Here is a 57,671-nt window from a genome sequence, read left to right on the forward strand (position 1 = left end):
CCTTAAAAAATCCCACTTTGTACACGGGTTTGTTTGCCGCCGGATAGTCTTTTTGACGATTTCTTTTTTTCATCGGTCCTTCGACAGCCGGCAAAATATTTTCAAAGGCTGACAGATGCTCAGGAAATACGTTCATTAAACCTGATTTCTGAACGACCTTCTGTAAACCTGATTTCTGATACACGGCCAGCCCGGTGCCCATGGAATTCAGAACCCGTTCTTTCGGCATCGCTTTTTGATACATGAAATTTTGCAGCATTTTTACCCGATTGGGCATGGTTTTCTTTTTCTCCTGCTGTAAAACATGTTTGGCCGAATCCAGTATGTCTCCATACTGTACATTGGTTGGGCAGACCCGTTCACACGCACGGCAGCCCAGGCATAATTCAATCGGTTCTTCCAAATCGGACAAAGGAATTTTTCCTTCAGCGGCCATTTTCACTAAATGGATGCGTCCACGAGGGGAGTGGGTTTCTTTTCCCATAGTCAGATAAGTTGGACAGGCTGGTAAACAATAGCCGCACTGGACACAATCAAACGTCTTTTCGTAGGCTAATGATTCATGACTCATCCGTTAACACAAGCCTTTGCCCAGGATCGGGAAAAATTTTTCCGGGATTTAAGATATGGTTGGGATCCCAGCTATTCTTAATTCTTTTCATCATATCCACTCCCACTTCACCTAGTTCCATCTCTAAGAATGGGGATTTCATGGTCCCAATTCCGTGCTCCCCTGACAAGGTTCCACCAAGCTTAATGGCCGCTTCAAAAATTTCCTCTACCGCTGCTTCCACCCGCTTCATTTCCTCCTCGTCCCGTTTATCGGCAATAATATTCGGATGGAGATTGCCATCCCCCGCATGGCCAAATACAACTAAGTCCACTTGATGTTTTTCCTTTATTTCCTTTAATGTTTGAAATAAATCCAGTATTTTGCTTCTGGGAACGGTGGCATCCTCAGAAATCTTCGTCGGCTTAACCCGAACAATGGCCGGGGATACAAGCTTTCTTGCCTTCCATAATTCCCGGGCTTCATCATTTGTCTGAGCTACCTTTACTTCCCGGGCTCCTGCCTGCAGACAAATCTGTTTTATCTCTGTGATTTCCTGTTCAATCGCTGCCGGGTGTCCGTCTAATTCGATGAACAACAGAGCCTCCACATCGGTGGGTAAACCTAATGGCTGATAGTTCTCTACTGCCTGTATGGACGCCTGATCCATCATTTCCATTTTAGAAGGCAGGATACCACCACTCAAAACCTGGGAGATGGCCCGACCGGAATCAACAATATCATCAAATAGGGCCATTAGTGTCTCTGTTGCCGGCGGTTTAGGGGACAGGTGTAAAATGGCTTCGGTAATAATCCCGAGCGTTCCTTCCGATCCTACGATTAATTTGGTCAAATCGTATCCGGTTACATTTTTAATCGTCCTTCCTCCAGTTTGAATAACCTCACCTTCCGGGGTTACGACTTCCAGCCCAATCACATAGTCTTTGGTTACTCCATACTTTAACCCCCGGGGCCCACCGGAGTTCTCCGCCAGATTTCCGCCGATGGTTGCAACATGGGAGCTGCTGGGGTCAGGGGGATACATCAGACCTCTCTCCATTGCAGCCTCATTAATATCCGCTGTTAATACTCCCGGAGAAACGACCGCCACCATATCCTCTGCATCAATTTCCAGCTTTGAATCCCATTTTGACAAATCGAGTACGACCCCGCCCTTCACTGGTAAAGGACCTCCACTCAAACTCGTCCCCTGACCTCTGGGATAAATGGGAATATCATATTGATTGGCCAGCTTCATAATTGCCGCGACTTCATCTGTATGTTTCGGCTGCACTACTAGTTCCGGAACGTGCATGCCAAATGATGCATCAAAGGAATAGCTATACAAATCGGCTTGATCGGTTAAAACTCTTTGATCTTCCGGGATCAATTCACGGATGTATTCTATGAGTTTTTCATCCATAATCTAATGCGCCCCCTCTCCCGTTATTTTCTCTCCCAATTCCGAAGTTCTGATTTTTTTATAAAGAAAATGTAAATAGCCTAACCTTAGACGTCCTTACTTATAAAGCTTTTACTAAACCACCATCAACAACAAATGATTGCCCTGTTATATAGGTATTCGCTTCGGAGGACACCACCATTTTGGCAAATTCATCAGGTTGGCCATACCTGCCCATGGGAATGGAGGCTTCTGCCTGCTGACGTACTTCATCAGGGGATATCCCGAGCTTCTCTGCCCGAATTTCATCCAGACTCGCAACTCTATCCGTCCCAATCCGGCCCGGTCCCACCGTATTAATCAAAATTCCATCCTGTGCCAATTCCTGGGAAAGGCTTTTGGACAACCCTACTATGCCAGCCCGAAATGTATTGGACAATAATAGATTATCCAGGGTTTGCTTTATCGATGACGAGGCAACTTTAACAATTCTGCCTTCCTTATTTTTACGCATGGAGGGTAACACTTCACGAATCAGCCGAACAAAGCTTAATAAATTTAATTCGTAAGCGTTTTGCCAGTCCTCATCTGTAAATTGATCAATCCCGCCAGCAGGGGGTCCGCCGGCATTATTGATTAATACATCTACCGTGCCGTACGTCTCTGTTGTATAGTTTACGAGATTTTTAATGTCTTCAGGGTTGGTAATGTCACAAACTTGATCCATTACATTTTTATTTCCTGTATCCTCTATAATTTCAGCCGCCGTTTTTTGTAAAGCCTCTTTACTTCGACTTGAGATGACGACATTGGCACCTTCCTCAGCAAACTGTTTTGCTGTTGCTTTTCCAAGACCCTTGCTTGCTGCTGTGACAATGACGGTTTTTGTTTTTAGGTTTAAGTCCATGATTAGAACCTCCTATGGAAAAATGTAAGGTGATTGTTATTATTAGAGAACAAGAACTATCTACCTTCTCTTTTTCGATTTCAGATTATTTAACTATTCTACTAAATAAACTTCTATAACAGTTCTTAAAAATCCTTTGAGATTAAAAGCTTAACAGACAAAACTCCACGATGTAATAACACCGTGAAGTTTTAGTTTCTAAATATAAGTGATTCGATACCAATCCACATAAAATTACCAATAAATTATGGCGGTTTTAAAAATTTACGTGACCGCAATCTCTGGATAATCCTTATAAGTGTTTAAGCCCGTTCCTAACGCAGTTCCATCCTGGTTCATGATCTTGCCCGCAGAGACTCAAAGCTAAGTGAAAAAACTGCATGTAGTACTACCTTCCAAGAGAGTGCAAATAAACCTTGAATACTATAAATTTGACGATGTTCCTTAAAAATTTGTTCAGTTTAGTGTTCACATATCATGTCACCTATATACGGCTACTCTCCCCCACCCTCCTCTTTCAAAACCGTCTTTGCAATATTCCCATCTAATTCTTCAAATTCAGCCAACGAGTTGATATCTATCATACAGTTCTTTGCGCGTATGCATATCAGAAAGCCCATTTTTCTGGGTTCCTTCTTCGATAATGAGCTGGAAGATTCGCTCATAGGCTTTTGCAGCTACCCTTAAGGACTTAACAGGATAAATTACCATACGTAAGCCCATATTCTGAAATTCCTGTGCGGAGAAATACGGTGTCTTGCCAAACTCTGTCATATTAGCAAGTAGTGGAGCATCAATCTTCTCTGCAAATAGACGAAACTCCTCTTCTGTCTGTAATGCCTCTAGGAAAATAGCATCTGCGCCGGCTTCCTCATAAAATTCTGCCCGTTTTATTGCCGCATCAATACCTTCAACTGCTTTTGCATCCGTACGTGCCACAACGACTAAGGTAGGTGCTACTTCTTTGATTGCTTTAATTTTTTGTGCCAATTCCTCTTTCGTAACGAGTTGTTTCCCATTTAAATGCCCACACTTTTTTGGAAGTTGCTGATCTTCAATTTGAACAGCAGCTACTTTCGCCTCGACCATCTCAACAGCAGTGCGGGCTACATTCAAAACACCGCCAAATCCAGTATCGATATCGACAAGGACGGGAAGATTAGTAGCCCGAACCAATTCCTTAGCACGGTTTGCCATTTCTGTTGAGGTAATCAACCCCAAATCTGGGAGTCCAAGGCTTGCTGTATAGGCACCACCTGAAAGATAAAGGGATGAGAAACCCGTCTTTTTGGCGACAAGAGCAGCCATGGCATCATGGGCTCCAGGAATTTGCAGGATATCAGCATTCTTCATTCGTTTCTTAAACTGACTCGATAATTCTTCTTGTGTTGCTAACTCATCAATCATCCATACCATTGTTAGGATCCTCCTTCGCATTGGACAGATACAATTCCCATTTAGATCTGAAAAACATATTAGCTATCCCAGCATGAATCTATTCCTACCAGACCCGTAAACTATCAAATAATCTTATAAAGTGAAACTTCCATTAGGGAGGGATATTCTCCATGGACCACTGTGGTTAGTTGAACTTATCAGGTATTTACCGGCCGTTTATCACCTACTTAGTCTTGTTGGTTTTCCCTTATGACTTGATGTGGGAGGATTACGACCGGGTAATGCGTGATAAAAAGTGGAATTCCTTATATATTACGTTAAAAACAAGTCAACAAACTTATTTACGTCCATTGCTGAAAGCTTCTGATAATCATAGCTTACAGCTTCTATTTTCTCTACCTGTTTTTTTGTAAATTTTGTAGAAAGATTGTCTTTGTATTTCTTCCGTATTTTAGGGATCGCTTCTTCTCGGCGGAACCGGTGTCCAAGTGGGTATTCACTAGCCACGTTTTCCGTTGCAGTACCGTCCGTATAGAAGACTTGAACAGCATTTGCAATTGATCGTTTATTCGGATCAAGGTAATCTTTCGTGTAAGCTTCATTTTCTTGTATAATCATTTTTATCTCGCAATTCATCGATTTTCGGATCAGCAGCCGCTTCATTTTCATAGTCTTCTGCTGTAATCCCCCCTTTTATAAGCCCAATAGCTGTGATGTACTGGATGCAGTGATCCCAATCCGCCGAGTTATATAAAGGCCCCTTTTTGTCGATAATCCTAATGGCGGACTCATGAGTTGTAATTTGAATAGAATCAATTTCATTTAGACGATTTCTCACATCCGGGTGTAACTGTACAGCCGCTTCTGCTGCAGTCTGAGCATGAAATTCGGCTGGATAGGATACTTTAAATAGCACGTTTTCCATGACATAACTACCAAGGGGCTGACTAAGTACAATGTTTTGGTTGTTAAACAGGACATCCTGGAACCCCCATTTTGGAGCACTTAAGGCAGTTTCATAGCCCATTTCTCCATTGACCGCCATCATGGCCAGCTGAACCCCCCTGCTGGTAGCATCCCCGGCAGCCCATGATTTTCGAGACCCGGTGTCGGGTGCATGCCGGTATGTACGGAGACTGGAATTATCAATCCAGGCGTTGGACAATGCATTGATTATTTCTTCCCGTCCACCACCTAGCATTTTAGTTACCACGGCTGTAGTAGCGACTTTTACATATAATACGTGATCAAGTCCTACACGATTCAGGCTATTTTCCAGTGCAAGGATTCCCTGAATTTCATGAGCTTTAATCATCATTTCCAGTACTTCTTCAACACGTATCGGGTTTTCTCCCTTGCTAAGTCTTCCTGACTGACATAGTCAGCAACGGCCAGAATGCCTCCGAGATTATCAGATGGGTGACCCCATTCAGCGGCAAGCCAAGAAATTGCATTCTAAAACCATTCCATCTGTTCTTCTTCACCTAACCTTTCCATTCCTTCTGGTTCGTGGTCTTGGAAATACGCATGATGTAGCCACTTCTCTTTTGTCATCACTCTTTTACTTGAATCTTGAGATGACCGGAGACGGCAACTATAGATAATTGGGAAGTAATCCTGCAAAAATTTCCCTTCTGCATGGGCAGTTAGGGCAATAATTTGAAAGCCTAGTTGTTCGGCAACGAAAAATACCGGGTTTAATACATGATCACTGGATGCTTTCCCAAATGGGTTATCCAAAATAACGGCTCGATGTCGTTTCATATTCGACTGTAAATGCTGCTTTTTCTCCGCTACATAATTCAAAATCCCTAAGAAAAGAGTCATATTTTTACTCCACTTTTCTCCTCCAGACCAAACGTTACTCTGTTCCCATGAGTACGACCGGGATGTCACTTTATTATCATTGGTCACTTTTCGGCAGCTAACTTTCATTACTTCTTGATTCATGACGATTTGCAGCAATGATTTGGTTTGCAGCCACATTTCTACATCTTGTCTAACTTTCCCTTCATCTTGCAAGCCCTGGTCATTAATAAAGCGCTCAGACTCTAACTGATGCAGGATCCATTCGATGTGATCTCTGATTCTTGTCTTTCCCTCTTCTTCATCCCACTCCGGAATGGAAAACGTAAAGATTTGTTTCCAATGATCGAGCACTTTCACTTTTGTCTTATTCGGAATCTGTTTTAATTCGTCCACCATATTTTTTAAATGGGTATGAATTTGATTAATAAATAGCTGTAAATCCTCATCACTTTTCCTAATATGTTCATTAGCATATTTCGAGATTCGATTGATGCTAGTAAACATATTATTCTTAAAAGTAATCACATCTTGATAGGTTTGTTTATGCTCCAGTCCATTAATCGCCATCTGTTGGAGCTTAATATCTGAGATCTCTTTTCTACAAAAATCACGAACATCGGCTTTTTCTTCGTCTACTTGGGTTGCTTCTTGGTCTACTACTTGTTTCGCATTTTTCATTTCCTCCATCACAGCTCGAACGTACTTTTTACGCTGATAATTAAAATCAAGCTTTTGTTCATCCGTTAAGTCAATTTCCTGCAAATCAGGTGCGTTAAAGTGATGGCTCTCGATGTATTTTTCTAGCTCCCGTTCTGCCTCTTCTATACTATCTAACTGCTTATGGTTTCGCTGATATTGTTGCTCCAAGAATGCTTTCCTTTCGGATAGTTTCTCCTTTTCCTTGTGTAAAGCTGTAGCAACATCATCTAAGGATTGTTCAAACACTTCTAACTCTTGGTCTGGAAAATCTGACTCAAACTGCTCTCGTTTTAATTTGTATTTACCTATTTGTTGTTCTTTATCCGATAATGCTTGTTGAACGTCCCATTCAATGGTTTTTAGCTCGTTCGTTAAATCCACTATTTTTCCCCATAAGGTATCCATCCATTGCTGCCCGTCACTCGGAAAGGCCTGGTTTTTATCCACATCGCTCTGTAGCTTACGAATCTCCTCCATTTGTGCATGTATTTTATTCATCGCATCCATGGCAGCATCTCGTTTCGCGAGCCATTCCCCTTGGGTAACCGTGATCTTATCCATACTTTTTTTAAAATCCGCAATCTTATCTTTTAGGCTTTGTTTACTTTCACCAGAATAGATAGGCTCCAGGGATTCCACCTTTTTATAATCATCTTCCCCTTTCACAATTCCCAAATGGATACTTAAATCGTTAATCCGTCCTTCTAACTCTTCTTTTTCATCATTAAAACTCTGCAATAGCCTCGCCTGTTTCAACTGATCCTTTTCCAGTTGTTGCAAATGTGCAGACGCGCTCTCTTCTCTTTTTTGCTCCTCTTCTACTTCTTTCTGATAGGAAAGAAATCTTAGCCCATCCTTTATTTTTGCTTGTAAGCCTTGCATCTCATCCGTATGATTGTTTATCTTGCTTCGATTAGCATCCACCAACACATGAGTTTCTGCCATTTTTTCCTTTTTAGCATTGATTTGGATAGCCACATCTTCTAATCGATTTTTCCACTCCGATAGCTCCGAGTTTAAACGGGAATAGGATGCATAGGGATACTTATTTAAAAATTGCTGAAATGCTTTCCAGCCATCTTCCCAGTTTGTTAGTTCCTTTTCCTTCTGTTCTCGATCTGCGGTAGTTTGTTTGGCATCCGCTTCTATCTGTTTTTTCCAATCATTAAAAGCATCTAGTTCGAGATTAGTCTGCCAATGTTGGGGTGCAATCCACGCCTGCTCTTGGGTTTCGTCCACTCGCAGCGCCTCTTCTGTCGTCAAAACGGTGATGGGAAATTGCAAGCGATCCGCGATGGATTTTAGCTTGTCCAACAGTTGCTGCTTCGATTTATTGGTGGTCACAAGGGTTAACGGCCAGAGGGCAAAATCCTTTTTCTTGTTTCGTTCTTCCTCCGTTACATTTTGTAGATATTCAACACCTGTTACGACATAATCGAGCTGATTTTTCCATGAAGCTAGCTGTTCTTCTAGAAAAGTATCGCCAAAGAAGAAATCCTGTTGACCATAATCATCTACAAAGCGATAAGCTAAGCGTTCCCGATACAAAAGCTTGTTCCGTTCCTTTTTCAGCTTTTCGATTTGTTCGAACAATCTGGTTTCAATCGTTTGTTGGATCGAATACATATCCTCTACACTAGCCCATTGGGGACGCAAGCTTGCTAAGCGGATAATCACATTCCCTTGGGCATCCTGTAATTCATTCAACTGAAAGGACACTTCATTCTTGTTCTTCTCTAGTTCTGCTTGCTCTTTCAATAGCTTATCCTTTTGCTCATCAGCTTCCTGAACGTCTCTATTTAATTGCTTTATTTCCTGATTCAAACGGACAATTTCCTCATCTAACTCATTACTACGGGCTTCCCACTTCTTAAATTCGGTGGCAACCTGTTCTTGTTGTGGGTTAGCAAGAAGTTGTTGTTCGAGCTTTTCCATGTCTTCTGTTCTTGCAGTAATCGTTGCCTGAATTCGAGACAGCTGCTGTTTCACACCCACAATATTTTCAGCCACTGCCGCTTTACGATTGGTTACCTGTTCCATTTGCTCTAAAATCGGATTCAGTTGATAGGTAAGTCCCTGTTTTTCTCCTTCTATTTTCTCGATTTCTGTTAGGTAACTTCCTAACAAGGCTTGTTTTGTTTCCTCTAATTCTCCTTGTAAGTCAACTAATTCCTCATCTTGTTCCAAATCGGCAAGCTTCTCATTGGCAAGCGTTAACTTATCTTGCTCCTCTTGCCACTCTAATTTATGTTTAGCCAATTTTAACGAATAAAAATTCTTTTGATGATGCTTTCGTTCCTCTTCTTTATCTAACTGATGGGCGTATTTCTCCTTGTATGCTGATTCTTTTTCATTCCATATTGCCTTCTCTACCCCAATTTTATAAGAGGCTGTTTGCAGCTTATGCTTATAATCATCTGCTTCCCATTCCGTCATCATCCGCTCGATTTCCATTCGTTCATCCATCATTTGCTGTTTTTGCGAAAGGGTTAAGTTCCATATCCCTTTTGCTTGTTGTTTGATTTTCCGATATGCTTGTTGCTTATGATGAAGCTTTTCAAAGGCCATCACATAGTTCGCTAGCTTCTCTTGTATTCGCTTATTTTCCTCAATCGTTTCTTTTAACTTTTTATAATTCTTAAAGCTTTGGTGCTGCTTTTCAAACATATCGGCAAACATCGCTTTATCATAGCCAACAATCGAGTCTTCCACCGTAGGAATTAATAAACGGTCAAACAACTGATTCGTACTCTTACAATCGTCAAAAAAGGCCTCGACGCCACCCTCTGTACTATTAATTTTCACAATACTTTCCCATTCACTGGAGATAATATGGTATTGCTTTTCGATAAAGGCTCGGTATTCCTTGATCGTGTCAAACGTACGAGCAAAGAAGGAAGACTTCTCCTTCATGCCACTATAGTAATCTTGCATTTCTCCCCGCTCTGCTGGGCGTTTCCCTTCTTTCCCCTCTCTTACAAATGGTATGCCTTCAATCCCATTCGGGTCACCTGCGTCATATTCATATACGTAACGTAAGGAATCTAAGCCATACTTCGTTAAAAAAAGGGTAACAGCGGTCACAACATAGCGCCTCGGATGATCATGGTCAATCCACTCAATGGCAATATGAGCGGGAGCATTTTCTAATAACAGGGTATTCTTTAATTTTCGGTCTGCTAAATCAACATGAGGCAGGACAGCTTGTAGGGCCGTTTGAATCAGTACCGTTTTTCCTCCGCCATTTTCTAATAGAATGCCTCCATTGTGGCCATCAAATAAAAACAACTCGTCATTATATCGTTTATTTCCATCCTCATACACCACGTTGGTTAACCGAATTTTACTAATAGCTGGCATTTTCCTGCCCCCTTTCCAACCCATAAATAAATTCAAATATTCCTTTGTTATACTCGATTTCCATAAAGAAGCGCTGAATGATGGTCTTCGCCTTTTCCGTAATCGTTAATTCATCATTCCCGATTTCTTGAATTAAGCCTTGGTCTACGAGAAATTTTTTCACCGTATCGATAAAGCTGAGACGACTGATGGTATTGCCCGCCTGTTTTTTGGCGGTTTCCTTAATCGCATCCATATCATCCCACTTCTCAATAATTAAGCTCCAATTATAGGAAAACTCTTTTTCCAGCTCCTTTAACTCCTCTTCGTCATGGGCTTTCAGTTGTTCGATTCGCTCTTGAATCGATGCTGCCCATTCGTCTAAACGAAGGAACTGTCTTGTGGGTGCTTGGCTATGATAGGAATCATAGAATGTCCCAAATAGAATAATACTCGCAAAATATAATAGATAGATATCCCCATTAGTAGCTCCTGAGCGCAAGTAGTTTCGCTTGATCCAATCATTACGAACATGGAAAGGGGACAGCCTCGTCTCAGGAATGAGAAACATCTGCTCACTCGTCGTCACAATCACACAGTCTACCTCTCGACCAAAGGCTTCCAACAAGCCACGGATCGCATCATCGGCTCGGTATTGTTGGACCGCTTCCGAATCAGCCACCCCATCACGGGCAAGTGTTGTATAAATTTGAAAAGCTTTCATCACTTTTTGTTCAGGATATTGCATCATATTCATCCTCCAAACGAATCTTCATTTCCTGTATGGAATAGCGCTGCACACGGTTAATAATTCCTTCCCCTTCTGTAATCGTTAACGTCCTATCACCAAGCAATCGAAGTGCATCACCTAACAATGTTTTGCCTTCCTCTTCATCCTCTATTTGCCCTTGGACAATCGGGGAACGCTGATGAAGAATCATCCAAAAATCATAAAAATACCGTTTTTCAAACATGGTTGATTGCCCTATTTCCTCCAAATAATCCATAAAACGAGATAAAGTATCGACTGCTTCATTGTCAACCGCATCGAGATAGGAATGCATGATTAATTTAAATTGTTGCATGAGCCTTTTTCGATAAGGATCATCCTTATCTCCATCCTCCACTTCCACAAAGCCTTGCTGACTATCGGTCTCCCGTTCTTCGGTGATATTTTGTTCCGCGAAAAGGATTAACGGCGACCAGCTTTGTTTCTCTTCCACCTTTAGGAATGGATGAAGGATTCCTTCCATAGATTCAAGTGGTAAAGGATTCGAAACAATAGGAGAGACAAGGTCCTGGTCAAAATTAAACGCCTGAATCCCTGTATAATAAAGGGATTCCTGGGCGGTAACGAGTGTGGTATTCTTTAAAGTTAGTGTTTGTTCAAGTAATCCAGAGTGCTCATAGTGTACGGATTCTAGTTCACTAGTTATTTGAATCACAAGTTGATAGGTTTTTTCTTCTTTCTTATGAACATCCTTGGAAAAAAGTCGTTCCCGTGTTTCTTTGACAAATTGACGGAGCTCTTTAAACTCCTCATCTTCTCGCGTTAGCCTTCCATAGATATCTTCCAACAACTGCTTATACCTTTCAAAGGTTTCCTCAGAGACGATACTACGCTGAATTTCATGCTTAAGCTTTACCATTCGTTCCTGCAAATTCTCCACATCGATATGCATTTCATTAATTTGCCTAAGCGCCCCTTTAAACTCCCCTTTATCCAATTGCTTACGGAGCATTAATTGATTAATAGATAATTGAAATTCACTATAAAATTCCTTGGTAGCAAAAACTAGCTCAAGCCCATCCTCATCAAGCGTATAATATTGGGTATTGGTTTTCACATCAAAATTATTCGCTTTTAAAATCGAATACCCGACCTCCTCACTCACAGAAGATTCCCAGTTAAAGAAGGAGTAACTACGCTTTCTCCCGGTTGTCGGCCGAAAAGTCTGTATGATTGTCCGTGCCAAACGCATATAATCGGATGTGTCCAACTGATACTTCCCAGCGGTTAACTGCTGTAAAAAGGCCGCCAACTCTTTTATCCCCGTCTTATAGTGACGCATTAACTTCTGTTCAAAAAAGAATAATAAGGTTAACAACCCAAGTCCCTTCATATCAATAGAAACCTTGGCTTGGTCTATTTCTCGTTTCCGGTCCAAATCAAATAAGGGATCAAATAGAGCAAGTCTACGCATTCGTTCCCGATAACCGCTCGTGATATCTTGTAACTCTAACTTGTCCAATTCGACTCCCTCCAAACCCTTTGCAGTTCTCTCGTTTTTAACGTCTCTTGCGGATGATAGTATCCATTTTCCAGCAATGCGTGGATTTGTTGTTGTTCTTCCGCATTGAAAAATGATAAAAACGTTTCCTTCGCTTCTTGATTTACCCTTTGATATTCTTTACCCATGGCACTCTCCTTTTCAAGACTAGCCCGGTAAAAAGGCAAAGCTAGTCTAATAGGTTGCTTGTTATACAAGGAATACCAAATCGATATCCCATCTTTATCCAAATCCCCAAAGTAATAAAAGTGGTGATTGGACTCTACCGGATATTGCAAGGGGAATTGTTCCATACTTTTAATCACCGCTTTTCCAGCCCCATAAATTAACGTAGCAAAGACCGTTTCACTTAAGGCTGGAAGTAACCCCTGATACGTCGTCTTATTTTCGACAATAAGATGGTATTGGTTCGAATCCTTTACTCTATTAACATTAATCGCAAACATCAGTGGCTCCGAAACAGGAATAATGTTCAATCGCTCCCAAAGCCCTACTCTTTCCAATAGTTCTTTTCCCCCTTTTTCCGTAATCCACTTCTCGTCACCAACTAATTCAAAGCTCTGTTCTGGTGCTGGTACCGGTTCTATTGGTAGATCCGCTGATTTTAAATAGTCATCTAGTTTCAATATGTACCCTAAATCCTTTTCCCAAACAGCCGGATCCTGATTATAAAAATAATCAATATTAATAAGAGGGTGTAACTGCATTCGATATTGCTGCAATTGTTTATGATGGTCTTTAGCCAAGTAATTTTTATTAATCCGATATTGAAAAGCTAAGGCCGGCACTCTAGAGGTCCTCCCTTTAGACTTGACCATATCTAAAATGCCTTCATCCTCCATTTGTAAAACAGAATTAGCAAAGTCCTCATATGTATGAAATTGTTGCTTCATTAAGTCTTCCAATTCAGCCAAGCGAATCGTTTTCCTACCAAACCTAGCCAGTTTTAATTTCACTGATTCCAATCGACACACACCCCTAATTTTTTACAATGTTTATATGAATATTGTACTAGATTACAGCGGAAATCGCAGTAGGATAATGAAGAAAAAAAGCTCAGTCCCCCCACCACACTAATACTTTAGCGCAATAGGGACTGACCTTGTTACAGCATCCAAAACTATTAACCTGCCAATAACATTCAGTATTTTCCTGACAGCAAAAAAGCCTGGAAACAACGCTCCAGGCCAACAAAGGTATCAAGATGGAATTCCTCCCATGCTTGATCCATCCCTTAAAGTTAAAAGTAATTAAATGAAAGATTACAAAAAGCTGCCGATTAAACCCAATAACGCTCCAAAAGCTCCACCAACTACAAAGGCTTTAAAAGAAACATACTCAGGATTGATCATTTCCGAACTCCCCCTTTGGCAGAAGTTGTACTTGATCGAAAACCCTCATCAGCTTTTGTATCTTTCTTTCTAGTATTATGGTAACATATTTACTAAATTTTGAGACTTTTGAACGATAACTTTTTGTTAGCGTTTTTACAATACCACCTGTGTCCCAACGGAGTGTCCCTTACTAAAGGAGATGAGACTTCCCTTCTCAGTACCATCCAGTATGACGACTTCAGGGACTTTATACATTAAAGCATCCAAAGCGGATTGAATTTTGGGGATCATCCCTTCTTTAATTACACCATCAGCTATCATCCCCTTTGCCTCAGGCTCTGATATGTAGGGAAGCACCTTTTTTTCACCATTTTCTTCACGGTAAATTCCGGGAATATTACTGACAAAGCAAAGACTGCCGCCTAATGCTTTGGCCATAGCGGCTGCGGCTACATCCCCATTGATGTTGTATCGCTCCCCACTTAATCCAGCACCCAGGGGAGAAATGACCGGAATAAAATCTCTATCCATCAGAGACTGTAAAATCTCTGTTTGTACGGCTTCCACCTGTCCGACCTGGCCAAGCTCTGTTTCCTCTACCTGTCTTGCCTGAATGAGGTTGCCGTCCACTCCGCTTATGCCTGCTGCCCGGCCGCCTGCCTGTGTAATATTGCGGACGACTTGTTTGTTCACCTTTCCGCTCAGCACCATTTCAACAACATCCAAAACCTCATCTGTTGTTTTTCTCATTCCATTGACAAACTCGGTTTCCACCGCTAATTGTGTGAGCATCTCTGTAATCAGCGGACCTCCGCCATGAACAATGACTGGCTTCCATTTGCGACTTTTATGTAACTGAACGATATCCTGATAAAATGCAGGAGGGAGCTCCTCCAGAACGCTCCCTCCAAACTTGATTACTAAAGGTTTCATATGCGACACCACCTACGTCCGATATGAGGCATTGATTCGTACATAATCATAGGATAAGTCACAGCCCCATGCATTTCCTGTCCCTGTACCCTCATGAAAATCAATATACAGGGTGACATGCTCCTTTTGTAATTCCTCACGTGCTTTGTCCTCATCGTATGGCAGTGGAAGTCCGTTTTCCACAACCTTTACCGAGCCGATGGAAACCGTTAAGTCATTCGGATTCAAAGGAGCATCACTGTATCCAATTGAGCAGACAATGCGTCCCCAATTTGGATCCTCGCCATGAACAGCTGTTTTGACCAGGTTGGAGGAAATCACACTTTTCGCAATCTGACGGGCTCCCTTATCGCTCTCAACTCCACTCACCTGAACCTCAATCAGCTTTGTTGCACCCTCTCCATCTCTGGCAATCTGTTTGGCCAGTGATTCGCAGACAAATCGGAGCCCCTCCAAAAAGGTTTCCCAACTCCTATGATCCTTCGTCAGACGTTCATTCTGAGCCAGACCATTGGCCAGCACAAGGACCATATCATTCGTGCTCGTATCGCCGTCGACCGAAATACAGTTAAATGTTTGATCTGTGACCTGTTTTAAGGCGGCATGTAAATCCTGTTGATCGATACTGGCATCCGTAGTAATAAAGCTGAGCATGGTCGCCATGTTAGGGTGAATCATTCCGGATCCTTTTGCTGCGCCGCCAATCGTAACGGTTTTCCCACCAATATTCATCTGGACAGCTACATTTTTCGTAAAGGTATCAGTAGTCAGAATTGCCTTTTCAAAATGATCCGGTTCATTTTGCTGCAGAGCGGAAGGAATTTGCTGGATGCCCTGATTGATTTTCTCCATTGGCAAAAGCTCACCTATAATTCCAGTTGACACTACCGCAGCATAATGCTCTTTTATACCTAAGGAATCGGTAAATGTTTTGCGCATTTCATAGGCATCCTGAAGACCTTGTTCACCTGTACAGGTATTGGCTTTGCCCGAATTGACGATGATTCCCTGGAGCTTTCCTTCCCGGGCAATACTGTCCTGGGTGACCACTAAAGGAGCACCCTGAAACCGATTCGTCGTATATACGCCCGCAGCCTCGGCTGGAACTTCCGAATACAGCCAGCCCAGGTCTTTTCGTTTAAATTTTACTCCACAGTGCATTCCTCCGGCGGTATAGCCTTTGGGTGTGGTTACGGACCCCGCTTCTAACACATGTAAATGCTCCAATTTTTCAGCTACCTGATAAAATGTACTCAACCGTTCTCTCTCCTTTCCTATTAATCTTCGTTTTATTTTTATGGATAAACCGGAGAATGCCGGAGTCCAGCATCCACATCCCAGCCATTTAACAGATTCATATTCTGAACCGCCTGACCTGATGCGCCTTTGACGACATTATCGATGACGCACACAATGGTCACTTTCCCGGTCCGTTCATCCACGGTTACACCAAGGTCGCAATAGTTTGAGCCATAAACCTCCTTGGTAGAAGGCCAGGTTCCTTCAGGGCGCACCCGGACAAATGGAGAGCTATCATAATACGATTCAAAGGTATGAATGACATCCTTTGCCGAATAGGCTTCCTGTAAATCGGCATAAATCGTACACATAATCCCACGAGTCATGGGAATAAGATGTGTCGAAAACGTTACCTGAATGGGCTCTTCGGAAACCTCTGTTAAAACCTGCTCCATTTCAGGGATATGCTGATGCTTGCCAAGTTTATAAGCTTTGACATTTTCATTCACTTCTCCAAATAACGTTGTAAGTGAAGGCTTACGTCCAGCACCGGAAGTACCGGATTTGCCATCAATAATAATCGACTCTGGGGAAATTAATTTCTTCTCCACCAAAGGAATAAGGCCTAGTAAAGCAGCCGTCGCGTAGCATCCGGGGTTGGCGATCACGTGTGCACGCCTGACTTTTTCCGGGTAGACATCAGCCAGTCCGTACGTCACTTCCTGCAGGTAAGCCGGATTTGTGTGCTCAGCCTTGTACCATTGCTGATAGACGTCCGGGTCCTTCAGGCGAAAATCTCCGGAAAGATCGATACACTGGATACCTTTCTCTGCGAAAGCGGGCAGCCAGTCCTTGCTCACCCGGGCTGGTGTAGCAAAAAAGACCAGGTCCACCTGGCTTGCCATCTTGTCTGTGTCCAATGTTTCCAGTTGCTCTTCGTAAATGGCCTGCAAATGCGGATATAGTTCTGTGATGGGTGTTCCACTTGTTGAATGCGAGACAATGAGGTTCAGTGTGACATGTGGATGTTCATGGAGCAGTCGTATCAGTTCAATTCCGCTGTAGCCATTTGCACCAATTATTCCAACCCTCAAAATGCTTCACTCCTAAAATTTTTATTTTTCGGATAATTATACTTTCTTATTAATATTTATGCAATAGGTTTTTGTGATTTTTCAAAAAATTCGGGACTGTCCCCGGTTGTTTTAAAGTGTTAACGTGCTAAAGTTCAGTGCGTCAAAAAATCCTCTACGGTTTTTTCCGTAGAGGATTAATATCTTACTTTTTATAGTGATTGTTGTTCACCAGCTCCTTCAAGGTTTCTCTTTTTCCTACTGGAGATAGTACCCACAACGAAAATAGCAATAAGAATCACTACAACAACTAGAGCGAACAATACAGTTGAAGAGAACAGCTGAATTGGATAACCTAGTGCTACGCCAATAACTCCAAAGTCTGCATCACCAAAAGTAGTACCTTCAAATCCAAGAGAACCTAATACTGGAAGCAAAATGGCTGGCAGGAAGCTGATTAATACACCATTCGCCATTGAACCAAAGATTGCTCCTTTACGTCCGCCCGTTGCATTACCAAATACACCTGCAGCCGCACCAGTGAAAAAGTGTGGAACTAATCCTGGTACAATGACTCTTAACCCTAGCAAAGGTAAAATAAACATACTAATTAGTCCAGCAATAAAGCTAAAGATAAAACCAATAACTACTGCATTATTAGCAAATGGGAAAACGGCAGGACAGTCAAGAGCCGGAATAGCATTTGGTACGATCTTGTCAGCGATTCCTTTAAATGCCGGAACAATTTCAGCTAAGATCATACGTACACCGGCTAAAATTACATATACACCTGCAGCAAATGTAATTGCTTGAATAAGTGAAAATACCAGGAAGTTGGTGCCTCCACTAAGCTCTCCTTCAATAAATGTAGGACCGGCAAATAAGGCAACAACGAAGAACAGAATAGCCATTGTCAAAGAAACGGAAACCGAAGTATCTCGTAGAAATCCGAGTGATTTTGGAACTTTTAGCTCTTCTGTAGATTTAGAATTCTTCCCTACTGCATTTCCTACAGCACCTGCTACTAAATAACCAAAAGAACCAAAGTGTCCGACAGCAAAATCATCTGATCCCGTAATTTTACGGGTAAATGGCTGTAGCATAGCCGGCATAAGTACCATTAAAGAACCTAATATAAAGGAACCCAGAACTACTAGTAAAGTTCCATCTATACCACCAGTAGTTAAAATGACTGCTACTAAACAAGCCATAAACATCGTATGATGACCTGTCAGGAAAATATACTTAAAAGGAGTCAGACGTGCTAAAACAATATTAAATAACATTCCAAATAACATAATCATTGCTGTTTCAGTACCAAATGCATCCTGTGCCAGCGCAACAATCGCTTCATTGTTTGGAATAACTCCCTCTAAGTTGAAAGCCTGGTCAAACATGCTGCTGAAATGACCCAGGGAACCCGTAATAACACCGGCCCCCACGTCAAGTATGACAAAACCCATGATTGTTTTTAAAGTACCAGAAACTACATCGGCCACTGGCTTTTTTTGTAATAGGAGACCAAAGAAAGCAAATAGTCCAACAAGTATAGAAGGAGTACCTAAAATATCATTCATAATTAAATCAATCATAGCAATTATTCCTCCTTAAAGTGCTGTTCGAGCGCTTCTTTTAATTCATTTTGGTCCATTAAATTGTTTAGCTTTATTACGTTTCTGGTTCCGTCATCCAAAGCTTCTATAATTTCATTAGACCCTAGATAATAATCTGCTTTTTCTGTTTTACTTGTTGTTAAATCCGTATGGGATACATCTGCTTCTACTCCCATTCCCTTCAAAATCTTTTTCACATTCATTTCTACTATAAAACTACTTCCTAAGCCATTACCACAAACAACTAGAATTTTACTCATTTGTTCTCCCCCTTTTAATTTGAATATTTATCAACCAGACCAATGACTTCATCTTTACTTGAAGCATTAATCAAGTAATCAACATTAGAATCCTCAGAAAGCATATTCGTCAGCTGCGAAAGGGCTTTCAAGTGTGTTTCATTATCAACAGCCGCTAATACAAATAATAGATTGGCTTTGTGCTTTTCCTGTTCAGAAAAAGAAACACTATTTTTTAATTGGAGCATACTAAGGCCAACCTGATTCACGCCATTCTCAGGACGAGAATGCGGAATCGCAATTCTTGGTGCAATCACTATATACGGACCCAAATTTTTGACATCTGAGATCATTGCTTTCACATAATCACTGGTGATAAGGTTTTGATGAAGCAATGGCTCAGCAGCTATTTCAATAGCCTCTTCCCAATTTGAAACACTGTCTTTCATCTGAATCATATCTACTGTTAACAAATCCTTTAGCATGGGCTTTCCAAACTCCTTTAGCTCCTCTTTGCTATCTAAATTAAAATACTTTGTCAAATCATGAAAAAGAGCTGTTTCATCTGAAATGGTTGCATGTTTTTTTACCAAATTTATTAATTCGGAAATAGAATTTGCATCTTCTACATCATGATTTGTGCTTAACAAATTAAATTGCCTTAAAATATATTCTTTTTCTTTTTCATTTAATATTGGATTAATAACAAAAACAGGTATCGATGAGCTTTGAATTGGTGTCGTAGAGAAAATCACATCTACATCTGAACAGCTTTGCTGATGAAATTGTCTAACTGAAACATTGTCTACAATATCAATGGATGAGATTAACTCTTCAAGTTGTACACGCAGTATATTAGATGTACCTACCCCATTCTCACAAACAATTAAGGCCCTTTTTCTCGGCTTTGGTCTTTTGCCTTCCTTCTTAAGCCATCCGCCAAAATGGATAGTAATATAGGCAATTTCCTGTTCTCCAACTGATTTATTAAGGAGTGCTTCTAAGTGTGAAGTCACTTTAGCTGTTAATTTATATACCTCTGGATACTCTTCTTGCACTGATTCTGTCAAATTATTATGAATCTCAACATCATACTTAATCCGATAATAGGCAGGTTTAAGATGAGTAAATAAGGTTTCTTCCAATTCGTTTCGTTGACGAAGCATTACACAAGCATATTTTTGAAAATCTGTTACCATTTTCGCAATAACTTTTTTCAGTTCCATCATTTCTTCAGTTTTTGCTTCATTATAATCAGAGTGGTTTACACGTGAACCTAGCAAATTCATTGTGAGAAAGTAAATTTCATCCTCTGGCAGATTCACACCTTCAGCCTTTAACTGTCCAGATATCCAGTATGCTGCCTCGAACTCTTTGGTTTCCTTGAGCACTTCCTTTTCAGATTCTTCGACAGAAACACGATTCCCCTGCTCAATTCTCTGTTGCAGTATGAGCAATTGGATAGCTAGAAAGTGCAAGGTTTCATCGGTTAGTTCATTACCCAAAAATGTCTCAGCATTCAAAATAACCGTTTTCATTTGATTTAAATGATGCTGATTAAAATAACGAAGATTCTTAGATTCTATTGATGAAATCTGATTAATATTGAGCAAAATATCATTCCACTTATCTTTTGAAATAAGATTTGTTGCGTAATGCACCAATGCACTTCGCTTGGTCGATTCTTTTCCCTCGATGATATAACCATCTGTATGTTGGTAGGTTAAGATAAGAGACCATTCACCTAATTCTGTCTTCAACATCTTTAAGTCACTAAAAACAGTTCCTCTGCTTACCCGGGTCAGCGACATAAAATCTTTTACAAACAGAGGTTGTGAATCTGTCATTAATTTCACGGCCAGTAATGCTAACCGCTCTTCTTTATTATGAAAGTACTGCCATTCATCCAGCTCATTAATCAGTTCCGGAATTTCTGCCTTTACAGATTTTTTTAAATAAAAACCTGTTCCTTTTTGCTGCTGAATCTTTTCCAATTGGTGTTCACTCAACCAAGCATTAATCTTCTTGAGATCATAATAAACGGTTCTTCTGGAAATTCCGACTTTTTTGGATAGTTCCTGAACCGTATAAAAATCATCTCTGTCCAAAAACAGGTTTAAAATATGAACACTTCTTTTGTCCAGTGTCATCGGGATCCCCGGCCTTTAGTGCAAAAATTATATTCACAAGATTACGTTAGCTAACTTAATCTAATTATAATACGATTAAATCAGTATTGGAAGTGCTTTCAATATATAATTTTAGTACAAAGGGTTTGTGCAAAATTATACTATCATCTAAAACCATTGAAATTGGATAGCCGGGGATTCCGCTTCAACTCGAAAAGAGTCTCCGGGAATTTTTATTATCCAGATAAACATTATATCGATAGGAAATGTCTTACAGGGGATTATTTCAGAAAAGGCATGAGAAATGTGAAAATAGGGGCCAGCTTTATGAAAAAATCAAATCATATTTGGAAAAGCATACGGGTTCAGCCATTACTGAAGAAGGAGGGCAGCATGGCATTTTTATATTGAAGAAATGAAAAAAGCGGCACTAAAATAAAGGCCAGGGCAGCATCCCCTGACCTTCCTGCTTTTCACGTAAAGGTCCTATGTATTGCAGAGCTACCATCAGTCATTTTAGTTTCATTGCTCCACTTCCCTTACACGCCTGCGTTCATTATGTTCCCCTTTTCACTTCTATTTATTCATCTTTACAATAGAGTATGGGATTACTTTGCGTTTTGTAGTTGAGAAAGGTGATACAGGACAAATTCATAATAAGCCTCGGTGTGTGGAACAAAATCTTTTATTGTCAGATTCAGGGTTTTGGATTTGACCTGATTTCCCTGATAAGATAAGGCCTCTGTTCTATAATTCTCATAATCCCTCTCAATTATCTGCTTAAAATCATCCATTGGCAGACAAACAATCCCTGCTACTTCATCAGGATTTATCCTAAGTTCTGTTATATCCCCCTTATAATGATAAGCATAAACATAGCAACATTCCCTGTCCTGTTTGCCATTGGGCTGCTGAAGAGTATCACGGACGATTCCCAGGGGCGTTAACTCATGAAATGGTACCTCCAACCCGATTTCTTCCTTAATTTCCCTTGATCCTTCTTCAGGTCCCTCCCCGGCTTTTAAATGCCCGCCAACTGTAATATCAAGTAAATTAGGATAATTCACGTGAGCATTTCTGACTTGAAAGAGCAGATAAGGAACGTCATACAGATACGTATAAAGCCAGCATTGAAAGGCCGCATGCAGCCATTCCTGTTCGTGAACGGTCTTTCGATTTTCCTGACCAATTACTTGCAGGTTCTCATCCAAAACATCTAAACGTTCATCCATTGTGGTTTCTCCTTTATGTCTTAAGCAAGATTTATACCGTATCTTAATACATTCAATAGTTGGCCTTCCATCCCCTGTTTTTATCAATTTAAAAGCTGGTTTCGATTTTTGCGCAGCTTTTTTTTAGAGGTTGAGGGGACAATTTTTTTCCGAATAAACTTCAAACTCGAAATGGTTGCCAAAAGGCCCAGGGATTCAAACATTTTCATCCTCCTATATCGTGGTGTTTTAGGTTAGTATTCCCCGATGTGAAGGATATATGAGCTTTTTAACGTTCCCTTAGAGAATGCAGCTTTATTACGAGGGCATAAGACTTCAATAATGGCGGAATGGGAGATAATGAGGTTGGTTCATACTTAATGATGGACAGCTTCCCTAATGTACAGAGTCGTTTTTCCGTCATCTAAGCCATATTACAGATACACGATGAAGGATCGCTCTTTAACGATAAAAGCACGGGGTTACAGCCACTATAACAGCCCGAACAGAAATATACCCCAATTGCCGGAGTCGATCCTACAATTGGGGTAATACGTTTCAACCTTTTTAATCCTTTAATTTTCCTGCATTCCTTTAATCAATACCGCTGCCACCTCAGGACGGGAGAATTCCTTTGGCGGTTTCTCTCCGTTGCGCAACAGACCGCGAACTTTTGTACCACTTAAATGCACATGGTTTTCTTTGTCGTGCGGGCAAGTTTTCGCTGTTGCCATGTTTTCGCATTTTGTGCAATAGAAGGCATGTTCAAATTTAAAAATGGTAATGCCAAGCTCATCTTCAAACTGATTGATAAACTCCTGTGCTTCATAGGTGCCATAATAATCGCCTACACCAGCGTGATCACGGCCGACAATGAAGTGGGTACAGCCATAGTTTTTACGAACAATGGCATGCAAAATGGCTTCCTTTGGTCCGGCATAGCGCATCGCTGCAGGATAAATGACCAGGCGTGTACGATCTTCAGGGTAGTAATTTTTCAAAATCACCTGATAGCTTTCCATACGCACATCCGCCGGAATATCATCAGATTTTGTTTCACCCACAAGTGGATTTAAGAGAAGACCATCGACAGCTTCAAGCGCGCATTTTTGAATATATTCATGGGCTCTGTGTACAGGGTTACGGGTCTGGAAGCCAACAATGGTTTTCCAGCCAAGATCCGCAAACATCTGCCGGGTTTCACTTGGATCCATATAAAAGTCAGTGAAATCTCCATGATCAGGACGGTTTAACAGCGTAATCGGACCACCCAAATACACATCGCCGCCGCGTTCGTACAGCTTTTTCACTCCTGCATGCTCTTCGTCGGTTGTGCCATAAACGTTCTCGGCCTCAAGCTTTTTATCATATGTATATTTTTCTTCTAATTGAAGGGTTCCATAAATAACGCCGTCTTCCCCTTTTAGCGCAATTTCCTCCCCAACCTGGTACTGATCGGCCTCATCGTTTGCTACAGACAGCGTAATCGGAATACTCCATACAGTACCATCAGCAAGACGGGTATTTTGAACGACGCTCTCATAATCAGCCTGTCCCATAAATCCTGTTAATGGACTAAAACCGCCAATTCCAATCAATTCAAGGTCAGAAATGGCCCATGCGGACAGGGTTAAGGTTTTGAGGTTCTTCGCTTTTTCAAGAGCAGCTTCCTTTTCATTGCCCTGAAGCTCCCGGTTAATAAGCGTGCCACCATGTGCTTCAATAGCCATATTTGAAATACCTCCAATTTTGTCATTGTTTATCATTTATTATCGTATCATTATTGCGGTGCCTGTCACCACCCGGATTTTGTCGAATAATATTTAAGTTTGCTGCTGTCCAAAGTAAAGGCGTACCTATGATCCATAGATACGCCTGAATAGATGATTTGCAAGGATTGATGCATGTTAGTGCCTTCTATTTGGCTAGCACCTGTTTTAAAAAATCAGGATTGGGGTAAGCGACTTCTTCTGCCTTCCGAATCACCTGACTTGTATCGTACTTTACACGCTGAATACCGACTTTAAAATGCTCCCCCTCTCCTTCAGCCATCAAATAGGATGCATGATTCATGCCATCGAACGGAAGGCCCACACTTCCCAGATTGGCAACTGTCTTGCCATTTATGTAGCGAACATAGGGGAGGTGAATGTGACCATAAAGATAAATGTCGGCTGATGCTTCCTTCATAAGTTTGCTTTCCACTATTTCATCAGCTTCAGTAGGCTTTACGATGTCAAAAAGACTATTGGGGGTGGCGTGAAAGACATGAATTTTTATCTGGGCCGTTAAATCAATGGTTGCCTCTGCCGGCAAGCCCTTAAGATAATCAATATCTTCATTCGAAAGCCGGTCTGCGGTCCATTTCTGCTCCGTTCTCATCATATCCAGCGCCTGGTCAGGTACCTCTCCCTCACGAATGCCGCGAACCACCCATTCATCCGCATTTCCCTTCACAACTGTGGGATTCAGCGATTGAATGAGCTCCAGTGAACGTTCAGGCTCAGGACCGCGGTAGCAAAGGTCACCAAGAACCACAATTTGATCTGCATTTTTGGATTGGATATCCTTTAAAACAGCCTCTACTGCCGTTGCGTTTCCGTGGATGTCTGAGATAAAAGCGATTTTCATGATTGGACCTCCTTTAATATTCGAGTATAACGCTATAATAGCATACCGAATTTTGGATTCTAAAAAAGGAGGAATCCAAGCCCTATCACCGCAACGATTATTCGACAAAATCCGGGTGGTGACAGGCACCAACTTTAGATCGCCTTTCGTGCCAGTTCATCCGCGTGCTTATTTTGCTTTTCCGGAATCCATTTGATGAAAAAGAAAGGGAAAGGATCCGCTTTTTCTCTGATTTCATTTAACAGTGGCTGGAAGACATTGTTTTTCGTAAAATCCGCTTCAATGACATCCACGACGATTTTGGAATCGGATCGAAAGGATAAAATTTCATCAGGGAATTGCTCCCTGCAGATCTCCAGTGCTTTAATCACAGCGATAAACTCTGCTTCATGATTGGAGAGCGTGGTATCCAGTGAAAAGGAATACTCATACTTATTCCCTTGGGCTTTTATGTAAATTCCAACTCCGGCAGGTCCTGGATTGCCCCTTGCTGCACCGTCTGTGTAAACCTCTATCAAATGGCAACGCTCCTTTACGCTCGCTTGTGAAACATTTTGTGAAACAAGATTTTTCGGGTGGTGACAGGCACCTATGCTACTGCAGGCACCCGGGTGCAGCGGGATTGTCTGCAGACCTACTCTACAGTTTCCCGAGCTTCCTGCAATAACGCTCTTCATCAAATGGTGTTTGCTGTTTCATTACATCATACATTTCTTCTACTAAAACGGTGCCGATTTTTTCCTTTGCTTCCTGTTCTGTATAGCCAGCATTGATTAATCTGTCGAGGTTGGTCTTCGTACACTTTGGCTCATCCATTTGAAGCTGGTTATCGATCACTTCAATTAATTTATTTTTCATCCGTTCGTTTGGCATTTTGCTTCCTCCACGTATATTTTTCCAACATATTTTATCAGCTACAGAGACTGATTACAACTTTAGGACACAGAGGAGTCCCTCTATCCAGTCACGATATTATAATGCTGTATAATTTAGAATGCAAAAGGATGACACCTTAAAAATAAGGGACGCGAGAATCAGACCAGTTATCCTCACGCCCCTTCCAGTTCACGTATTCTCTCTTTAAGTAATCGAATCCAATCCAATAAGCTAAATCATCAGCGGTTTCTTCTGCCACCGTAAATTTGGTTAAGCGGATAATCACCTGCTGCAGTTCATTTTGCTTCCCCTGTTACACAGTAATAATTCAACTCTGGACCTGCTGTAGGAAATCGTCCCAATTCCCCTTATAATCGATAACTTCCTGCCTATCCGGATAAAAGTTACGTTTTCAGCTCAGGAAGCCTCTGTTCAGTATAGCACAATATTTTTCGACAAAATTCGGGTGGTGACAGGCACCTTATCGGGTTACCAAAAACCAGCCATTCCGCAAGTTTTCCCGATTATAATAAAATCTTTCCTGATCCTCATGTCTAAGTACAGTTCCACCTGAGGCTTCCACAATCGCCTGTCCGGCACCTGTGTCCCATTCCATCGTCGGTGCATAACGGGGGTAATAATCGGCTTTTCCTTCTGCTACCAGACAAAACTTCAGTGAGCTTCCTGCTGAAACGACATCTACTTGCTGTCCGCCCTTTTTAAGCTCGTCAATAAACGCTTGTGTGTCATCAGACATGTGGGAGCGACTGGCGACTACGTTAATCACATCAGATTCCTTCACATTTGGCAGCTGTTCACTTTGTTCCACTAGATCTGTCTCATTCTCCGCTTTGCTTTCAGAGGCCTCTTCCAGTTTGAAAGCACCCAAACCTTCTTTTCCAAAATAGAAAGTGTCCAGTGCCGGCGCGTAAATCACACCCATTGTTGGGTAACTTCCTTCGATCAATGCGATGTTAACTGTAAATTCTCCGTTTTTCTTAATAAATTCCTTCGTACCATCAAGAGGATCAACCAGCCAGAATTTATCCCAATCAGAGCGTTCATCGTATGGGATTTCGGCTCCTTCTTCACTGAGTACAGGAATTTCCGGATAGGCAACCTTCAGCTCCTTCATAATCGTTTCATGGGAACGCTTATCAGCAATTGTTAGTGGAGAATGGTCGTCCTTGTGCTCCACATCAAATTCCTCCTGATAAACCTCCATAATTTCCTTTCCAGCCTTTAATGTAATATCCATCAACCTTACTAAATCAGCCATAGATCTCATAATCCTTTCATTCGACATTTTCCGGGTGGTGCCTGTCACCTATTCGACAAAATTCGGGCGGTGACAGGCACCTACCCGATGAAATACTCCACAATCTGCTGCACGGATTCTTCAAGGGTTTGTTTATCGGTATCCACGGTGATTTCCGGGTTCACTGGTTCTTCGTATGGGGCGTCGATTCCGGTAAAACCTTTAATTTCCCCGGCACGTGCCTTCTTATACAGCCCTTTAGGGTCACGGGATTCACAGGTTTCCACGCTTGCTTTAACAAACACTTCAATAAATTCCCTGTCCCCCAGAAGCTCACGAATGTTGTCGCGGTCCTCACGGTATGGAGAGATAAAAGCAGTAAGAGTTACCAGGCCTGCATCCACCATTAATTTGGAAACCTCACCAATACGGCGAATGTTCTCTTTACGGTCGTCCGGGCTGAAGCCTAAATTTTTATTCAAACCGTGACGAACATTGTCCCCATCCAGACGATAGGTATGAATCCCCCGGGCATGGAGCTCTTTTTCAACCTCAACAGAAATGGTTGACTTCCCGGAGCCTGACAAACCGGTAAACCATAAAACAGCTCCCTTGTGTCCATTTAATTTTTCCCGGTCTGCTTTCGTTACTTTTGATTCATGCCATACAATATTTTCTGATTTTCCCATATTTAATACCCTCCTAGAACCAAATAAAGTTTACAATCATAACTGTAATCACCATGACAATCATACTTAAGGGAGCTCCGACTTTTACATAGTCCGTAAATGTATACCCTCCCGGACCATAGACAATAAGGTTAGTCTGGTAGCCAATCGGGGTCATAAAGCTTGACGATGCCGCGATAGCAATGAGTACCGCAAAGCCCATCGGATTCACCTGGAGATTTGCTGCCATTTCCAGACCTATAGGCAGCATAAGAACAGCTGCCGCGCTATTCGTAATCAGCTCTGTAAACACATTCGTTAAAAGATACATTAAAAATAATACCGCCAGTAACCCCAACGGCTGTCCAACGGCAAGAATGCCCTCTGCAATCCATTCCGCGAGCCCCGTTTTCGTCATGGCTACACCAATTCCAAAGGAGCTAGCAATCAGCAATAAAACATTAAACTGTACATTTCGCTTCGCTTCCTCCGGGGTTATGATTCGCATACCAAACAAGATGAGCACTGCCAATGCCATCGCCTTAAACATCGACAGCCATCCGAGTGTAACCGTCAGAATCATGACGATTAAGAGTCCTATGGAGAACCAGCCGTTTTTGGGATCTGCGTTTAAGGATTTAGGTGCATCAAGGGAGGAGACCACATAAAAATCATTCGATTGCCGGTAATTTTCTATAAAATCAGGTCCAGCCAGTAAGAGGAGTGTATCCCCGGGTCGCAGCACAATATCCCCAATTTTACTATGGATTCGTTCGTTATTTCGATGAACAGCGATAACCCCTGCATCATACTTTGAACGGAATTTTGACTCTTTAATCGACTTTGATAATAGGGCTGATTGATGGGAAACAACTGCCTCTACCAGCTGCGAGGTTCCATTCCGCAAATCCTCAAGTTCAATATTGGTCCCTGTTTCCACATATAACCCTTTCATCCGCTGCAAATCCGCAAGTGTCGTTATGAGCCCTGCAAAAATAAGACGGTCACCTATCTGAATCGTTGAAGTGGAGCGCACAGGAGAAATCCGGTCATGGTCCCGGATAATTTCAATCAAATACAGACCCTTCAAATCACGAAGTCCTGCTTCCTGCACACTCTTGTTCACATGAGGAAAATCAGAGCCAACGACCATTTCGCCAATATATTCCCTTGATTCCTCTTTGATCTGCTGTTGAAAGCCTTTGTTTTCAGGAAGGATTTTATAGCCAATAGAGAATAGATAAGCAATCCCGGCAATCGTGATAGGCAGACCAACCACGGCCAGCTGATAGAAGGAAAACCCTTCAAGACCATAATCAAGCAGCATCCCGTGGACGACCAGATTTGTAGAGGTCCCCATTAAAGTCATTGTCCCCCCCAAAATGGTGGCATAGGATAGGGGTATTAAAAACTTCGATGGTGCAATCCCATGATCCTCACACCATTTTTTTATGAGGGGCGTAAAGGTAACGACAATCGGGGTATTATTCAGGAAAGCGGAAAACAGTGAGGAAGGAATCAGAAAACGAAACATCGAGCCAATCCTTGTTTTCCCCATGTCCAGCCAGCTGCTCATGGCCCGGTCCACGATGCCGCTCTTTTGAACCGCACCCGCTACAATAAATAACAAGGCAATGGTCAGCATTCCCTCGTTGGAAAAGCCCTGCAGTGCCTCATCAGGTGTTAAAATACCAGTGATTAATAAAGTTGTAAGCGCTGAAAAAACAACCATGTCAGGACGCGCCACCTCAAAAAGCAGCCCACCCAGCATAGCAATAATGATAATAAGCACAAACATCATTTCAAAAGACATAGCAAATGCCCCTTATGAGACAAAAAGTAAGTTAACCGTCCCAATTTCATATGTATCTAGTATTCTATCATGGGATTGGTGCCTGTCACTACCCGGATTTTGTCGAAATGTTTCTGGTGTTGATCTTTATCAGCAATAGATTATAACAGCGTCTTTTAAATAAAAAATCAACCAGCCCCTCCCTTTAACAGGATTGAGCTGGTTGTTTAAAATTGTATAGCTATATAGTATTAATGCAACACCTTTACAAAGAAGCCTTTTCAGCGGATTACTGAGCTTCCTTTTCCAGACGCTCTTTACCTTTCCATGTTTGCTCACTTATTTTTTCATTTTGGCTTATATGTCGATGGTGAAGGTTAAGGTAGTAATCCAGGGCCTGACTGGCATTGATTGTATCCTGGTGGTTCATCCCCTTTTCTTTCGCGGTCTGAATCATCCATTGGCGTTTCTCTTGAATTAATTCCAGCAACTTTTCATTAAAATCAGCCATATTTCCACTCCTATCACGTAAAGTGAAACGTCAATAAGTGAGAGTTTAAGCGTCCAGCGCATTGTTGCATTGTTCCATCAAGGTGTTCATCCTGTTCGTTAGTATTCCCGCCTGATTCTTATATGAAACAGACGATTCAATTGTCGTTACTTCATCTTCGTTTTCCTCAAAGATTGACATTATGTCCGTAGTCTGAAATCCTTACTTTTATAGTAGTCATATTTTAGGTGATTATTTGTTTCTCACCCCTATAATACTAGAAATGTCGATAAAAACAAGTAAAAATACCTAATTTTTCGATATTTTTATAGGTGTACCCTCCTTCCTTTGTACTACAAAAATAGTAAGAAGCCTATAATTGGGCTATATAAACAGGTATTATCATCCGACAAAATTCGGGTGGTGACAGGCACCTTCCCCTAGAAGACAGTCATGAGATACAAAAACCATTTCCACTACTCTTTGTTCATTTCTATCATTTTAGACAAAAAATTCTTGACTATTTTGTTCATTTGAAACATAATTAGCACATAAGATGTTAATTACAAACAGGTGATGATATGTATTCGAAGGAAAAGCGAAGACAACTAATTCTTGAACGATTAGCAGAGGTAGAAAAAATAGACATTGAAAAGCTTGCTGAAGAGCTTGATGTTTCCACAATGACAATCAGACGGGACTTATCCTATCTCGAGGAGCAGGAAGAAGTCATCCGAACCCACGGAGGCGCGGTATTAAATAAACCATTGATTAATGAGTCCCCTTTTCAGTTGAAAGAAGGCAAGCATTCTCAGCAGAAAAAGCATATTGCTCAAAAAGCAATCCAGCTTATTCCTGATCAGGCTACGATTCTATTGGATTCAGGGACAACGACTTTAGAGATTGCCAGATTGATGAAAAATCGATCTGACGTAACCATCGTAACCAATGATATTAAGATTGCTGCTGAGCTAATGGACAGTGAGGTAAAGGTGATTATAACCGGTGGAGAACTTCAGAATCGTATCGGAGCGTTATTTGGAAATGTAACCGAAAACATTTTACGTGAAATCCATGTTGACCTCTTTTTCCTTGGGGCTCATGCCATTGATATAAATGCCGGAATAACAGCTCCCGGTTTTGAAAAGGCTTCCATTAAGAAGCTGATGATTGAAGCAGCTGATCAAGTCTGGCTTGTTTCAGATTCCAGTAAATTTAAACAAAAATCTTTCACAAAGGTTTGCAGTCTCTCTGAATTGGATGGAATCATTACCGATCAGACCATCGATAAAGAATATGAATCATTATTAAAAGAGCATTTAAACGTCATGAAAGCAAATGGGGGAAACGATCATGAAAGTTGGAGTCATAGCAGATGATTTAACTGGAGCTAATGGTACAGGTGTACGTTTATCAACTCAAGGATTCAGCTCTGCAACAATGATGTTTTACAATGAACCGACCTTTAATGGCAAGTATGATGCCATTTGTGTAGATACAGACAGCCGATATGCAGCAAGAGAGACATCAACCATGCGTGTGAAGACGGTAACAAATCATTTCAAAAACTGGGGTGCTGATATTGTTTGTAAACGCATTGACAGCACCATCAGAGGAACCAACATCGGTTCCGAACTCGAAACTCTTCTCACAGAACTAGGTGAGGATTCCGTGGCTGTTGTCGTTTCTTCCTTTCCGGATACCGGCAGAATCACATCAGGAGGCTACCTGTTAATTGATGGGATCCCTGTCCAGGAAACTGATGTAGCCAAGGATCCCGTTGCCCCTCTTCTCAAATCGTATGTACCGGATATTTTACAGAAAGACAATCCATATCCTGTTACACACATTGGACTTGAAACCGTTTTAGAAGGGAAATACGCACTGGAGGCAGCACTCAGAAAACAAATCAAGGAAGGAAACCGGGTTATTGTTGTTGATGCAGTTACAGAGGACGAAATTGAAAGAATCGCACAGACCATGGCACGCATTAAAGAATACCAGCTGGTTCCGGTTGATCCAGGTCCTTTAACGGCAGAATACGCCCGAGCTTACAGCCAGAACTATGAGGCCAGTCAGAAAATTCTTGTAACCGTGGGCAGTGTTACGTCCATTAGTAAAAAGCAATTGCATTATTTAACCGATGGGATGAACGCTGATCCCGTCTACGCGAATGTCGAAAAGCTCGCTACCACTTCCGATGAATCCTGGGATGAGGAAGTGAATCGTGTAACAAATTTAGCCTTACAGAAAATTGAAAAGCAGGATCTTTTAGTCATCACCACCAATGCTCCTGATTCAAAAAAGATTGACTTAAAAGCAAAAGCCAAGGAAGCGGGAGTATCTAAAGATTTTCTGGCCAAACGTATTGCAGATGGTTTAGGTAAAATCACCCGAATGGTTATGGAAAAAACCACCCACGAAATTGGGGGAGTATTCTCAAGCGGTGGTGATATAACTGCATCGATTTGCTCGCTAAGCCGGGCGGATGGAATCAAATTAGAAGATGAAGTTCTTCCGCTTGTCGCTTATGGAACCCTCATTGGAGGCCACTTTGATGGACTCCCGATCATCACGAAAGGTGGGATGATTGGAAATAAAAAGGCAATGTACACATGCATTAAGTTTTTGTTATCCAAATGCCATTAAAAGCACTAGTGCTGAAGCGCCCGTTTGCTAGCTTAGACGCCCGGATCTGATCAGACATAGGCTAAACACAGTAAATTCAAAGACATCCTGATGAAAGTCAGGAATGGCTTATCAAGAATCAACATTCTAAAGGAGGACATACACATGAAAACAGTAGAAAAATCCATTATTGCAATTCCAATGGGAGATCCAGCCGGAATTGGTCCTGAAATCACAATGAAATCTCTGACCAAACAGAAGATTTATGATATTTGCAAGCCATTAGTCGTTGGTGATGCAAAGGTTATTGAAAAAGCCATATCTATCGTTGAGGCTGATTTAGAAATTAACGTAATCAGTTCTCCGGAAGAAGGAAAATACGAGCTGGGAACCGTGGACCTGATTGACTTGGATAATATTGATATGAATCAGTTTGAATATGGAGAAGTGTCTGCCCAGTGTGGTCAGGGTGCGTTCGAATATATCAAAACATCCGTTGACTTAGCCATGGATGGAAAGGTAAAAGCACTGGCTACCACCCCAATTAACAAAGAATCACTGAAAGCTGCAAAAGTGCCTTACATCGGACACACTGAGATGCTTGAGGATTTGGCGGGAGCAAAAGATCCACTGACCATGTTCGAGGTAAATGGAATGAGAATTTTCTTCCTGACACGCCATTTATCTCTAAAAGATGCCATTAATCAAATGACAAAAGAGCGTGTCCGTAACTACCTGAATCGCTGTGACCAGGCATTACAACGATTAGGGGTTGAAAGCAGAAAATTTGCTGTAGCCGGATTAAATCCACACAGTGGTGAAGGCGGTCTGTTCGGTATGGAGGAAGTTGAACAAATCACACCAGGCATTGAAGCAGCCCAAGAAGATAGAATTGATGTAACAGGACCTGTACCAGCGGACTCTGTGTTCTTTCAGGCTTTAAATGGAAAATATGATGCAGTATTGTCTCTCTACCATGACCAGGGACATATTGCAGCGAAAATGACGGACTTCCACCGTACTGTATCTATTACCAACAGTCTTCCATTCTTGAGAACATCCGTTGATCACGGAACCGCTTTTGATATTGCGGGTAAAAACATTGCGGAAAGCATCAGCATGGAAGAGTGTATTAAGGTTGCCGGGGAATATGCACCGCGTTTTACAGCTGAGAGTCTGACAAAATAAGTTTTTACAAAGCTATTTAGCCTAGAAGCTCTGTAACATGATAAAGGATGGTGCCTCTCATCATCCTTTATCTCTCAAATAAAATTGTAATCGCATTCAAAGGGGGAAGAGAAATGGATTCCGTATCCGGAACACAAATGATTGCCGGCTTAGTATTAGCCGTCATTGTCTTAATTTTACTTATTCTGAAGACGAAGGTGCACACATTTTTAGCACTCATCATTGCCGCATCAATCGCAGGTTTAATAGGCGGAATGGCCCCACCTGCTGTTGCAGACGCAATTTCGTCAGGATTTGGCGGAACGTTGGGATCTGTCGGTATTGTCATTGGACTTGGAGTAATGATGGGCCGCTTACTGGAAGTCTCAGGAGCTGCCGAAACCTTAGCCTATTCACTCATTCGATTTGTAGGTAAGAAAAAGGAAGAATGGGCGATGGCAATTGCCGGTTTCATTATTTCCATTCCGATTTTCGTGGACTCAGCCTTTGTTATTTTAAACCCTTTGGTCAAATCCCTTTCAAGACGAACAGGTAAATCAGTGGTTTCCATCGGGGTAGCTTTAGCAGCGGGACTTGTTGTCACACACTCATTAGTCCCACCAACCCCAGGACCTTTAGGAGTAGCCGGTATTTTTGGCGTTGATATTGGACTCGTTATTCTTTTAGGAATTTTATTCAGTATCCCACTAGTAGTTGTCGGAGTATTATACGCAAAATGGGTTGGCAAAAAAATCTATCAGCTTCCTGATGAGGAATCTGATACAGGATTCTCCCGTCCTGACAAAGAAATGGGATATCCGGAACTACTGGAGATTATGGACGAAAGATCCAAAAAGCTTCCTTCATTAGGAAGATCCATGGCACCGATTTTAATTCCGATTTTGCTTATTTTCATGAATACAACTCTATCAGCTTTAGATTTAACGGAAGGCCTTTACAGCTATATTCTATTCTTAGGACAACCAATTATAGCTGTCGGAATCGGCTTACTGCTGGCGATTTATCTACTCGTTCGGGATATCAGCCGTGATGATGCACTGAAACGCATGGAGGAAGGCGTACAGACAGCTGGTATTATCCTTCTTGTTACCGGTGCTGGTGGTGCCTTGGGTGAAGTACTTGCCCAAAGCGGTGCTGGCGATTATATCGCAAACCAGGTTGCCGAATTTCCATTACCAGCAATCCTGATTCCATTCTTTATCGCATCCTTTGTACGTGTTATCCAAGGGAGTGGAACGGTATCCATGATGACAGCCGCTTCCATCTCAGCACCAATCCTGGCTACATTAGATGTCAACATGGCACTAGCCGTAGTTGCAGCTACAATGGGTTCTCTTGTATTCTCATACTTTAACGACAGCTTCTTCTGGGTCGTAAACCGTATGCTTGGAATCACCAATGTAAAAGAACAAATGCTGGTATGGTCCGTCCCAACTACTGTCATGTGGTTTGTCGCTATGATTCTATTACTTGTAGCGAATGTGTTTATCTAGGTGCCTGTCACTACCCGAATTTTGTCGAATTCACCAATAAAAAATGGCTCCGGCGTTATTTCCCGAGCCATTTTTTTCAAATCTATGTGATAGTGTGGGGACCCTTTTGTTCTCATCCTTTGCCGACTAAGATTAATGGCTTAATCCATCAGACAGATATCGCAACACTTGGTATGGTCAACCCTAACCTCTATACCCTAACTCTCTGGAAATCTCTTCTGCAGTTTTTCGTGTTTCTTCTAAAATGATTTCCTCACGTGCTTTTGAGTAGTCGGTAATGGGAATACTGACCCCTAAAGCAGCAACTGTTTCCCCATAAAAGTCTTTTATAGGATAGGAAAAGCCCATGGTATCCCGGTAATGTTCTGCTTTACTGATTGAATATCCTCGTTGTTTAATGACATCCAATTCCTGTTTTAATTGCTCTAGATTATCTATGGTATTTTCAGTCATCTTTTCAAGCGTTATATTCTGCAGATAATCCTCACGATCCTCGTCATTCATATAGGCAAGCAGTAATTTAGGAGCTGAACCCGCATATAGAGGAGACCGGCCTCCTACATGTATGACGAGCCGTACAGGTTTCGTGCTATCCAGTTTTTCTACATAAATAGCCTCATCCCCCTCTATCACTGCCATTTGTACCAGTTCATTTAACTTTGAATTTAACTTTCTCATATACGGAAGGGCTATTTTTCGATATTCCAGCTGATCACTGACACGCTTTCCTAACTCTAATAATTTTAAGCCGAGCCGATACCTGACATCATGACTGGACCTTTTAACTTTCACTAATAATCCCGCTTCCTCCAGTGAGGTAACAAGCCTGAACACGGTAGTCTTGGGGTAGTTTGATTCCTCCACCAAATCATATAGTGTCATTTCGGATTTGTCTTTAAAACAGTCTAATAACTTTATAGCCTTTAATAAACTTTGACTCATAAACCATTCACCCTATTTATTTCATGTTTTGTTATGCTATAAAACATCTATAATATACACATATATAAAAGCACATAGAGTAACCGCAAAGAAATACTTTCCATTCCATCGATACGCAACAGTCCAGCCGTCATTTCTGACACAGTTACTTATAATGATGTTTAGTGCGTTTAATGGACTGATGGCAGATGATAACATCCACGCAAACGTACACATAAAAGCAATGGCCATCGCACTGACCTGAATATCTGTTGATAATAGTAGTGTTAATATGATAGGCACAACTATGATTTGATGCATACCAAACAACGCCATAATAGTCACTAATAAGAGGATAAGTAAAAATAAAAGGAATATAGAGATTTGTGATGACCAGACCAAAATCGCTCCAACTACATCAACAATTCTTGTGTTCACCAGCGCATTTCCAAAAAGACCCGCACTTAAAAAGATCGCAATTTCCATATTTATTCCATTTGCTACTTGCTTTTTATATGGAAGGAACACCTCTTTAATTCTCCCCCACTTTTGTCGTATGACTGCCCATACAACAGGAATAATAATACAGTTCATACAAACAAGGGTTAACATTGGCTGGTCAATGATTGCTTCCTGTAAAACTAATAACATGAGGAGACTAACAACGAAAACTAGCAGAAGAACAAAATTCTTGTTTTGATTGTCTTCTTTCAGGGAAATTTTTTCCGGAATTTCATCATCTCTTTTCCGGGGGCGCAGAATAAAAAAACCAATCAGGATTTGTATAACTGCAAATATAATTCCAATGGGCATATAGTTCAAGTAGGACATCTCCAAGGTAAACAGAACAATACCGACTGAAGCGAAAAATGGTGACCAGATAATCGAAGGGGTAAATCCACTATAATAAGCCTGCGAAAGCATTTTAGGCTGAATTTTTATATCCTTCAGAAAACCATGAACGATTCTAAGTGCACCCATATTTAAAATAGGAGCTAGACTAAGCATAAAACCGCTTGTTCCATAAAAGGTTTTTTGCTCATCGTCGTTTCTTTTTTCAAACATAGTCACAACTCCATCAATAATACCTTCCTGCCTCAAAGGTATGGATAATAATGGAGCTAAAATAATAATAGATAATAGTGCAAGATTTTGAGTGATCCCATTAAACAGATTCAAGCCTGTATAGCCTTGGAAAAAATGAATCAAAATTCCCAGCAAAAATAGACTTCCTGTTAAGATTTTTCTCTTGGGGTTTAATTTATTATAAACCATTAAGAAAACAAAAATACAAAGGACCTGTAAGACTAGATTCATTGTATCGTAGTTTAGCAATTGAGTTAAAAGATATAGGCCACTTATACTAATAATCATACAAAAACGAAACATAATCAAACCAGCTTTCCTAAATATTCCCTAAATAAACTAAGATTGTATGAAGCCTATGTTTAATAGCTAGTTAAAAGCTTAATAAATTGGTCCCCAACCTCTTCTGTTGATGCATCTCCTCCAAAATCCGGGGTTAATACCTCCCCTTCATCGATGATTTGTTTAATCGTTGAAACAATTTTTCTCCCCCATTCCTCTTCACCAAAATGGTCCATCATCTGGGCAACAGACCAGATGGCAGCCAAAGGATTAGCTAATCCCTGACCGGCAATATCAGGCGCTGATCCATGCACGGGTTCAAACATGGATGGGCTCCATCGTTTTCCCTAATAATCGTGAAGACTGGCAACTACAGGTTGCCAGTCACTTCCGTTTATTGCAAATATTCTATGATCGTTGAGATTCCCTGTCCTCCACCTATACACAGGGTAACCAGGCCGTACTTTTCGCCTCTTCTTTCCATTTCATGCAGAAGCTTTGTTGTAATTATCGCCCCGGTGGCACCAATCGGATGACCAAGGGCTATGGCACCACCATTGACATTTACTTTGTTCAGATCCATGTTTGCTTCACGGATAACCGCAATGGACTGAGCAGCAAATGCTTCATTTAATTCGATCAGCCCGATATCTTCCATTGATAGATTTGCCTGCTTTAATGCTTTTGCCGTAGACTCAACAGGTCCAATTCCCATGATGTCCGGTGATACACCACTGGTCGCCTGGGCAATAATTCTCGCCTGAGGCTTGATTCCATACTCATCCACTTTTTCCTTATTCATCATTAACAGGGCTGCTGCTCCATCATTACGTCCACTGGCATTTCCTGGTGTAACGGAACCCCCATCTTTAAATACGGCAGGAAGTGTGCTTAATTTTTCTAACGATGTCAGTCTTGGATGTTCGTCTGTATCAAATGTGAGCGTTTTTTTCCGTTCTTTTACTTCAAAGGGTACAATTTCATCTTCAAATCGGCCTGTTTTGATAGCCTGATCTGCAAGCTCCTGGCTGCGTTGAGCAAATTCATCCTGTTCTTTTCGGGAAATCTGATATTTTTCGGCCAGATTTTCTGCTGTTAGCCCCATGGTTAGCTCACCATATTCTTCTCTTGGCTGGGAGCATGGCTGACTTTCTGTATTCGGATCCACTAAAACTCCGTTGCCAGCTTTATATCCATACCTGGCATTTCGCAGGTAAAAGGGAGCTGTACTCATGCTTTCTGCTCCACCTGCAACAACGACATCAGACAAACCGAGTTTAAGTTGCATATCCGCATTATTTATAGCCTGTAATCCGGAGCCACATTGCCGGTGTACTGTATAACCAGATACACTTACAGGTAAGCCTGCACGCAATGCCGCCAGTCTTCCCAGGTTTGCCTGATCCTGACTTTGCTTAGCCTGACCCAGAATGACTTCATCCACTTCTACGTCCGCTCCATATCTATTAAGGACTTCCCGAATCACTTTTTCTCCCAGATAATCAGGAGTTACATCCTTTAATGTTCCTCCCATTTTTCCTACTGCTGTACGCACAGAACCAATAATATAGGATTCTCTTAATTCCATTTTATCCTTCCCTTCTCTTTAATTCGCGAATTAACTCCCCAGCAATGATATTTCGTTGAATTTCAGATGTACCTTCATAGATTTTGGTAATCCGAGCATCACGGTAATAGCGTTCAATTGGGTAATCCTTCATGTATCCAATGCCTCCGTGAATTTGGACAGCGAGGTCAGCTACTTTGTTATAGACTTCTGAGCCATATAATTTAGCAATCGCCGCTTCTTTTACCACACGCTGCTTTTGATCGGTCATCCATGCCACCCGGTATGTCAAGGATTTTAACGTTTCGATCTGCATACTAATATCCGCCAGCATATTCTGGATGGTTTGGATTTCCAAAATTGGTTTACCGAACTGCTCCCGCTCTTTTGCGTAGCTTAGGCAATGCTCCAGTAATTTTTCACAGGAGCCCAGGTTTCGAGCCGCTAGACCTGCACGACCATTGGCAAGTACCTTTAATGCATTTACATAGCCCTGCCCTTCTTCACCCAGTACATTTTCAGCCGGGACTTCCATATCTTCAAAAAATAATTCCGCAGAGTGAGATCCCCTAAGTCCCATTTTTTCTTCTACACTACCTAAAGAAAAACCAGGGAAATCCTTCTCAACAATAAATGAAGTAATTCCTTTGGCACCCTTTTCAGGATCTGTAACAGCCATAACAGTGAAAACATTCGCATCAACAGCATTGGTGATATAGTGTTTGGATCCGTTAATGATATATTTATCCCCTTTTTTTACAGCTGTTGTTTTTAAATTTGCAGCATTTGAGCCCGCAGATGGTTCCGTTAGGGCAAACGCGCCAATCCATTCACCTGTGGCCATTTTCGGTAAGTATTTCTGTTTTTGCTCTTCTGTTCCAAACTCGACAATACCGACTGTCCCGATTCCGGTATGTGCTCCGATCAAAGTTGTAAAACCGTTATGAGTTTTGCCAAGCTCCTCAAATACGGCACATTTATCGACCATGCCAAGGCCCAGGCCCCCATACTCTTCAGGGATACTTAGACTGAACAATCCCATTTCTTTGGACTGTTCAATGATTTTTTCCGGGATTTCATTGTTTTCTTCAATTTCCATTGCAACCGGTTCCACTTCTTCTTTTACAAATTTACGCACATTTTCACGTAAGAACTCTATTTCTTCTGATAAAGTAAAATCCATAATTGATAGCCCCTTTTCTTATTTGTTTTGGAATGATGCCGGCCTTTTTTCAATAAAGGCCTTCGTTCCTTCCTGTTTATCCTCTGTTCCAAACACAACAGCCTGCGATAATTTTTCCATCCACATTGCCGTACTCTCATCGATATCAAATCCTTTGTGAACGGCCATTTTAGCTAAGTGGATAGCAATCGGTCCTTTCTTTAAAATCTCTGTTGCTACGCCCTGGGCTTTTTCAGTCAGGCTGTCTTCTTCAGGTACATAATAGCTGGCTAACCCAATTCGTTCGGCCTCTTTTCCATCAATCATTTTTCCCGTTAAAATCATATCCAGTGCACGCCCTTTGCCAATGATCCGTGCCATTCGCTGAGTACCGCCGGCTCCCGGTATAATCCCCAGATTGAGCTCAGGTAAACCGAATTTCGCTCTGTGGCCAGCAATACGAATATCACAAGCCATGGCTAATTCACACCCACCTCCCAGGGCAAATCCCTGAACAACCGCAATGGTGGCCTTTGTTGAATTTTCAATTTTAGAATAAAGAGCCTGCATACCGGGAACAATGGCTTCCAGAGGTTCTTTTTCATGTAGTTGCTTAATATCTGCACCTGCAGCAAACGACTTTTCCCCTGCACTTTGAATTATGATTACTTTTGTATCCTGACTTTTTTCTGCTATATCCAAGGCCTGATCAATTTCTTCAAGCATGGCTGCGTCTAAAGCATTGCGTACTTCCGGACGATTAAGGGTTATCCAAAAAATACCTTCTTCTGTTTGGATATCGACATTTTGAAATTGATTCATGATTTCACCCTTCTTTTAAGAATAGTTGTAAAACCCTTTTCCTGATTTTTTACCAAGCCGACCTGCCTTCACATACTTTGTGAGGATTGGTGAAGGACGGTATTTTTCACCCAATGTTTGATGGAGATATTCCATATTGCGAAGACGGGAATCAAGGCCTACTAAATCCGCCAGTTCAAGCGGACCCATTGGGTGATTTAATCCGAGTTTCATAGCTTTATCTATATCCTCTGCACTTGCAACACCCTCCATAAACATGTTCATGGCTTCATTCCCGATCAAACAATTCATCCGGGAGGTCACAAATCCAGGGAATTCATTGACTTCAACCATTTCTTTTTGAATCTGATTGGAAATCGTTCTGACCTGATCAACAGTCTCATCTGATGTATCCAGACCACGAATCACTTCAATAAGCTTCATTTTGTGTACAGGATTAAAAAAGTGCATCGCCACAACTTTATCTGGACGGGAGGTTTGTGCACCAATCTCAGTTGGACTCATCGTTGAGGTATTCGTGGCAAGAATCGCTTCCGGCTTACAAATTTCATCAAGTTGCTGAAAAATAGAAATCTTTAAATCTATTTTTTCAAGAACAGCCTCTACGACGACATCAGCGTTTTTGGCCGCCTTTGTCAGATCTGTTTCAAAATGCAGATTCTCCAGCGCCGTATGATAAACTTCCTTTGTTAAAAATCCTTTATCACAGCTCTTTTCAAGAAGAGACTCAATGTCACGTTCAGCCTTCTCAAGGGCCTCTTCTTTAACATCATTCACAAAAACCTCATATCCGGAAATCGCAAATGCATAAGCAATCCCCTTTCCCATCACTCCTGCACCAACAACAGCGGATTGATTCATGACGACATCTCCTTTGCATTACTAGAATTACTACTAGTTAGTAAGTCCTTTCTAAATGTTTTTTGAAGAAAATAGATGCTTACCAGAACGATAACACCTATAATGTCCGAGTAAATTCCCGGGATAGTCATTCCGATGGCTCCTGCAAATAAAAGCATTCTTTCATACCAAAATGCGTGTCGAAGCACCCAGCCTTCAGCAGCGCAGGCAATGCCAATAACACCAATAATAGCTGTAATAACTGATGGAATAATCTGAGATGCAGATCCGATTAACAGAAGCTGTTCTCCATATACAAACAGGTAAGGTACGATATATGCTGTAATGCCTAATCGTACAGCAGTCATACCTGTTTTCATCGGTTCAGACCCCGCAATTCCCGCTCCGGTAAATGCGGCAAGTGCTACTGGTGGTGTAATAGCTGACAATGATGCAAAGTAAAAGACAAATAAATGAGCAGCAACCGGTGTTACACCAAGCTCTATTAATGCGGGAATGGTTAAAGGTACCTGTACAATATACGCAGCAACTGTTGGTAATCCCATGCCAAGAATGATACTTGCAATCATCGTAAATATAAGCGCAATCAGTAAGATACCGCCAGATAATTCAATAATCAGACTGCTGAACTTCAGTCCAATACCCGTTAAACCTATCATTCCTATGATTAATCCCGCTGCGGCACATGCGATAACAGTTTCCAGGGACGCCTTTGCTCCAAGGTCTAAAGCCTTCACGATTTGCTTCCCTGAAAGTCTGGTAGAAGCCTGAATAGCTGCCACTAAAATGGTGCTTATAATAGCATAAAGCCCTGCCTTCATAGGTGAACTTCCACCCACAAGCATAACGACAATGACAACCAGAGGAATCAGGAAGTGGAAACCTTTCTTAAAGATTCCCCATGTGCCTGGCAGTTCTTCCTTTTTAATACCCACCATTCTATTCCGTCTTGCACGCAGGTCTACTTGCAAAAACAGTGATAGATAATAAAGAACAGCTGGAATAATTGCAGCTACAGCCAATTCCATATACGGAACCCCTAAATACGCAGCAATAATAAATGCCGATGCTCCCATAATCGGCGGCATAATTTGGCCACCAGCTGAAGACACAGCCTCTACAGCAGCTGCAAAGTAGTTTCTATAGCCTGTTTTTTTCATCAGTGGAATTGTAAATGCACCTGTTGTGGCTGTATTCGCAACAGCACTTCCTGAAATGGTACCAAGTATGGAGCTTCCAACAATGGCTGTTTTAGCCGGGCCTCCCCGATACTGTCCCATGGCTGAGACAGACAGATTGATAAAGAAATTTCCGGCACCGGAAACCTCAAGAAATTTTCCAAATAAAACAAAAAGGAATATAAAGGTTGCAGATACACCCAGTGCTGTTCCAAACACACCATTTGTTGTATAAAATAAATGATCCATAATCCACATGGTTGTAAATTCCCGATGCCCTAATGCTCCAGTAATAAAATGGCCAAAGAATCCGTAGGCCAGAAAGATAAAAACCAGCACAACGAGCGTCTTCCCTATTACTCTTCTGGTAGCCTCAATTAACGTAAACATCGCAATAAAACCAAGAACAATTTCTAAACTTGTTAATTGCTCAATATAGCTCATACGAGATTGGATCTCCTGAGCGTTAAAGACAAAATATGAATAAGAGACGATTGATAAAATCATTAATAACCAATCGTACCAATGTAACTTCTCTTTACCTGCTTTTTTTGTTGGCCGATAGATGGCAAATACCAGAACTAAGGCAAAACCCAAATGTGCAGAACGCTGAAGTATGGACTCAAATACGCCAAACAGCCCTGTGTACAAATGGAAAATAGACATGGCAATGGCTATTATGGATATTAGTTTGCCTGCAAATCCTTTCAACGCACGCAATTTTTCATTGGTCACTTCCGTCTGGTTCTGCTGAATATCATCCAGGTCAACATGGTTTCCCGCCATATCATCCCTCCTCGGGAGAAGCTTAGAACGAGCTATTCCAATACTCCTATCTCCTTATAATATTTTTCTGCACCAGGGTGTAATTCTCCAACACTATTTTTCACCGAATACTCGGCGTTAAAGTCACTCATTACTTTAGAGATATCTTCCCAGGAATCTCTTTCTTCAATGATCATTTTTGTTAACTTATAAATGGTATCTTCACTCATCAAATTATTGTTTGCTAACAGTACAGTATATCCGGCTGTGGTTAGGACATCTTCTGACTGGTTTGGATACGTACCAGCAGGGATGGTGTGTTCAAGATACCCTTCATTTTGGGCATGAAGTGCTTCAACAGTCTCTTTTTTAAGTGGTATAAATCGAAGCCCTAATGTTGTATCTAATTCCTGATATACGGCAACAGGTGCTGACAGCATTCCTGTAATGGCATCTATGTGCCCATCCCTAAGTAAATCTGCACCATCAGATGTTCCTACATATTCAATACCTTCGAGGTCGTCATAGCTCATATCATTCAATTTAAGGATCTCCTGAAATGCAAGTTCACCACTGTAGCCTTTAATACCTGGACTAACCGTTTTACCCGCTAAATCTTCAACAGAATGTATATCTGAGTCAGCACGAACGGCAATATGAAAAACATTTGGGTACAGTGTAGCAACCGTGCTTACGTTTGTTATCGGTTCTTCAAATGCTTTCTCTCCATTCAATGCTTCTGGTACGGTCTGCCCGTTACTAAAAGCAATATGAAATTTATCCTGCCCTAAGCCAAGTAGATTAGATATAGACCCCCCTTCTACAATGGTTGTAGATGAGTCAGGGAATAGATCATTCATTTTGTCTGACATTGCACCTGATAATGTATACCAAAACCCCCCTTGGGTAGCTGAACCAAACGTCATTTCACCAGGGACTCCACCAGCTGTATTGTCCCCTTGCCCGTTATTATTTGAACCTGCCCCTCCTGATGAGGAACAGCCTATTAAAATTCCTGCCATAAAAATAGTAGCTGACAGTAACCAAATCACTTTTTTCATATTGAGACCTCCTTCACAGTTTAATTTTCTCTTTAAATTCAGCACCAGTAATATCCCGAAGCTCAGACATAGATATATCTGATAATTTTTCAATCAGTACCGGGCCATCATCTGTAAACTTAAAAACCGCATGCTCTGTAACTAACATTTCTGCCTTCCTGATTCCACTGCTTGGAAAGGTTAGCTTTTCTACTAATTTTGGTTGATGGTTTTTGGCCTGATGAGTAGAAGCAATAATGATTTTCTTCGCCCCTGCCACAAGATCCATCGCACCACCAACACCTAATATACTCTTACCTGGAACAGCCCAATTGGCAATCTCTCCATAACGATCAACCTGGAGGGCACCTAAAACCGCTGCATCTACGTGACCGCCACGTATGATGACAAAGGAATCAGCACTATCAAATAACGAAGCGCCAGTATCCATTGTAATCGGTTTCTTGCTCGCGCTGATTAAATCCATGTTTACATTTTCTTCATCTGGTGTTGGACCGATTCCCAGCAAACCATTTTCCGATTGTAAATAAACTTTCTTACCATCCAAATAATCCGGAATTAAGGTAGGAATGCCAACACCAAGATTGACAACGGCACCTTCCGGAAGTTCTTCTACAACTCTTTTGGCGATTTTGATTCGATTAGATTGACTCAATATAGACCCCTCCCTTTTTCACGTATTTACTTTCCACTACGTAATCAACAAATAAATGAGGGGTTACTACTTGATGAGGGTCGATTTCTCCAGCTTCAACAATTTCATCGACTTCTGCGATTACAGTCTTGGCTGCTGTTGCCATTAGTGGGTTGAAATTTCTTGCGGTGTGGTCATAGATGAGGTTTCCGAGTGTATCCGCTTTCAAAGATTTAATAATGGCTACGTCTCCTTTGATAGCTTTTTCAAGTATATATCTCTCTCCATCAATCACTTTCTCTTCTTTTCCTTCAGCAATTTTTGTCCCTACAGCCGTCCTGGTATAGAAGCCGCCAATTCCTGCTCCACCGCATCGAATCGCTTCTGCTAATGTGCCTTGGGGGACTAATTCAATTTCCAGATTTCCATTATTCCAGGCCTCCACTGCATCACGATTAGTGGTAAAATAGGATCCGACTGCCTTTTTTAAATTTCCGGCCAGTAGTAACTTGCCAAGTCCTCTGCCTGCCTCTCCCAGATTATTACTGACTACGGTTAAATCCGTTTTATCTGATTCAGCAATTTCATCAAGAAGTGTCAAAGGGGTTCCTGATAATCCAAACCCTCCAACAAGTAATGTATCCCCATTTTTAATTACATTAAGAGCATCACTTGAGTTTATTAACTTTTTCATTCTTATGTCCTCCCTTATAATGTACAGTTCTAGAGATATATGGATTGCCAGGTCATCACCTTCCTTTTAAAAATGACATAATTCCGCAATGTGGAATTAAGATTCTGTTTTTCTAAATTTGATTATAATTAAATTTTTCTAAAAATTCAATATAAAAATAAAACTTTTTAGGAATCACAGCTAAAGGTTTTTTTAAGAATTGTTGGTAATTCCCCGTGCTCTCCCTGATTTCACTGATAGAATATCTATATCATATAGTGACATCCACCCCCATTTCCTGATAAGATACTACTACTGACTAAAAATCATTCGACAAAATTCGGGTGGTGACAGGCACCATACCCGAAAAGGAGGTTTACATATGCCAAACAATGAAGATATAGATAAAGCTACGGGTGGAGCAGTTGTTCAATCATTGGAATTCAGGCTGGGGGCATTTGGTGCGGCCATTCCCCTGTTGTTTTTTGTAATATGGGCGATCACCATTAGTGTACTCCAGCTTTCCTCCGAAGTTGGGCTTGTTCTAGGGGCCATTATGGGGCTGACCCTGGGACTTTTCTTTTCAAAGAGTAAATGGGAGGATTATGCTCAGGGATTGTTTGATGGACTGGCACAGCCGGTTGGTGTCATTGCCATTGTTGCCTGGTTTTATGCCGGAATGTTTGCACAAGTATTACAGGTTGGCGGGCTTGTTGAAGGACTGGTATGGATTGGATCCATTACAGGATTGAGTGGAGGATTGTTCGTTGCAATGACCTTCCTTCTGTCTGCAACTTTTTCAACCGCGGTGGGAACTGGATATGGAACGGTGGTTGCTTTCAGTACGCTGATGTATCCATCCGGTATTGCTGTTGGAGCAGACCCTCTCTTTATGTTCGCTGCAATCCTGGCCGGGGCTGTTTTTGGTGATAACCTGGCACCGGTTTCCGACACGACCATTGTATCGGCTGTTACCCAGGATGCAGACGTTCCCGGAGTAGTCCGCTCACGTTTTAAATATTCGATTGCCGCCGCGATTCCAACTTTCCTATTATTTGCGATATTTGGCGGGGGCGGCAATGTTCAAGGTAATCAGGCCGCAATTAGCTCTATGGCTGAATCCATTTCACCAAATGGACTGATTATGCTTGTTCCCTTTGCTCTCGTGCTATTTTTAGCCTTGCGGGGACACCATTTGCTGACATCCCTGACATGGGGAATTGTGTTTGCCATTGCGCTCATTGCTATTCTGAATATCAAGCCATTGACACAAATTCTGAATTTTAATCCTGAATCGGATATGATTGTAGAAGGTGCATTAGTATCGGGGATCACCAGCTATTTTAATATGGCTGTTTTGATTCTGCTCATTGTTGCAGCCAGTCATCTATTGAAGCTGGGCGGTACGATGGAAGTGATTACAGGTATGATGATTAAATGGATTAAAAAATCTGTACGTAGAGCAGAAATCGCCATGTGGAGCATTGTTGCCCTGCTAAATAGTGCCATAACGATTAATACGGCGGCTGAAATTGCTGCGGCTCCTTTTGTACGAGAGCTTGGAACCAGGTATAAGATTCACCGTTATCGCAGAGCCAATATGCTGGACGCCATCACCTCAGCATTGGGATACATTTTTCCCTGGGGTGCGCCTGTCCTTTTGGGCTGGTCAACCATCCAGTCAATGCAGGAGCAATATGAATGGCTCCCTGTTGTGAATCCAACGTCCGTCTTTCCTTTTGTCTTTCAAGGCTGGTTCCTCGTCATCATCATGCTGGTTGCTGCCTTAACTGGCTGGGGGCTTCGGTATGAAGGGAAGAATGGTGAAGAAGTTCGCGGGTGAGGTGCCTGTCACCACCCGAAATCGCACGAACTTTGTCGATTTTTATTTGACGACAAACGTTCCTGATAGATGTAAAAAGGGGTATGACAATACATATGTCATACCCCTTACTTATTCCGTATGCAATTCGACAAAATTCGGGTCGTGACAGGCACCAGCCTATAGTGTATCATTCTTCTCCAGCATCTCAGGATCTACCTGAACAGTGTCCGGATACTTTATGCCGGCTCCTGTGTTTAATCCTACTACGGTCTCATTTTGCCCAATCCAGCCTTCCTCCCGCAGTTTGCGGATAGCGACAAATGTGGCTGCTCCCTCTGGGCATACGAAGCTTCCTTCCAAGCCTGCTATTTTTTCCTGTTCGTCCAAAATGGCTTGATCATCTACAGCCACCGCACATCCATCCGTATCATATAGGGCATCCAGCACAAGAAAATCTCCCAGGGCTTTAGGCACATTAATACCAAAGGCAAGTGTTGATGAATCATTCCAGAACTCTGATTCACGCTCCCCATTCTCCCAGGCTTGCACAATAGGGGCACATCCTGTTGACTGAACCGCAACCAATCTAGGTAATGAACCTTCAACCAAGCCCAGTGTTTTTAATTCCTTCAGAGCCTTATAAATGCCGATCAGACCCACTCCACCACCTGTTGGGTATACGATAACATCAGGAAGCTTCCAATTGAGTTGCTCGGCAATTTCCAGCCCCATTGTTTTCTTTCCTTCTATCCGGTAAGGTTCCTTTAAGGTTGAGGCATCGTACAGGTTATAATCCTTTACAGCCTTCCCCACAATTTTTCCAGCGTCACTAATGAGGCCATTCACTAAATAAAGATTAGATCCGGATAAGGATACTTCTGTTCTGGTAATCTCCGGAGCATCCTTGGGCATAACAATGGTGGATTGAAGTCCGGCCCTCGCACTATATAAAGACCATGCAGCCCCGGCATTTCCATTCGTGGGCATCGCAAGCTCATCCACTCCTATTTCTGTTGCTTTTGATACACCGACTGCCGCGCCTCTCGCTTTAAATGACCCCGTAGGAATCAGTCCTTCATCCTTCATATAGAGATTTTCAAGCGACATGTCCTCCCCTAGATTGGTAAAGGAAACAAGCGGTGTCATTCCTTCCCCTAAGGACACGACATTTTCACGATCTTCAACAGGAAGAAGCTCATGATACCTCCATATAGAGTTTTCCCGTCCCTTCAGATCCTCAGCAGTAAAATTCTTCTGCAACTCATCAAGATTATAATCTACCAGGAGCGGCGAACCGCACGAGCACAATTGATGCTGCTCCTTCGTATGAAACTCCTTCCCGCATTTCGGACAATAAAGATGCGAAACATAACTGTATTTCATGAAAACCCCTCCCATTAATGATTATTCGACAAAATTCGGGTGGTGACAGGCACCTAATAGTCCCATCTCCAGGCACTTATCAACAGATAACTTTTTGGTGAATTTGGGGAAGCGGATTTCTATAATTTCATCGCTGCAGGACACGATTTCACCCCGGCCAAAGACTCGATGCTTGACCATCATCCCTTCCTGCAAAGCATCCCGCTCTTTTATCGCATTCGGGTCATAAGGGATTCTGGTCTTTTTGGTGCTTGTCCGGCTTTCCCTCTTCCCTGTCTTCTCATCTTCCTTAATAACCTTGGGTGGATGTACAATCCGCTCCACATCATGATAGAAGCGTGACGGCCGCGCTTTTTTCCCGTACTTGCGCTGATAGGTAACAAGCTCCAGATGCTGCTCGGCCCGGGTCATGCCAACATAAAAAAGCCGGACTGCTTCCTCCAGCGGTTCGTATACCCCATCCTTTGCACTTTCCAGATCAGACTGCGCCGGAATCACACCATCGATCAAATCAATCATATACACCCTTGGAAATTCCAGCCCCTTCGCACTATGAAAGGTAGAAAATGTGACGGCATCCTCACCCTTATTAAACTTTGAGGAAGCCATCAGGGCATCCAGGTGTTTAATCCGTTTCCCGAAACCCGCCACACTGTCCACTGATTTGGCTATGTCCTCCAAAGTGTTCAGTATATCAAATAGATTTTCCTTATTAAAACCGAGCCGCTTACTCATATCCTTCAAGACGTCTTCATACCCAAGCTCTGTACGTATGGAGCGGATCGCCTGTCCTGGATCCATTTGCTTCATTTCACGAAAAATCTCTTTTCCCTTTTTAATCTTCACCTTCTGAAAATCCTTCAAACGGGTATAACGAATCAGGTTGTCAAACACCGATTCACCATTCTGCATTCTATGAAGCTGCTCCATATGATTTTTCGATAAATACCAGTTAAACTTTCCATAAACCCTTTCGAAAATATCCGTCCGCCTGGCATCAAAAGCGAGCCGCATAAAATTCAGGACATCCTTCACAATCCAATGGGTGAAAAAACGGTTGTCAGGATCCTTCATATAAAAAGGAATTCCGGCCCGGGCAAACGCATCAATCAGAGGAATTGAGGATGAATGGTTCCGGTATAATATCGCTGCATCCCGGTAATTTTCAAGCAGAGAAATTTTATCCACCAGATAGCCCGGCTGCTCATGATAATCCCTTAGCGCAGTCAGCTCAACCTGCTCACGGGAAGGATTTTTCGTGAACATCTGTTTTTCATAGCGATTTTTATTGCGCTTAATGAACCTGTTCGAAACATCTACAATCTCTTGGCTGGAGCGGTAATTTTGCTCAAGCTTGAGAATTTTCGCTTCCGGATAAACTCTTTGAAAATCGAGCAGATATTGTGGCTCGGCCGCCCGCCACATATAAATCGACTGATCATCATCGGCAACAACAAATAAATTTTTGTGCTCCTCCACAAGCTGCTCAATGATGGCATGCTGAACCAGTGACGTATCCTGACTTTCATCGGTGAGGACATAATCAAATTTTTGCTGATATTTCACCCGCAGCGTCTGGTCTGTTTTCAGCACATCATTCGCCAGGGTAAGCATATCATCATAATCAAGAAGCAACTGGTCAGAACGGGATTTTTTAAAGTCCTCGTACTGTTTTAAAATATCTGCGGCTTTAGACACATCACATGTGATGGCCGTCCACTTTTCCTCAGGGATCAGGCGGTTTTTAATATAACTGATATAGGTAGTGAGCGCCTCAAGCTGATCTTCCGTTATCGTCTCCTCGTGTACAGACTGATAGATTTTCCGCAGAATTTGCTTCTTATTCAGCTCACCCTGCCCTTCAATGAGCTCATACCGGATTCCCTGCCGATTAAAATACTCCCTCACGACCTGAAAAGCCAAACTATGTATAGTAGAAAAATGTATAGAAGGAAGATTGGGAAAAAACTGCTGAAACCGCTCTTTCATATCATTGGCCGAAGCCTTACTGAATGTAACAGCCTTTATTCGGGAAGGATCGGCCTTTTGAACCTCTATTAAATATCCAATTCTCATGATGATCGTTGTCGTTTTACCTGAACCCGGAGACGCCAGCAGCAGGAGCGGACCCTTTGTATGTAAAACCGCCTGCTTTTGGACCTTATTTAGCACAACCCCCAGTTCGGCACTCTTTCTATCAAAAAAATACGAATCTCTGCTGTTCATCATACGAACTCCTCTATGCATCTACCGCGTTTATTCCTTATTAATCGTATCATAGAGGAACGAATGTGGATATATGGGAAATGTTTCATTCGACAAAATTCGGGTGGTGACAGGCACCACCCGGTCAGGCACCACCCGGTCTATTCCTTTCGCCCGGAAAGGAACCACCCTCCAATTGCAGTGGATAGTAAAACCGACCAGAAAACAGCCGTCCAGGTAATACCATGAGGAAACTCGTGCGGTAATACTCCGACATCCTCATGAGCCAATGTAATGACCGCAAGCTTCACCCCCACCCAGGCAACGATAAGATAAGCGGTAGTTTCCAATCCCGGCCGGTCGTTTAGCAATCTGACAAACCATGTTGCTGCATATTTTATCAGAATAAGTCCTGCAATCCCCGCGAACACAACAATGGCAAACTTTGCTCCATCCATTCCACCAAATGCCGGCAGCGGCGTTTCCGGCAGTGCGATGGCAAGGGCAACCGCTGCTAAAATCGAATCTATGGCAAAAGCCACGTCTGCAAGGCCAAGCTTGGCAACTGTTGGCCAAAAGCCTGACCCCTTCGAAAGTACTGTGTTCTCATCGTCCTCCTTATTCGACCCCAGCACATGCTTCATCCCTAAATAAATCAAGTAAGCAGCACCGATTGCCTGAACCTGCCAAACATTAGCAAGAAATGAAATGGCAAAAATAGCCGAAAATCTAAAAATAAAAGCTAACATAACGCCATAATTAATGGCCCGGTTTTTTTGATCACCAGGTAAATGTTTTGCGATAATGGCCAATACAAGCGCATTATCAGCTGATAGCAGTCCTTCCAGACCAATCAGCACAAGTAATGTCCATCCGTATTCAATCCAGATTGATTCCAATGTCCTTTCTCCTCTCACAATTTCATGTTGGTATTTGCATAAAAAAGAGACCCCTGCACTAAAGCAAAGGTCTTGCTAACAATGGTTAGGTCGCCAATAATGCCGAGAGTCGACTCTGTTTTGACGATCATTACTGTTAAAGCTACTCCCCTTAATTTCATATGAAAATTATATCAATAAAACAAAAACCTGTACATGAAATTCGACAAAATTCGGGTGGTGACAGGCACCTGAATAGGACAAAATCCCCTCCACATATACTCTAACAACAAATACATGCGGGGTGATTTTTTCATGAGACATGTAAAACTGACTTATGATAGACTGGTGGCCTTTTACATGGAGGAGGTTGACCGTCAAACAGCTTTTCGCTATACCTCAAAAATGCGGAATGCCGTCAACCCTTACATAATTGTCGAAAAACGAATGGATCATAAATATAACGTGATTAGTGGATTTTCATATGTTTCGGCGATGAAGCAGCTGCGGAGAAAATCCCCTCTCCTCTGTTATGTGGTGGGACCTTTTAAATCAGAAAAGGAACGAAAGGTATCCATGCTCAAGCATTGTGTAGAGAGAAACGAGAACATAAACTACGTGGAACTCCTTTATTATGAGTTAATCCGTGAGTGGAAAATGAACCCTCGCTCTATTGAGAAGATTCTGGGCAAGGCCTTTTTTGAAAAACGAAGCCAGCCACTTCAGCTGTGGCTATCAGGTTCCAGACACGAACATTCCAGGATACAAATGAAACATGAAACCAGGACGTGTATGCTGTATATAAGTCCCAGCCTAAACCACCGCCACCGTCTGTCCAATTGCAACCAGCTCATCCCGTCCTCTTACCAAGAGAAAGCAGAGCAACTAGGAATTAAGCCTTTCATCCAGGCCATTTTCCTGAACAATTTGTACAGCTTTAAGGAAAAGTGCCTTCTCGCAGAAATTTTCCTTTCTGAGGGAACAGAATTAAACAGCAGCCATCTCTTTTTATTCCGGAGATACAGAGAAAAATATCCTCTGTTTGAAGACTTTTATGAGGCAAAAAAGCAGGTCCGGCAAGCCCTGAATCCACAAGAGCCCATGGAGGAATACTGGTCCTCTATCCCTCACCCGAAAACTCTGGAGGAATACCTATTGGATTACGAGATTTATAATCTGTATTCACAAATGTACTGATGTTCGATTCGACAAAATTCGACCGGATTCGGGTGGTGACAGGCACCAGCTGCGGTATTTTTTCCCCTTTTCGTCCTTGGTTCCGGAAAAATGGTCTAACAGCACGTCCATATTCATATACGGTGGTCGTTCCTCCTGATTACCGCAAAAATACTGCAGGCTGCTCCACGCATAATCCTGGGGTCTGGAAACAATATTTGCTTCAAGTGGATTCAGGTGGATGTAGCGACTCGTCTCAAGCATACTCTCCTCATTGGCAATCAATCGATCAAAATAACGCTTTTCAAACACATGGCCCGTGAGCTTATACTTATAATTGAAGTAATCCGCATAACGCTTGTTCACCCGGGCCATCACCTTTGAGATTTCCTGCTCCTGTGAACGAAGCTGAAGGTGAACGTGGTTGGTCATCAAACAATAGGAAGCCACCTCAAACGGACATTTTCGATACACATGCTCCAATATATAAAGGAATGTCAAAAAATCCTCCTGCTCCAGAAAGAGATCCTCACGACGGTTCCCGCGACAAACAATATGATAAAAATATCCAGGCTCCCAAATCCGCTTTTTTCTCCCCATCATGCTCACCTCACACTATTTTTATTCCTCAGGCGAAACCTGTCTGCGCCTGAGTGTGAGGTTAGTATACTCCTTGCTGCAAAACCGTGCACATCAGGGAAAATTAAATACAGATACACTGAGTAATGAAAATCCAAAAGGTATGTAGAGGAAAATGAGATTTTTTGGGTTTCATTCAGGTGGAAGGATGAATTTATATATATTTCGGGGTGGTGCCTGTCACGCCCCGAATAATCTTGTTTCACAAAATGTTTCACACAAAAATAATAAAAAATCTGGCCTGGCAGGCTCGCTCAATGTCTTTTTATAGATATTTTATAATTCTTCAACGACCTCCCCATCGCCTGAATGTTTTCGGGTAAATAATCAATACGGTATGCAATCATCAATCGATCATTCCTGTTTTTTTCATCAGGTTTATCAGAAGCCTTCAGTAAAAGAGTTGAGTTACTCATTTCCAGATCCGCGAACTCACAAGCTCAACTAAGAAGAGCAGACCAATATTGACGCAACTTCCCCGATAACGTACAATTTATTTTAGTTATTTTGTTCAAAACATATTAAATAAATTAAACTTAACAATCATATAGCACCAGGTTTGACACAAGTTCAGTCCAATAGGGTTCAAAAAGTTAAAAAATCACAAGATATTCTCATTAATGCCATTGCCAGACAAAGGTTATCTATGGTGTTACACCTTTGAATATTTTCCTGCAAAACGTTAAGAGGAGGACGATTACAGTGGAGAAAACAAACACAGCACTAGTCTTAATTGATATACAAAAAGAGAGTGAATTCGGCATCCAGGGGGTTGAGCAAGCCGTTCAAAACGCTGAATTATTAATTGCGGAATGCCGGAAACAGGGCATTCCAATCATTTATACCCGCCAAATTAACCGTGAAGATACGATTGGTCTTTCAAATCATGAGCCATTGAAGGAAGATGGAACACCGGTCTTTTATCATGATGGAACAGATGCTGTTGAAATTTTGGATAAAATAAAACCCAAAGAACATGATATTGTGGTTGATAAATACCGATGGAGCAGTTTTTATGGTACCAACCTGGATCTGATTCTCAGGAATATGGGAGTTAAGAATTTGCTGATGGGTGGCTTTGTAACAGACGGATGTTTAATGACATCTGTGTTTGATGCATACTTTCGTGACTACCAGGTACATCTGGTGAAGGATATGTGCGGTGCCACTAACGAAGGGGCCCATATGGCTTCTATTCTAATGATCGCCAACTGGGTATACGACGTGGAGATTTATAATACCGATGAACTCATTAAAAAATTAACCGGTAATTCATACAGAAGCTGGAAATCCGCCTATCCGGATCAGCTCCAATTCACACCAGAAAACCTGCGCCGTGTGTTCAGTGAGCTTTAGGTCGGGGATGGTGCCTTCGGGGGTGGTATCTCCACGGCTGGTGCCTCCGCAGCTGGTGCCTGTCACGCCCCGAATAATCTTGTTTCACAGAATGTTTCACGCTTTATATAATTCAAGTTTAAACCTATGGCCCCGATGAAGCACAGAAAAACATAGGAATTGCAAGAATGGTGTCCCTCATTGCATTCATGAAGGACGCTTCACCTTTTAAACAACACCGAGTGGTCCTTCATAACGATGATGAAGGCCAATCCAGCTCTAAAAACGAGCCGAAGTGTCCTTCACTACATCAGAAAGCAACCATTTGATTGACAGTCCATCAACCGGGAATATTTACAAATCCCTTACGACCGTCAACCCACATAAAAAGACCGGGCATTTTATGTACCCGGTCTATCCATACTGGAGAAATATGAAAAAGCATCTCCCCATTAATTTAAGAACTTCACACACACAGCCTCTGGCGCATGTACATCCTTCTGCAACAAGGTGAGCGTTCCTTGCTGTTGATTTCTTTCAAACAAGGCAAGGGTTCCTGTTTCCTGATTGGCAGCTACGATAAACTGTTCTGTTGGATCCAGTACAAAATCCCTTGGCCAGTCCCCTTCTGTATGGGTCCATTCGATAAATTCCAGCTTGTTATCCGCTTTTACACGATAAATGGCAATCGAGTTGTGCCCCCTGTTGCCAGCATAAACAAACTTCCCATCCGAAGAAAGATGAATCGCACTGCCCTGACTATTTTCCGTGAAATCCTCTGGAAGGGTAGATATATATTGAACGTCCTCAAAGGTCCCTTCCTCCTCATCATATTTAAGCACAATAACTTCATTACTGAGTTCCGTCATCACGTATGCATACGGAGCATTCGGATGAAAAGCAATATGACGGGGGCCGCTTCCAGGTTTCACGGATCGCACGCTTACTTCACGCAAAACATCTCCATCCGGCTGATAAGTTGTTATCCTGTCACTTCCTAAATCGATGACAACTACATATCGTTCATCTGGTGTGAAGCCTGCAAAGTGAAGGTGCGGTTTCTCCTGTCGCTCATGGGGGCCACTTCCCTCATGCTCAACGGATTTTGGTGGCTGAATCGACCCATCCTCCTTCGTTAGAAAAGCCTCTGCCTGCTTCGTATGAAAATTAGCCGAGACAACTAAGCTGTTTCTGCTGTTGACACTCACATGACAGGGAGCCGAGCCGTCTGTAACCTGTCTGTTTAATTTTTCTAAATCACCGGATTCACCGGTAATTTTAAAAGCAGCGATACCACCCTGGTCCCCTTCCTTAGAGACCGCATAAAGATATTCATTTTTCTTGCTAACCGTTAAGTATGTAGGGTTATCCAGGTGAGCCGCAACCTCTACATTCGTAATCTGTTTCTTTTCCGTATCCAACGTAAAACGATAAACGCCCTCGCTATTCTTTTTTGTATATGTTCCAATATAACCTGTGAATTGTCTTGCCATAATCCAGGATCCTCTCTTTGTTGTAAAATTTTATCTCCTTTTATAATAGCAAATGCTGTAGTGGGAAGAAAAGAAGGTGCCTATTCATCTCCTATACCAATCTCGTTCTATTGTTCCCCCCATCTGCACAATCTCTTCACATATAATAAAAAAGGAAATTCTCCCTATTGGAAACTTATAAACTCCTTCTCCTTTATTTTAATGACTTCATGTCTAAAAGAGCTGGGACAATGAACCTGTCCCCATGTCCCACCACCTCCCGAGCACTTAAAATTTCACAAACAAATCCGATATAAATATAGTGGCTTCTCAAAAATTCGACAAAATTCGGGTGGTGACAGGCACCAAAAAGGAGGTTCAGCATGAAAAAGTATGATATTCAGGTTCAGCATGAGAAAAAGACGATTGATATGGTGGTTCGTGGCAGTTTCTCGGAGCAGGATGTGCAAAATTTTATGAGGGATTATCAAAATGCGGTATCGAGTATTAAGGCTGGAGAGTATACGTTAGAAATCGATTGTACCAATTTGGATAT

General features: G+C 41.9%; 48 protein-coding genes and 2 pseudogenes (2 of these 50 cut by a window edge). 8 read left to right on the forward strand and 42 right to left on the reverse strand.

Annotation, left to right across the window (positions count from 1 at the left end):
* From ABD006_RS04085 to ABD006_RS04210, 26 genes and pseudogenes are all read right to left on the reverse strand, one after another.
* Nucleotides 1-571, reverse strand: the 5' portion of a protein-coding gene (locus tag ABD006_RS04085) for a (Fe-S)-binding protein (RefSeq protein WP_343837914.1). 719 nt of this gene lie to the left of the window's left edge; 571 of the gene's 1,290 nt are visible here — the first part of the coding sequence; the start codon lies at nt 569-571; the stop codon falls past the left edge of the window.
* Nucleotides 561-1,973 carry an FAD-binding oxidoreductase gene (locus ABD006_RS04090; protein ID WP_343837916.1) on the reverse strand — a complete coding sequence of 471 codons (1,413 nt, stop codon included), beginning with the start codon at nt 1,971-1,973 and terminating at the stop codon, nt 561-563. The genes ABD006_RS04085 and ABD006_RS04090 overlap by 11 nt, the downstream gene beginning before the upstream one ends.
* A gap of 100 nt (nt 1,974-2,073) precedes the next feature.
* Entirely contained in the window at nt 2,074-2,859 is a 786-nt protein-coding gene (locus ABD006_RS04095) for an SDR family oxidoreductase (RefSeq protein ID WP_343837917.1), read from the reverse strand.
* 494 nt (nt 2,860-3,353) lie between these two features.
* A pseudogene (gene prpB, locus ABD006_RS04100) lies at nt 3,354-4,275 on the reverse strand (methylisocitrate lyase).
* Nucleotides 4,276-4,569: 294 nt separating this feature from the next.
* Nucleotides 4,570-5,703: pseudogene (locus ABD006_RS04105) on the reverse strand (bifunctional 2-methylcitrate dehydratase/aconitate hydratase); the annotation flags it as partial.
* A 9-nt stretch (nt 5,704-5,712) separates the two neighbouring features.
* Entirely contained in the window at nt 5,713-10,125 is a 4,413-nt protein-coding gene (locus ABD006_RS04110; RefSeq protein WP_343837919.1) for a coiled-coil domain-containing protein, read from the reverse strand.
* A complete protein-coding gene (locus ABD006_RS04115; RefSeq protein ID WP_343838999.1) occupies nt 10,112-10,852 on the reverse strand; it encodes a DUF6063 family protein in 741 nt (246 codons plus the stop codon). The genes ABD006_RS04110 and ABD006_RS04115 overlap by 14 nt, the downstream gene beginning before the upstream one ends.
* Nucleotides 10,839-12,356, reverse strand: coding sequence for a replicative DNA helicase (locus ABD006_RS04120; RefSeq protein WP_343837922.1), 1,518 nt, complete (start codon nt 12,354-12,356; stop codon nt 10,839-10,841). Before ABD006_RS04120 ends, ABD006_RS04115 begins: the two co-directional genes overlap by 14 nt.
* A complete protein-coding gene (locus ABD006_RS04125) occupies nt 12,344-13,351 on the reverse strand; it encodes a Wadjet anti-phage system protein JetD domain-containing protein (RefSeq protein WP_343839001.1) in 1,008 nt (335 codons plus the stop codon). The genes ABD006_RS04120 and ABD006_RS04125 overlap by 13 nt, the downstream gene beginning before the upstream one ends.
* Before the next feature lie 531 nt (nt 13,352-13,882).
* Entirely contained in the window at nt 13,883-14,662 is a 780-nt protein-coding gene (gene argB / locus ABD006_RS04130) for an acetylglutamate kinase (protein WP_343837924.1), read from the reverse strand.
* 12 nt (nt 14,663-14,674) lie between these two features.
* Nucleotides 14,675-15,919, reverse strand: a complete 1,245-nt coding sequence (gene argJ / locus ABD006_RS04135; protein ID WP_343837927.1) for a bifunctional ornithine acetyltransferase/N-acetylglutamate synthase — start codon at nt 15,917-15,919, stop codon at nt 14,675-14,677.
* 38 nt (nt 15,920-15,957) lie between these two features.
* Nucleotides 15,958-16,998: an N-acetyl-gamma-glutamyl-phosphate reductase gene (gene argC, locus ABD006_RS04140; RefSeq protein WP_343839003.1), complete on the reverse strand. Its 1,041-nt coding sequence runs from the start codon at nt 16,996-16,998 to the stop codon at nt 15,958-15,960.
* Nucleotides 16,999-17,186: 188 nt separating this feature from the next.
* Nucleotides 17,187-18,566, reverse strand: a complete 1,380-nt coding sequence (gene ulaA / locus ABD006_RS04145; RefSeq protein WP_343837929.1) for a PTS ascorbate transporter subunit IIC — start codon at nt 18,564-18,566, stop codon at nt 17,187-17,189.
* Nucleotides 18,567-18,571: 5 nt separating this feature from the next.
* Nucleotides 18,572-18,847, reverse strand: coding sequence for a PTS sugar transporter subunit IIB (locus tag ABD006_RS04150; RefSeq protein ID WP_343837931.1), 276 nt, complete (start codon nt 18,845-18,847; stop codon nt 18,572-18,574).
* A 14-nt stretch (nt 18,848-18,861) separates the two neighbouring features.
* Entirely contained in the window at nt 18,862-20,976 is a 2,115-nt protein-coding gene (locus tag ABD006_RS04155) for a BglG family transcription antiterminator (protein ID WP_343837933.1), read from the reverse strand.
* Between the two features lie 587 nt (nt 20,977-21,563).
* On the reverse strand, nt 21,564-22,187 hold the full coding sequence (locus tag ABD006_RS04160) for an NUDIX hydrolase (protein WP_343837936.1): 624 nt from the start codon (nt 22,185-22,187) through the stop codon (nt 21,564-21,566).
* Nucleotides 22,188-22,741: 554 nt separating this feature from the next.
* Nucleotides 22,742-23,896 carry a sulfate adenylyltransferase gene (gene sat, locus ABD006_RS04165; RefSeq protein ID WP_425542183.1) on the reverse strand — a complete coding sequence of 385 codons (1,155 nt, stop codon included), beginning with the start codon at nt 23,894-23,896 and terminating at the stop codon, nt 22,742-22,744.
* A 187-nt stretch (nt 23,897-24,083) separates the two neighbouring features.
* The gene (locus tag ABD006_RS04170; RefSeq protein ID WP_343837941.1) at nt 24,084-24,797 is read right to left on the reverse strand and encodes a metallophosphoesterase family protein; all 714 of its coding nucleotides are present in this window, start codon (nt 24,795-24,797) and stop codon (nt 24,084-24,086) included.
* Between the two features lie 134 nt (nt 24,798-24,931).
* On the reverse strand, nt 24,932-25,315 hold the full coding sequence (locus ABD006_RS04175; RefSeq protein ID WP_343837944.1) for a ribonuclease HI family protein: 384 nt from the start codon (nt 25,313-25,315) through the stop codon (nt 24,932-24,934).
* 121 nt (nt 25,316-25,436) lie between these two features.
* A complete protein-coding gene (locus ABD006_RS04180) occupies nt 25,437-25,670 on the reverse strand; it encodes a hypothetical protein (RefSeq protein ID WP_343837947.1) in 234 nt (77 codons plus the stop codon).
* A gap of 139 nt (nt 25,671-25,809) precedes the next feature.
* Nucleotides 25,810-25,932: a hypothetical protein gene (locus ABD006_RS04185; RefSeq protein WP_343837949.1), complete on the reverse strand. Its 123-nt coding sequence runs from the start codon at nt 25,930-25,932 to the stop codon at nt 25,810-25,812.
* Between the two features lie 222 nt (nt 25,933-26,154).
* Nucleotides 26,155-26,952, reverse strand: a complete 798-nt coding sequence (gene cysQ, locus ABD006_RS04190; RefSeq protein ID WP_343837952.1) for a 3'(2'),5'-bisphosphate nucleotidase CysQ — start codon at nt 26,950-26,952, stop codon at nt 26,155-26,157.
* Nucleotides 26,953-27,032: 80 nt separating this feature from the next.
* Entirely contained in the window at nt 27,033-27,620 is a 588-nt protein-coding gene (gene cysC / locus ABD006_RS04195; RefSeq protein ID WP_343837954.1) for an adenylyl-sulfate kinase, read from the reverse strand.
* Between the two features lie 13 nt (nt 27,621-27,633).
* Nucleotides 27,634-29,412, reverse strand: coding sequence for an SLC13 family permease (locus ABD006_RS04200; protein WP_343837956.1), 1,779 nt, complete (start codon nt 29,410-29,412; stop codon nt 27,634-27,636).
* Nucleotides 29,413-29,680: 268 nt separating this feature from the next.
* Nucleotides 29,681-29,902, reverse strand: coding sequence for a Spo0E family sporulation regulatory protein-aspartic acid phosphatase (locus ABD006_RS04205; protein WP_343837959.1), 222 nt, complete (start codon nt 29,900-29,902; stop codon nt 29,681-29,683).
* 45 nt (nt 29,903-29,947) lie between these two features.
* Nucleotides 29,948-30,082 carry a hypothetical protein gene (locus ABD006_RS04210; RefSeq protein ID WP_343837962.1) on the reverse strand — a complete coding sequence of 45 codons (135 nt, stop codon included), beginning with the start codon at nt 30,080-30,082 and terminating at the stop codon, nt 29,948-29,950.
* 380 nt (nt 30,083-30,462) lie between these two features.
* Here ABD006_RS04210 and ABD006_RS04215 point away from each other — a divergent pair, with 380 nt between their 5' ends.
* The 4 genes from ABD006_RS04215 to ABD006_RS04230 all read left to right on the forward strand — a co-directional run bounded on the left by ABD006_RS04215 (nt 30,463) and on the right by ABD006_RS04230 (nt 35,190).
* A complete protein-coding gene (locus tag ABD006_RS04215) occupies nt 30,463-31,260 on the forward strand; it encodes a DeoR/GlpR family DNA-binding transcription regulator (RefSeq protein ID WP_343837964.1) in 798 nt (265 codons plus the stop codon).
* Nucleotides 31,235-32,530, forward strand: coding sequence for a four-carbon acid sugar kinase family protein (locus ABD006_RS04220; protein ID WP_343837967.1), 1,296 nt, complete (start codon nt 31,235-31,237; stop codon nt 32,528-32,530). Before ABD006_RS04215 ends, ABD006_RS04220 begins: the two co-directional genes overlap by 26 nt.
* Nucleotides 32,531-32,674: 144 nt before the next feature.
* Nucleotides 32,675-33,697: a 4-hydroxythreonine-4-phosphate dehydrogenase PdxA gene (pdxA, locus tag ABD006_RS04225; RefSeq protein ID WP_343837969.1), complete on the forward strand. Its 1,023-nt coding sequence runs from the start codon at nt 32,675-32,677 to the stop codon at nt 33,695-33,697.
* A gap of 113 nt (nt 33,698-33,810) precedes the next feature.
* A complete protein-coding gene (locus ABD006_RS04230) occupies nt 33,811-35,190 on the forward strand; it encodes a GntP family permease (RefSeq protein ID WP_343837972.1) in 1,380 nt (459 codons plus the stop codon).
* Nucleotides 35,191-35,373: 183 nt separating this feature from the next.
* Here the strand turns inward: ABD006_RS04230 and ABD006_RS04235 are convergent, their stop codons facing one another.
* From ABD006_RS04235 to ABD006_RS04285, 11 genes are all read right to left on the reverse strand, one after another.
* Entirely contained in the window at nt 35,374-36,132 is a 759-nt protein-coding gene (locus tag ABD006_RS04235; protein WP_343837974.1) for an IclR family transcriptional regulator, read from the reverse strand.
* 36 nt (nt 36,133-36,168) lie between these two features.
* Nucleotides 36,169-37,320 (reverse strand): hypothetical protein, encoded by a 1,152-nt coding sequence (locus ABD006_RS04240; RefSeq protein ID WP_343837976.1) that lies wholly within the window; start codon nt 37,318-37,320, stop codon nt 36,169-36,171.
* Nucleotides 37,321-37,559: 239 nt separating this feature from the next.
* Nucleotides 37,560-37,805, reverse strand: coding sequence for an isocitrate/isopropylmalate family dehydrogenase (locus tag ABD006_RS04245; RefSeq protein WP_343837978.1), 246 nt, complete (start codon nt 37,803-37,805; stop codon nt 37,560-37,562).
* A gap of 68 nt (nt 37,806-37,873) precedes the next feature.
* Nucleotides 37,874-39,067: a thiolase family protein gene (locus tag ABD006_RS04250; RefSeq protein ID WP_343837980.1), complete on the reverse strand. Its 1,194-nt coding sequence runs from the start codon at nt 39,065-39,067 to the stop codon at nt 37,874-37,876.
* A gap of 1 nt (nt 39,068) precedes the next feature.
* Entirely contained in the window at nt 39,069-40,229 is a 1,161-nt protein-coding gene (locus tag ABD006_RS04255) for an acyl-CoA dehydrogenase family protein (RefSeq protein WP_343837982.1), read from the reverse strand.
* Nucleotides 40,230-40,247: 18 nt separating this feature from the next.
* On the reverse strand, nt 40,248-41,030 hold the full coding sequence (locus ABD006_RS04260; protein WP_343837985.1) for an enoyl-CoA hydratase/isomerase family protein: 783 nt from the start codon (nt 41,028-41,030) through the stop codon (nt 40,248-40,250).
* A 15-nt stretch (nt 41,031-41,045) separates the two neighbouring features.
* A complete protein-coding gene (locus ABD006_RS04265) occupies nt 41,046-41,891 on the reverse strand; it encodes a 3-hydroxyacyl-CoA dehydrogenase (protein ID WP_343837987.1) in 846 nt (281 codons plus the stop codon).
* Nucleotides 41,888-43,855, reverse strand: a complete 1,968-nt coding sequence (locus tag ABD006_RS04270; protein WP_343837989.1) for a TRAP transporter permease — start codon at nt 43,853-43,855, stop codon at nt 41,888-41,890. Before ABD006_RS04270 ends, ABD006_RS04265 begins: the two co-directional genes overlap by 4 nt.
* A 32-nt stretch (nt 43,856-43,887) precedes the next feature.
* Nucleotides 43,888-44,895, reverse strand: coding sequence for a TAXI family TRAP transporter solute-binding subunit (locus tag ABD006_RS04275; RefSeq protein ID WP_343837991.1), 1,008 nt, complete (start codon nt 44,893-44,895; stop codon nt 43,888-43,890).
* 13 nt (nt 44,896-44,908) lie between these two features.
* Nucleotides 44,909-45,550, reverse strand: a complete 642-nt coding sequence (locus ABD006_RS04280) for a 3-oxoacid CoA-transferase subunit B (RefSeq protein WP_343837993.1) — start codon at nt 45,548-45,550, stop codon at nt 44,909-44,911.
* Nucleotides 45,537-46,223 (reverse strand): CoA transferase subunit A, encoded by a 687-nt coding sequence (locus ABD006_RS04285; protein WP_343837996.1) that lies wholly within the window; start codon nt 46,221-46,223, stop codon nt 45,537-45,539. Before ABD006_RS04285 ends, ABD006_RS04280 begins: the two co-directional genes overlap by 14 nt.
* 361 nt (nt 46,224-46,584) lie before the next feature.
* On the opposite strand from ABD006_RS04285, the gene ABD006_RS04290 reads away from it, so the two are divergent.
* Nucleotides 46,585-48,045: a Na+/H+ antiporter NhaC family protein gene (locus ABD006_RS04290; RefSeq protein WP_343837999.1), complete on the forward strand. Its 1,461-nt coding sequence runs from the start codon at nt 46,585-46,587 to the stop codon at nt 48,043-48,045.
* 159 nt (nt 48,046-48,204) lie between these two features.
* On the opposite strand, the gene ABD006_RS04295 is transcribed toward ABD006_RS04290, so the two are convergent.
* From ABD006_RS04295 to ABD006_RS04305, 3 genes are all read right to left on the reverse strand, one after another.
* A complete protein-coding gene (locus ABD006_RS04295; protein ID WP_343838001.1) occupies nt 48,205-49,410 on the reverse strand; it encodes a threonine synthase in 1,206 nt (401 codons plus the stop codon).
* A gap of 21 nt (nt 49,411-49,431) precedes the next feature.
* Entirely contained in the window at nt 49,432-51,636 is a 2,205-nt protein-coding gene (locus tag ABD006_RS04300; protein ID WP_343838003.1) for an ATP-dependent helicase, read from the reverse strand.
* Between the two features lie 140 nt (nt 51,637-51,776).
* Entirely contained in the window at nt 51,777-52,514 is a 738-nt protein-coding gene (locus ABD006_RS04305) for a TerC family protein (RefSeq protein ID WP_343838005.1), read from the reverse strand.
* Nucleotides 52,515-52,808: 294 nt separating this feature from the next.
* Between ABD006_RS04305 and ABD006_RS04310 the strand changes: the two genes are divergently transcribed.
* On the forward strand, nt 52,809-53,690 hold the full coding sequence (locus ABD006_RS04310) for a hypothetical protein (RefSeq protein ID WP_343838007.1): 882 nt from the start codon (nt 52,809-52,811) through the stop codon (nt 53,688-53,690).
* Here ABD006_RS04310 and ABD006_RS04315 read toward each other — a convergent pair.
* Nucleotides 53,676-54,269, reverse strand: a complete 594-nt coding sequence (locus ABD006_RS04315) for an REP-associated tyrosine transposase (RefSeq protein WP_343838009.1) — start codon at nt 54,267-54,269, stop codon at nt 53,676-53,678. The two genes, ABD006_RS04310 and ABD006_RS04315, sit on opposite strands and share 15 nt — an antisense overlap.
* Before the next feature lie 741 nt (nt 54,270-55,010).
* On the opposite strand from ABD006_RS04315, the gene ABD006_RS04320 reads away from it, so the two are divergent.
* Nucleotides 55,011-55,664, forward strand: coding sequence for a cysteine hydrolase family protein (locus tag ABD006_RS04320; RefSeq protein WP_343838011.1), 654 nt, complete (start codon nt 55,011-55,013; stop codon nt 55,662-55,664).
* 431 nt (nt 55,665-56,095) lie between these two features.
* Here ABD006_RS04320 and ABD006_RS04325 read toward each other — a convergent pair whose 3' ends face one another.
* Nucleotides 56,096-57,136 carry a lactonase family protein gene (locus ABD006_RS04325; protein ID WP_343838013.1) on the reverse strand — a complete coding sequence of 347 codons (1,041 nt, stop codon included), beginning with the start codon at nt 57,134-57,136 and terminating at the stop codon, nt 56,096-56,098.
* 362 nt (nt 57,137-57,498) lie between these two features.
* Between ABD006_RS04325 and ABD006_RS04330 the strand changes: the two genes are divergently transcribed.
* Nucleotides 57,499-57,671 carry the 5' portion of a hypothetical protein gene (locus tag ABD006_RS04330; RefSeq protein WP_343838015.1) on the forward strand. It continues 169 nt past the right edge of the window, so 173 of the gene's 342 nt are visible here — the first part of the coding sequence; the start codon lies at nt 57,499-57,501; its stop codon lies beyond the right edge, outside the window.

Origin of the sequence: Salinibacillus aidingensis, assembly GCF_039522525.1 — a bacterium.
GTDB classification, from domain to species: domain Bacteria; phylum Bacillota; class Bacilli; order Bacillales; family Alkalibacillaceae; genus Salinibacillus; species Salinibacillus aidingensis.

What these genes read in the sequence shown, in the direction of transcription:
- ABD006_RS04090 (WP_343837916.1), bottom strand. Translation starts at nt 1,973, where the DNA reads ATGGATGAAAAACTCATAGAATACATCCGTGAATTGATCCCGGAAGAT.
- ABD006_RS04095 (WP_343837917.1), bottom strand. Translation starts at nt 2,859, where the DNA reads ATGGACTTAAACCTAAAAACAAAAACCGTCATTGTCACAGCAGCAAGC.
- ABD006_RS04110 (WP_343837919.1), bottom strand. Translation starts at nt 10,125, where the DNA reads ATGCCAGCTATTAGTAAAATTCGGTTAACCAACGTGGTGTATGAGGAT.
- ABD006_RS04115 (WP_343838999.1), bottom strand. Translation starts at nt 10,852, where the DNA reads ATGCAATATCCTGAACAAAAAGTGATGAAAGCTTTTCAAATTTATACA.
- argB (WP_343837924.1), bottom strand. Translation starts at nt 14,662, where the DNA reads ATGAAACCTTTAGTAATCAAGTTTGGAGGGAGCGTTCTGGAGGAGCTC.
- ulaA (WP_343837929.1), bottom strand. Translation starts at nt 18,566, where the DNA reads ATGATTGATTTAATTATGAATGATATTTTAGGTACTCCTTCTATACTT.
- ABD006_RS04150 (WP_343837931.1), bottom strand. Translation starts at nt 18,847, where the DNA reads ATGAGTAAAATTCTAGTTGTTTGTGGTAATGGCTTAGGAAGTAGTTTT.
- ABD006_RS04155 (WP_343837933.1), bottom strand. Translation starts at nt 20,976, where the DNA reads ATGACACTGGACAAAAGAAGTGTTCATATTTTAAACCTGTTTTTGGAC.
- ABD006_RS04160 (WP_343837936.1), bottom strand. Translation starts at nt 22,187, where the DNA reads ATGGATGAACGTTTAGATGTTTTGGATGAGAACCTGCAAGTAATTGGT.
- sat (WP_425542183.1), bottom strand. Translation starts at nt 23,896, where the DNA reads ATGGCTATTGAAGCACATGGTGGCACGCTTATTAACCGGGAGCTTCAG.
- ABD006_RS04170 (WP_343837941.1), bottom strand. Translation starts at nt 24,797, where the DNA reads ATGAAAATCGCTTTTATCTCAGACATCCACGGAAACGCAACGGCAGTA.
- ABD006_RS04180 (WP_343837947.1), bottom strand. Translation starts at nt 25,670, where the DNA reads ATGCCAAACGAACGGATGAAAAATAAATTAATTGAAGTGATCGATAAC.
- cysQ (WP_343837952.1), bottom strand. Translation starts at nt 26,952, where the DNA reads ATGGCTGATTTAGTAAGGTTGATGGATATTACATTAAAGGCTGGAAAG.
- cysC (WP_343837954.1), bottom strand. Translation starts at nt 27,620, where the DNA reads ATGGGAAAATCAGAAAATATTGTATGGCATGAATCAAAAGTAACGAAA.
- ABD006_RS04200 (WP_343837956.1), bottom strand. Translation starts at nt 29,412, where the DNA reads ATGTCTTTTGAAATGATGTTTGTGCTTATTATCATTATTGCTATGCTG.
- ABD006_RS04205 (WP_343837959.1), bottom strand. Translation starts at nt 29,902, where the DNA reads ATGGCTGATTTTAATGAAAAGTTGCTGGAATTAATTCAAGAGAAACGC.
- ABD006_RS04210 (WP_343837962.1), bottom strand. Translation starts at nt 30,082, where the DNA reads ATGTCAATCTTTGAGGAAAACGAAGATGAAGTAACGACAATTGAATCG.
- ABD006_RS04215 (WP_343837964.1), top strand. Translation starts at nt 30,463, where the DNA reads ATGTATTCGAAGGAAAAGCGAAGACAACTAATTCTTGAACGATTAGCA.
- ABD006_RS04220 (WP_343837967.1), top strand. Translation starts at nt 31,235, where the DNA reads ATGAAAGTTGGAGTCATAGCAGATGATTTAACTGGAGCTAATGGTACA.
- pdxA (WP_343837969.1), top strand. Translation starts at nt 32,675, where the DNA reads ATGAAAACAGTAGAAAAATCCATTATTGCAATTCCAATGGGAGATCCA.
- ABD006_RS04230 (WP_343837972.1), top strand. Translation starts at nt 33,811, where the DNA reads ATGGATTCCGTATCCGGAACACAAATGATTGCCGGCTTAGTATTAGCC.
- ABD006_RS04235 (WP_343837974.1), bottom strand. Translation starts at nt 36,132, where the DNA reads ATGAGTCAAAGTTTATTAAAGGCTATAAAGTTATTAGACTGTTTTAAA.
- ABD006_RS04245 (WP_343837978.1), bottom strand. Translation starts at nt 37,805, where the DNA reads ATGTTTGAACCCGTGCATGGATCAGCGCCTGATATTGCCGGTCAGGGA.
- ABD006_RS04250 (WP_343837980.1), bottom strand. Translation starts at nt 39,067, where the DNA reads ATGGAATTAAGAGAATCCTATATTATTGGTTCTGTGCGTACAGCAGTA.
- ABD006_RS04255 (WP_343837982.1), bottom strand. Translation starts at nt 40,229, where the DNA reads ATGGATTTTACTTTATCAGAAGAAATAGAGTTCTTACGTGAAAATGTG.
- ABD006_RS04260 (WP_343837985.1), bottom strand. Translation starts at nt 41,030, where the DNA reads ATGAATCAATTTCAAAATGTCGATATCCAAACAGAAGAAGGTATTTTT.
- ABD006_RS04265 (WP_343837987.1), bottom strand. Translation starts at nt 41,891, where the DNA reads ATGAATCAATCCGCTGTTGTTGGTGCAGGAGTGATGGGAAAGGGGATT.
- ABD006_RS04270 (WP_343837989.1), bottom strand. Translation starts at nt 43,855, where the DNA reads ATGGCGGGAAACCATGTTGACCTGGATGATATTCAGCAGAACCAGACG.
- ABD006_RS04275 (WP_343837991.1), bottom strand. Translation starts at nt 44,895, where the DNA reads ATGAAAAAAGTGATTTGGTTACTGTCAGCTACTATTTTTATGGCAGGA.
- ABD006_RS04285 (WP_343837996.1), bottom strand. Translation starts at nt 46,223, where the DNA reads ATGAAAAAGTTAATAAACTCAAGTGATGCTCTTAATGTAATTAAAAAT.
- ABD006_RS04290 (WP_343837999.1), top strand. Translation starts at nt 46,585, where the DNA reads ATGCCAAACAATGAAGATATAGATAAAGCTACGGGTGGAGCAGTTGTT.
- ABD006_RS04295 (WP_343838001.1), bottom strand. Translation starts at nt 49,410, where the DNA reads ATGAAATACAGTTATGTTTCGCATCTTTATTGTCCGAAATGCGGGAAG.
- ABD006_RS04300 (WP_343838003.1), bottom strand. Translation starts at nt 51,636, where the DNA reads ATGAACAGCAGAGATTCGTATTTTTTTGATAGAAAGAGTGCCGAACTG.
- ABD006_RS04310 (WP_343838007.1), top strand. Translation starts at nt 52,809, where the DNA reads ATGAGACATGTAAAACTGACTTATGATAGACTGGTGGCCTTTTACATG.
- ABD006_RS04315 (WP_343838009.1), bottom strand. Translation starts at nt 54,269, where the DNA reads ATGGGGAGAAAAAAGCGGATTTGGGAGCCTGGATATTTTTATCATATT.
- ABD006_RS04325 (WP_343838013.1), bottom strand. Translation starts at nt 57,136, where the DNA reads ATGGCAAGACAATTCACAGGTTATATTGGAACATATACAAAAAAGAAT.